66 protein-coding genes and 1 tRNA gene (2 of these 67 cut by a window edge) are annotated in these 57671 nt (G+C 43.8%); 18 read left to right on the forward strand and 49 right to left on the reverse strand.

All coding sequences use genetic code 11. The features are described from left to right. The 3 genes from FG11_RS10105 to FG11_RS10115 form a co-directional block, all read left to right on the forward strand. Window positions 1–769 carry the 3' portion of a tetratricopeptide repeat protein gene (locus FG11_RS10105; RefSeq protein ID WP_047534834.1) on the forward strand. Its footprint begins 752 nt before the window's first position, so 769 of the gene's 1521 nt are visible here — the last part of the coding sequence; the start codon falls outside the window, past its left edge; its stop codon occupies window positions 767–769. A 259-nt stretch (window positions 770–1028) separates the two neighbouring features. Next, on the forward strand, window positions 1029–2090 hold the full coding sequence (locus tag FG11_RS10110; RefSeq protein ID WP_020182971.1) for a response regulator: 1062 nt from the start codon (window positions 1029–1031) through the stop codon (window positions 2088–2090). Window positions 2091–2142: 52 nt separating this feature from the next. After that, the gene (locus FG11_RS10115; protein ID WP_047534837.1) at window positions 2143–3381 is read left to right on the forward strand and encodes an OmpP1/FadL family transporter; all 1239 of its coding nucleotides are present in this window, start codon (window positions 2143–2145) and stop codon (window positions 3379–3381) included. A 62-nt stretch (window positions 3382–3443) separates the two neighbouring features. On the opposite strand, the gene FG11_RS10120 is transcribed toward FG11_RS10115, so the two are convergent. Next, entirely contained in the window at window positions 3444–4826 is a 1383-nt protein-coding gene (locus FG11_RS10120; protein WP_235276375.1) for a sensor domain-containing diguanylate cyclase, read from the reverse strand. A 511-nt stretch (window positions 4827–5337) separates the two neighbouring features. Between FG11_RS10120 and FG11_RS10125 the strand changes: the two genes are divergently transcribed. The 4 genes from FG11_RS10125 to FG11_RS10140 all read left to right on the forward strand — a co-directional run bounded on the left by FG11_RS10125 (window position 5338) and on the right by FG11_RS10140 (window position 7787). Further along, a complete protein-coding gene (locus FG11_RS10125) occupies window positions 5338–5748 on the forward strand; it encodes a hypothetical protein (protein ID WP_020182974.1) in 411 nt (136 codons plus the stop codon). A 50-nt stretch (window positions 5749–5798) separates the two neighbouring features. Next, window positions 5799–6329, forward strand: a complete 531-nt coding sequence (locus tag FG11_RS10130) for a cytochrome b/b6 domain-containing protein (protein WP_047534839.1) — start codon at window positions 5799–5801, stop codon at window positions 6327–6329. Between the two features lie 486 nt (window positions 6330–6815). Beyond that, window positions 6816–7280 (forward strand): hypothetical protein, encoded by a 465-nt coding sequence (locus FG11_RS10135; protein WP_047534841.1) that lies wholly within the window; start codon window positions 6816–6818, stop codon window positions 7278–7280. A gap of 54 nt (window positions 7281–7334) precedes the next feature. Next, complete coding sequence (locus FG11_RS10140) at window positions 7335–7787, forward strand: hypothetical protein (RefSeq protein ID WP_152604059.1); 453 nt, start codon at window positions 7335–7337, stop codon at window positions 7785–7787. Between the two features lie 290 nt (window positions 7788–8077). On the opposite strand, the gene FG11_RS13570 is transcribed toward FG11_RS10140, so the two are convergent. Then, complete coding sequence (locus FG11_RS13570; protein ID WP_327037002.1) at window positions 8078–8446, reverse strand: Rap1a/Tai family immunity protein; 369 nt, start codon at window positions 8444–8446, stop codon at window positions 8078–8080. Then, window positions 8425–8709 carry an HNH endonuclease signature motif containing protein gene (locus FG11_RS10150; RefSeq protein ID WP_235276376.1) on the reverse strand — a complete coding sequence of 95 codons (285 nt, stop codon included), beginning with the start codon at window positions 8707–8709 and terminating at the stop codon, window positions 8425–8427. Before FG11_RS10150 ends, FG11_RS13570 begins: the two co-directional genes overlap by 22 nt. A gap of 492 nt (window positions 8710–9201) precedes the next feature. Here FG11_RS10150 and FG11_RS13310 point away from each other — a divergent pair, with 492 nt between their 5' ends. Together FG11_RS13310 and FG11_RS10160 are read left to right on the forward strand one after the other, a co-directional pair. Further along, window positions 9202–9954 (forward strand): DUF3800 domain-containing protein, encoded by a 753-nt coding sequence (locus tag FG11_RS13310; RefSeq protein WP_152604061.1) that lies wholly within the window; start codon window positions 9202–9204, stop codon window positions 9952–9954. 530 nt (window positions 9955–10484) lie between these two features. Then, window positions 10485–10937 (forward strand): hypothetical protein, encoded by a 453-nt coding sequence (locus FG11_RS10160; RefSeq protein WP_152604062.1) that lies wholly within the window; start codon window positions 10485–10487, stop codon window positions 10935–10937. Between the two features lie 123 nt (window positions 10938–11060). On the opposite strand, the gene FG11_RS10165 is transcribed toward FG11_RS10160, so the two are convergent. From FG11_RS10165 to FG11_RS10175, 3 genes are all read right to left on the reverse strand, one after another. Next, window positions 11061–12167, reverse strand: coding sequence for a helix-turn-helix domain-containing protein (locus FG11_RS10165; RefSeq protein WP_047534850.1), 1107 nt, complete (start codon window positions 12165–12167; stop codon window positions 11061–11063). A gap of 33 nt (window positions 12168–12200) precedes the next feature. Further along, on the reverse strand, window positions 12201–12818 hold the full coding sequence (locus tag FG11_RS10170) for a hypothetical protein (RefSeq protein ID WP_152604063.1): 618 nt from the start codon (window positions 12816–12818) through the stop codon (window positions 12201–12203). Between the two features lie 154 nt (window positions 12819–12972). After that, the gene (locus tag FG11_RS10175) at window positions 12973–14226 is read right to left on the reverse strand and encodes an RES family NAD+ phosphorylase (protein ID WP_047534852.1); all 1254 of its coding nucleotides are present in this window, start codon (window positions 14224–14226) and stop codon (window positions 12973–12975) included. 128 nt (window positions 14227–14354) lie between these two features. Here FG11_RS10175 and FG11_RS10180 point away from each other — a divergent pair, with 128 nt between their 5' ends. Together FG11_RS10180 and FG11_RS10185 are read left to right on the forward strand one after the other, a co-directional pair. Next, a complete protein-coding gene (locus tag FG11_RS10180; RefSeq protein WP_047534854.1) occupies window positions 14355–15950 on the forward strand; it encodes a TIGR04141 family sporadically distributed protein in 1596 nt (531 codons plus the stop codon). 10 nt (window positions 15951–15960) lie between these two features. Next, window positions 15961–17229: a phospholipase D-like domain-containing protein gene (locus FG11_RS10185; RefSeq protein ID WP_047534856.1), complete on the forward strand. Its 1269-nt coding sequence runs from the start codon at window positions 15961–15963 to the stop codon at window positions 17227–17229. Window positions 17230–17636: 407 nt separating this feature from the next. On the opposite strand, the gene FG11_RS10190 is transcribed toward FG11_RS10185, so the two are convergent. From FG11_RS10190 to rpsU, 9 genes are all read right to left on the reverse strand, one after another. After that, complete coding sequence (locus tag FG11_RS10190) at window positions 17637–18098, reverse strand: hypothetical protein (RefSeq protein ID WP_047534857.1); 462 nt, start codon at window positions 18096–18098, stop codon at window positions 17637–17639. Between the two features lie 60 nt (window positions 18099–18158). Further along, entirely contained in the window at window positions 18159–18413 is a 255-nt protein-coding gene (locus FG11_RS10195) for a hypothetical protein (RefSeq protein WP_047534858.1), read from the reverse strand. Window positions 18414–18520: 107 nt separating this feature from the next. Next, window positions 18521–19036: a hypothetical protein gene (locus FG11_RS10200; RefSeq protein WP_047534863.1), complete on the reverse strand. Its 516-nt coding sequence runs from the start codon at window positions 19034–19036 to the stop codon at window positions 18521–18523. Between the two features lie 80 nt (window positions 19037–19116). Continuing rightward, window positions 19117–20370: a tyrosine-type recombinase/integrase gene (locus FG11_RS10205; RefSeq protein WP_047534866.1), complete on the reverse strand. Its 1254-nt coding sequence runs from the start codon at window positions 20368–20370 to the stop codon at window positions 19117–19119. A 165-nt stretch (window positions 20371–20535) separates the two neighbouring features. Next, window positions 20536–20614, reverse strand: a tRNA-Ile gene (locus FG11_RS10210). Window positions 20615–20644: 30 nt separating this feature from the next. After that, the gene (gene rpoD / locus FG11_RS10215; protein ID WP_020182976.1) at window positions 20645–22594 is read right to left on the reverse strand and encodes an RNA polymerase sigma factor RpoD; all 1950 of its coding nucleotides are present in this window, start codon (window positions 22592–22594) and stop codon (window positions 20645–20647) included. Window positions 22595–22795: 201 nt separating this feature from the next. After that, complete coding sequence (gene dnaG, locus FG11_RS10220; protein WP_047534870.1) at window positions 22796–24526, reverse strand: DNA primase; 1731 nt, start codon at window positions 24524–24526, stop codon at window positions 22796–22798. A gap of 91 nt (window positions 24527–24617) precedes the next feature. After that, window positions 24618–25061, reverse strand: a complete 444-nt coding sequence (locus FG11_RS10225) for a GatB/YqeY domain-containing protein (RefSeq protein ID WP_025224984.1) — start codon at window positions 25059–25061, stop codon at window positions 24618–24620. Window positions 25062–25070: 9 nt separating this feature from the next. Further along, the gene (gene rpsU / locus FG11_RS10230; protein ID WP_020167545.1) at window positions 25071–25283 is read right to left on the reverse strand and encodes a 30S ribosomal protein S21; all 213 of its coding nucleotides are present in this window, start codon (window positions 25281–25283) and stop codon (window positions 25071–25073) included. A 173-nt stretch (window positions 25284–25456) separates the two neighbouring features. Between rpsU and tsaD the strand changes: the two genes are divergently transcribed. Beyond that, the gene (tsaD, locus tag FG11_RS10235; protein WP_047534875.1) at window positions 25457–26518 is read left to right on the forward strand and encodes a tRNA (adenosine(37)-N6)-threonylcarbamoyltransferase complex transferase subunit TsaD; all 1062 of its coding nucleotides are present in this window, start codon (window positions 25457–25459) and stop codon (window positions 26516–26518) included. Window positions 26519–26521: 3 nt separating this feature from the next. On the opposite strand, the gene plsY is transcribed toward tsaD, so the two are convergent. Then, window positions 26522–27130: a glycerol-3-phosphate 1-O-acyltransferase PlsY gene (gene plsY / locus FG11_RS10240; RefSeq protein WP_025224986.1), complete on the reverse strand. Its 609-nt coding sequence runs from the start codon at window positions 27128–27130 to the stop codon at window positions 26522–26524. 67 nt (window positions 27131–27197) lie between these two features. On the opposite strand from plsY, the gene folB reads away from it, so the two are divergent. Then, window positions 27198–27560 (forward strand): dihydroneopterin aldolase, encoded by a 363-nt coding sequence (folB, locus tag FG11_RS10245; protein ID WP_047534878.1) that lies wholly within the window; start codon window positions 27198–27200, stop codon window positions 27558–27560. A gap of 175 nt (window positions 27561–27735) precedes the next feature. Then, complete coding sequence (locus FG11_RS10250) at window positions 27736–29055, forward strand: putative bifunctional diguanylate cyclase/phosphodiesterase (RefSeq protein WP_235276377.1); 1320 nt, start codon at window positions 27736–27738, stop codon at window positions 29053–29055. A gap of 68 nt (window positions 29056–29123) precedes the next feature. Here FG11_RS10250 and xerD read toward each other — a convergent pair whose 3' ends face one another. The 24 genes from xerD to FG11_RS10370 form a co-directional block, all read right to left on the reverse strand. Beyond that, the gene (xerD, locus tag FG11_RS10255) at window positions 29124–30020 is read right to left on the reverse strand and encodes a site-specific tyrosine recombinase XerD (RefSeq protein ID WP_020182983.1); all 897 of its coding nucleotides are present in this window, start codon (window positions 30018–30020) and stop codon (window positions 29124–29126) included. A gap of 11 nt (window positions 30021–30031) precedes the next feature. Next, window positions 30032–30553: a methylated-DNA--[protein]-cysteine S-methyltransferase gene (locus FG11_RS10260; RefSeq protein ID WP_020182984.1), complete on the reverse strand. Its 522-nt coding sequence runs from the start codon at window positions 30551–30553 to the stop codon at window positions 30032–30034. A gap of 95 nt (window positions 30554–30648) precedes the next feature. Further along, window positions 30649–31035, reverse strand: a complete 387-nt coding sequence (gene rplS / locus FG11_RS10265) for a 50S ribosomal protein L19 (protein WP_020182985.1) — start codon at window positions 31033–31035, stop codon at window positions 30649–30651. 16 nt (window positions 31036–31051) lie between these two features. Next, window positions 31052–31810: a tRNA (guanosine(37)-N1)-methyltransferase TrmD gene (trmD, locus tag FG11_RS10270; RefSeq protein WP_047536104.1), complete on the reverse strand. Its 759-nt coding sequence runs from the start codon at window positions 31808–31810 to the stop codon at window positions 31052–31054. Between the two features lie 27 nt (window positions 31811–31837). Then, window positions 31838–32341, reverse strand: a complete 504-nt coding sequence (gene rimM / locus FG11_RS10275; protein ID WP_047534881.1) for a ribosome maturation factor RimM — start codon at window positions 32339–32341, stop codon at window positions 31838–31840. Window positions 32342–32397: 56 nt separating this feature from the next. Next, a complete protein-coding gene (gene rpsP / locus FG11_RS10280; protein WP_020182988.1) occupies window positions 32398–32862 on the reverse strand; it encodes a 30S ribosomal protein S16 in 465 nt (154 codons plus the stop codon). 115 nt (window positions 32863–32977) lie between these two features. After that, window positions 32978–33607 (reverse strand): helix-turn-helix domain-containing protein, encoded by a 630-nt coding sequence (locus FG11_RS10285; protein WP_052185023.1) that lies wholly within the window; start codon window positions 33605–33607, stop codon window positions 32978–32980. 185 nt (window positions 33608–33792) lie between these two features. Beyond that, complete coding sequence (gene queC, locus FG11_RS10290; RefSeq protein WP_047534884.1) at window positions 33793–34482, reverse strand: 7-cyano-7-deazaguanine synthase QueC; 690 nt, start codon at window positions 34480–34482, stop codon at window positions 33793–33795. Then, the gene (queE, locus tag FG11_RS10295; protein ID WP_047534886.1) at window positions 34479–35117 is read right to left on the reverse strand and encodes a 7-carboxy-7-deazaguanine synthase QueE; all 639 of its coding nucleotides are present in this window, start codon (window positions 35115–35117) and stop codon (window positions 34479–34481) included. Before queE ends, queC begins: the two co-directional genes overlap by 4 nt. Window positions 35118–35218: 101 nt before the next feature. After that, window positions 35219–36028 carry a YbgF trimerization domain-containing protein gene (locus FG11_RS10300; RefSeq protein ID WP_020182992.1) on the reverse strand — a complete coding sequence of 270 codons (810 nt, stop codon included), beginning with the start codon at window positions 36026–36028 and terminating at the stop codon, window positions 35219–35221. 1 nt (window position 36029) lies between these two features. Continuing rightward, the gene (gene pal, locus FG11_RS10305) at window positions 36030–36584 is read right to left on the reverse strand and encodes a peptidoglycan-associated lipoprotein Pal (RefSeq protein ID WP_020182993.1); all 555 of its coding nucleotides are present in this window, start codon (window positions 36582–36584) and stop codon (window positions 36030–36032) included. A gap of 59 nt (window positions 36585–36643) precedes the next feature. Next, window positions 36644–37939, reverse strand: a complete 1296-nt coding sequence (tolB, locus tag FG11_RS10310; protein ID WP_020182994.1) for a Tol-Pal system beta propeller repeat protein TolB — start codon at window positions 37937–37939, stop codon at window positions 36644–36646. A gap of 123 nt (window positions 37940–38062) precedes the next feature. Next, a complete protein-coding gene (locus FG11_RS10315; protein WP_047534888.1) occupies window positions 38063–38881 on the reverse strand; it encodes an energy transducer TonB in 819 nt (272 codons plus the stop codon). 25 nt (window positions 38882–38906) lie between these two features. Continuing rightward, the gene (locus FG11_RS10320; RefSeq protein ID WP_025224994.1) at window positions 38907–39299 is read right to left on the reverse strand and encodes a biopolymer transporter ExbD; all 393 of its coding nucleotides are present in this window, start codon (window positions 39297–39299) and stop codon (window positions 38907–38909) included. 148 nt (window positions 39300–39447) lie between these two features. After that, window positions 39448–40122: a protein TolQ gene (gene tolQ / locus FG11_RS10325; RefSeq protein ID WP_020182997.1), complete on the reverse strand. Its 675-nt coding sequence runs from the start codon at window positions 40120–40122 to the stop codon at window positions 39448–39450. Continuing rightward, window positions 40119–40547 (reverse strand): tol-pal system-associated acyl-CoA thioesterase, encoded by a 429-nt coding sequence (ybgC, locus tag FG11_RS10330; RefSeq protein ID WP_025224995.1) that lies wholly within the window; start codon window positions 40545–40547, stop codon window positions 40119–40121. The genes tolQ and ybgC overlap by 4 nt, the downstream gene beginning before the upstream one ends. Beyond that, a complete protein-coding gene (gene ruvB / locus FG11_RS10335) occupies window positions 40535–41572 on the reverse strand; it encodes a Holliday junction branch migration DNA helicase RuvB (protein ID WP_020182999.1) in 1038 nt (345 codons plus the stop codon). Before ruvB ends, ybgC begins: the two co-directional genes overlap by 13 nt. Then, window positions 41559–42440: a DUF4349 domain-containing protein gene (locus FG11_RS10340; protein WP_047534891.1), complete on the reverse strand. Its 882-nt coding sequence runs from the start codon at window positions 42438–42440 to the stop codon at window positions 41559–41561. Before FG11_RS10340 ends, ruvB begins: the two co-directional genes overlap by 14 nt. Window positions 42441–42449: 9 nt before the next feature. Next, window positions 42450–43025, reverse strand: a complete 576-nt coding sequence (gene ruvA / locus FG11_RS10345; RefSeq protein WP_020183001.1) for a Holliday junction branch migration protein RuvA — start codon at window positions 43023–43025, stop codon at window positions 42450–42452. After that, on the reverse strand, window positions 43022–43585 hold the full coding sequence (gene ruvC / locus FG11_RS10350; protein WP_088177905.1) for a crossover junction endodeoxyribonuclease RuvC: 564 nt from the start codon (window positions 43583–43585) through the stop codon (window positions 43022–43024). Before ruvC ends, ruvA begins: the two co-directional genes overlap by 4 nt. A 9-nt stretch (window positions 43586–43594) precedes the next feature. Next, entirely contained in the window at window positions 43595–44320 is a 726-nt protein-coding gene (locus FG11_RS10355; RefSeq protein ID WP_047534895.1) for a YebC/PmpR family DNA-binding transcriptional regulator, read from the reverse strand. Between the two features lie 78 nt (window positions 44321–44398). Next, window positions 44399–45319: a DMT family transporter gene (locus tag FG11_RS10360; protein ID WP_020183004.1), complete on the reverse strand. Its 921-nt coding sequence runs from the start codon at window positions 45317–45319 to the stop codon at window positions 44399–44401. A gap of 36 nt (window positions 45320–45355) precedes the next feature. Further along, window positions 45356–45733 carry a YybH family protein gene (locus FG11_RS10365; protein ID WP_047534898.1) on the reverse strand — a complete coding sequence of 126 codons (378 nt, stop codon included), beginning with the start codon at window positions 45731–45733 and terminating at the stop codon, window positions 45356–45358. 38 nt (window positions 45734–45771) lie between these two features. Further along, entirely contained in the window at window positions 45772–46275 is a 504-nt protein-coding gene (locus FG11_RS10370; protein ID WP_026361825.1) for a MarR family winged helix-turn-helix transcriptional regulator, read from the reverse strand. A gap of 121 nt (window positions 46276–46396) precedes the next feature. Between FG11_RS10370 and FG11_RS10375 the strand changes: the two genes are divergently transcribed. Further along, window positions 46397–46831 carry a CBS domain-containing protein gene (locus FG11_RS10375; protein WP_020183007.1) on the forward strand — a complete coding sequence of 145 codons (435 nt, stop codon included), beginning with the start codon at window positions 46397–46399 and terminating at the stop codon, window positions 46829–46831. Between the two features lie 151 nt (window positions 46832–46982). Next, window positions 46983–47054: a pyrroloquinoline quinone precursor peptide PqqA gene (pqqA, locus tag FG11_RS13495; RefSeq protein ID WP_019899917.1), complete on the forward strand. Its 72-nt coding sequence runs from the start codon at window positions 46983–46985 to the stop codon at window positions 47052–47054. A gap of 66 nt (window positions 47055–47120) precedes the next feature. Here the strand turns inward: pqqA and FG11_RS10380 are convergent, their stop codons facing one another. From FG11_RS10380 to FG11_RS10410, 7 genes are all read right to left on the reverse strand, one after another. Continuing rightward, a complete protein-coding gene (locus FG11_RS10380; RefSeq protein WP_020183008.1) occupies window positions 47121–47540 on the reverse strand; it encodes a secondary thiamine-phosphate synthase enzyme YjbQ in 420 nt (139 codons plus the stop codon). A 99-nt stretch (window positions 47541–47639) separates the two neighbouring features. After that, complete coding sequence (locus FG11_RS10385) at window positions 47640–48443, reverse strand: quinoprotein dehydrogenase-associated SoxYZ-like carrier (RefSeq protein ID WP_025225000.1); 804 nt, start codon at window positions 48441–48443, stop codon at window positions 47640–47642. A gap of 145 nt (window positions 48444–48588) precedes the next feature. Continuing rightward, window positions 48589–49020 carry a VOC family protein gene (locus tag FG11_RS10390; RefSeq protein WP_025225001.1) on the reverse strand — a complete coding sequence of 144 codons (432 nt, stop codon included), beginning with the start codon at window positions 49018–49020 and terminating at the stop codon, window positions 48589–48591. A 69-nt stretch (window positions 49021–49089) separates the two neighbouring features. After that, a complete protein-coding gene (locus FG11_RS10395; RefSeq protein WP_025225002.1) occupies window positions 49090–49617 on the reverse strand; it encodes an adenine phosphoribosyltransferase in 528 nt (175 codons plus the stop codon). A 124-nt stretch (window positions 49618–49741) separates the two neighbouring features. Then, a complete protein-coding gene (gene aspS / locus FG11_RS10400) occupies window positions 49742–51529 on the reverse strand; it encodes an aspartate--tRNA ligase (protein ID WP_020183012.1) in 1788 nt (595 codons plus the stop codon). Between the two features lie 23 nt (window positions 51530–51552). Next, the gene (locus FG11_RS10405) at window positions 51553–52176 is read right to left on the reverse strand and encodes a DUF502 domain-containing protein (protein ID WP_025225003.1); all 624 of its coding nucleotides are present in this window, start codon (window positions 52174–52176) and stop codon (window positions 51553–51555) included. 12 nt (window positions 52177–52188) lie between these two features. Then, window positions 52189–52461, reverse strand: a complete 273-nt coding sequence (locus FG11_RS10410) for an FmdB family zinc ribbon protein (RefSeq protein ID WP_020183014.1) — start codon at window positions 52459–52461, stop codon at window positions 52189–52191. A gap of 204 nt (window positions 52462–52665) precedes the next feature. Between FG11_RS10410 and FG11_RS13315 the strand changes: the two genes are divergently transcribed. After that, window positions 52666–54099 (forward strand): FecR family protein, encoded by a 1434-nt coding sequence (locus tag FG11_RS13315; RefSeq protein ID WP_052185024.1) that lies wholly within the window; start codon window positions 52666–52668, stop codon window positions 54097–54099. 55 nt (window positions 54100–54154) lie between these two features. Here FG11_RS13315 and FG11_RS10420 read toward each other — a convergent pair whose 3' ends face one another. Both FG11_RS10420 and FG11_RS10425 read right to left on the reverse strand, forming a co-directional pair. Continuing rightward, window positions 54155–54646, reverse strand: coding sequence for a single-stranded DNA-binding protein (locus FG11_RS10420; RefSeq protein WP_020183016.1), 492 nt, complete (start codon window positions 54644–54646; stop codon window positions 54155–54157). Then, entirely contained in the window at window positions 54646–56040 is a 1395-nt protein-coding gene (locus tag FG11_RS10425) for an MFS transporter (RefSeq protein WP_025225005.1), read from the reverse strand. Before FG11_RS10425 ends, FG11_RS10420 begins: the two co-directional genes overlap by 1 nt. 67 nt (window positions 56041–56107) lie before the next feature. On the opposite strand from FG11_RS10425, the gene uvrA reads away from it, so the two are divergent. Beyond that, window positions 56108–57671, forward strand: partial view of an excinuclease ABC subunit UvrA gene (uvrA, locus tag FG11_RS10430; RefSeq protein WP_020183018.1) — the 5' portion only. The gene runs 1253 nt beyond the window's last position; the window shows 1564 of its 2817 coding nt (coding positions 1–1564); the start codon lies at window positions 56108–56110; its stop codon lies off the right edge, out of view.

Raw genomic sequence — 57671 nt, forward strand, 5'->3', positions numbered from 1 at the left:
CTGCCTATATAAAGCCGAACAATTTGATGCATTTAAGCAAAAGCGCGATGCACTGATTCAACAAGCACCACATACCTCCCCTTTTTTGGCAACGCTCTCCACACATTACAGCATTAACTTTAACGAAGCAGATCCATACAATTTTTGCAAAGACGGATTACAGCATGTCTACCATCGCGCCATTCCAGCGCTTGCACCGAACAGCGCGCTGCTCAACGCACTGCTACATGATATTCACCATGCAGATATTGCAGAGCGTAAGCAAGCACGGCTGACCAATGGCAAGCAATCGGCGGGTAACTTATTCAAACGCCCAGAGGCTTCCTTTAGGCAGTTGGCAGAGTTGATTCAGCAGGAGTTTGTCGCGTATCGCGAGCATTTTGCAGGAGCTGACTGCACTTTAATCACCGCCTTCCCGCAAACATTGGAATTTACCAGTTCATGGTATGTCAGCATGCAGCAGGGCGGCCACTTAAATGCGCATATCCATGAAATTGGCTGGATTAGTGGCGCAGTCTACCTTGCCATGCCAGAGACCGAGGACGAAAAAGAAGGCGCGTTTGAATACGGTACACATGGCGATGACTACCCGCAACAACATACAAACTTCCCCACCGCATTCATCAAACCCAATGTTGGCGATATCGTATTATTTCCATCGTCACTGTTTCATCGCACCATTCCCTTTAGCGCACAACAAGCCCGTATTTGCATTGCGTTCGATCTAAAACCACAAAACCAATTCATGCATGCACGATCAAATTATTAACATCCATAGCGCATGTAAATATCGCGATAATAATTTGTGTGGTACCATTTAACTAAACAATGTAATGCATTGTTTTATTTAGTGTTAGCGCGATATAGGCTTCGGGTGGTCGTTTATTAACAATACCATTCCAAGTAACTGATTTTTATAAATAAAATAAAAATTCATCCGTACGCACTCACATCGCCTTTTTTTTGCTAGACTGTGTATTCTTTAAATTAAAAAAAGCGTGTGTTTTGCTAAAGCAATGAGGGACCTCATGAAATCGATTAACATGTTCGACGACTCAACCGTACTGATCATTGACGATCAGACGACCAGTCGAACAATCCTTTCTCAAGTGGTAAAAAGCATACATCCCAAGATGCATGTCATTGAGAAAACCAATCCTGAGCGCGCGTTAGAGTGGGCCACACAAAACACGGCCGATCTCATCTTGATTGACTATGTGATGCCGGAAATGAACGGCATTGATTTTGTCAAAATGGTGAAAACCATCCCTGCCTATTATTTCGTTCCGATCATCATGATCACCATCAAGAAAGATACGGAAACACGCAATACCGCTTTGGATGTAGGTGTCACCGACTTTTTAACCAAACCGATTGATGTACAAGAGTGCACGGCAAGATGCAAAAACCTACTGACCATGCGCCAACAACAAATGACGTTGGAAACCAAAAGCAATTTACTTGAAAGTTTGGTGCAAGCAGCTACCGCTGAAATTCGCGCACGTGAAAAAGAAACCTTGATGCGGCTTGCACGGATTGGCGAGTATAAAGACTATGAGACCTCTCGCCACTTGGTACGTATGGCACTGTATGCCAGAATCTTGGCCGAAGCCGCTGGATTTTCTGAAGATGAAGCTGAGACTATCGAACTCGCTGCGCCGCTACATGATATTGGCAAGGTAGGCATACCAGACCATGTGTTACTCAAAGCCGGTCCATTGAGTGAAGAAGAAACAGCCATTATGCGCAAGCACCCGATCATTGGCTTTCAAGTACTGCAAGACAGCCCTTCTAAGTATTTGCAAAAAGGCGCAGAAATCGCGCTTTCCCACCACGAACGCTTCGATGGCAATGGCTACCCTAAAGGCTTGTCTGGTAAAAAAATTCCTGTTTCCGCACGCATCGTCGCAATTGCGGATGTGTTTGATGCGTTGACCAGCAAACGTCCTTACAAAGAGGCTTGGTCAGTCGATGCTGCGATTCAGTTTATACAAAGCGAAGCAGGTAAGCATTTTGACCCGGACTTGGTCAAAACTTTAGTTAAAATTAGACCTAGATTAGAGAAAATTCACGCCGAATATTCAAATTAATGCATCAACATAAATATAACTAAATATCACCAATATTTGCTCAGGGGGCTTTATGAAAAAATCGTTACTGTCCGCAGCGCTGTTTGCTGCACCTATCGTCACGCATGCGGCTGGTTTTGCATTAGTTGAGCAAAGTGCCAGTGGCTTAGGAAATGCTTATGCAGGTGCAGCGGCTTCGGCGGAAGATGCAAGTACTATTTTCTTCAACCCGGCAGGTATGACGTATATTGATGGCACACAAATCGTCGGTGCACTCCATATCATCAAATTAAGTGCCGATTTTAATAATGAGGGCTCCGTAGCTGGTACAGGCCGCCCACTTGGTAGCGAAGGGGGCAATGCTGGCAGCACTGCATTTGTACCCAATCTGTACTTTAAAACCAGCTTGACCGATGCATTGGATTTCGGGCTTGGCATCAATGCTCCGTTTGGCCTTAAAACTGAATACGACAAAAACTGGATTGGCCGCTTTCAAGCCATTAAATCTGACCTGAAGACCATCAACATCAATCCGGCGCTGGCATTTAAAGTGAATGACCAACTGTCTTTAGGGTTTGGCCTCAATGCCATGTGGATTCAAGCCGAATTAACCAGTGCAGTCAACTTGGTTGCGGCAGAGCGTTCATCCAAAGTAAAAGGAGATGACTGGGGACTAGGCTACAACTTTGGTGCTATTTATCAAGTGACAGAAGCCACCAGACTTGGCTTGGCTTATCGCTCAAAAATTGATCAACACCTGAAAGGTGACGTCAAATTCTCTACTTCTGGCGGACCAACCCCCAACGGCGATGTGACTGCCGATGTCACCTTACCTGAAACACTGTCATTTAGTGTGTTTAGCCAACTCAACAGCTCTTGGGATTTACTTGCTGATGCCACTTGGACACGCTGGAGCAGATTCCGTGAGCTTGCTGTGTACAGGGAAAGTGGTGCTTTACTGACATCAACCACAGAAAACTGGGATAACACTATGCGCTACTCGCTAGGTGCGAATTATCACTACAGTGATAAGCTCGTATTACGTGCTGGTATTGCCTATGACGAAGAGGCATTTGGTGATCAGTATCGTACTGCTCGCATTCCTGGGAATGATAGAAAATGGCTGTCATTGGGTGCCGGCTGGAAAGCAACAGACCAAACAAAACTAGACATTGGCTATACACACTTATTTGTGAGCGATATTGATATTGATGACAACCAAACTACTGTATTCCCAAGCCGTGGACGAGTACGTGGCGATTACGACGGTAGTGTGGATGTGCTAAGCGTGCAAGTGACCCACAACTTCTAGCTGTTCTCAATAATAAAAAACGCGCAATGGCGCGTTTTTTATTTTGAATTGCAGCTTCGCGCTCAGCTATCAAATAAGCTTTTCTGTTCCACTTCTGTAAACACCCTAAATTGATTTCTACCAGCGCCCTTTGCTTCATACAGCGCAATATCTGCTTTCTTTAGCAGGCGTTTAGTTGTTTCCTCACCATCCTGACCAAAACTAGCCACGCCGATACTCACACTCATGGGCACACGCTCGCCCAATACTTCGGCATGTTCTTTAAACAAATGGACAATCTTTCCGGCAACCACATTGGCATCGTTAATGTCATTGAGTTCGTCTAGCACAATCACAAACTCATCTCCGCTAATGCGGCTAACCGTGTCCACATCACGAATCGCCGACTTGAGCCGCGTCGCAATCACCTTGAGCAAAGCGTCACCCACATCATGGCCGTAGGTGTCGTTTAATTTTTTGAAATGATCAATGTCCACAAACAATATGGCCAAATTACGTTTAAAGCGTTTTGCATGCGCAAGCGCCTGTTCTAACCTAAAGTCCAATAAACGACGATTAGCCAGCCCAGTTAAACTATCATGCATGGCCAACGCAGTGAGCATTTTCCGCTCGCGCAATAAAAAGTAAACCAACGCTGATAATAGCACCGCAATCACAATCCCCATTAGCCTGGCAATCACAATCAATTGTGGAGTTTTTTCCGTTTTTTGCAACACCACCCATTCCCATGCTGCATCCGGGAAATCACTAGTAGAAATGATTGCGCCCTGACGATGAAACAAATCAGAGTTGCCATATACGGCTTTTCCATGTTGATCACGGATAGCAAAATCAAACTCATCATTAAGTAACGGTCGAAAGGCCGAATCAAAAAAAGCATCGGAGTTAATAACGGTAGACAACAGCCCCCAGTATTTTTGATCGATGTAGACTGGGTAACGATAAATCAAGCCCCTGCCACCTTGCACCAAGTCCAAAGGCCCAGTTAGCACGCCCTGATGGCGGTCTATCGCCTCTTTTACTTTGGGCCATTGTTGCGGTAAATTGCGATAATCTACCCCTATCGCTTTTTCGTTGGATTGTATAGGGTACATATAGGTGATGGTGTACCCTACGGCGATTGCTAGATTTCTAACATTATTTGTTCTAGTGTATAAATCTGCTAGCACATTTTGTACACGCTGATGGTCCAACTCGTGATGATAGATGGTTAAATAGCTAGACAAACCATTCGACACGAATAGTAAGGTATTGAGCTCTCGATCGACCTTTGACTTCAGCGTTGCCACATAGTGGGAGGCCGCCACCCGAAGCTTGGCATCGGCTTTTGCAGACTCTGCACTAATCAGCACCTCAAACATCACAAAAAACACAATAAAGACGGCACTAGCAATCGCCATTGCTGAAAAGTTGTTTTTGATCTCGCTGAGTAACTTAGTTGTCATTTGCTTCGAATTCATCATTTCGTTGCAACACTTTGTGTATCCACACGCATATGGTATCTATATATGAGCAAAACCACCCGTCTTTTTTGTGATTTAATCACTTGCTATGCCAATTTCATGTACTCAATGTAGTAGCCCCCATTAATTCATGAATACATTCAGCTAGCCATACCAAAAGTGTTTAGGTGTGTGCTGATAACGCTGAAAAAAGTCGGTTTAAGTATTTCCAACTATGCTGTTGATTTCAAATGGTGAACATCTGTGATGTCGAACACAGCACCAACGCATCATGTTGGCCTTTAATATCCTTGCTCAAATGTTAAAGTTGTAATCCAGACCTCTGACCAACCTCATGTTGCATTACCAAAAAAATAACTATAAACTGCACAAAAGACAGACCTGTCTTCCTATTTATGTCAATTTAACATGATATGGATGTATTGGACTAGCTTTGATCAGGCAGCATTACTAGTGCAATTATTTAAAACAAATATTTCAAGGGGAAATAAAGATGACTGAAGATAACCATGCAGGCAATGTAATTTTACTTAGGACAGCCTGTATTACATTGCTTTTAGGGTTGGTCCTAGCGTGGTGCCTTGTGATGACTAGAGGCATGAAAATTCCTTACATGCTCAATATATTTACTAGCACTGACAACCTTTTATCAGGGCATTTAGATTTTCTAATGATGACGATGTTGCTATTAGGCTTTTATGCGTCAAGAATTAGATTGCCCAAGTTTGTGATTTGGCCAATGGCCCTTGGTTCTATAGGTAATCCAACAGCTTTTGTAGTATTGGCGATTTCTCCCAAAATTCACTCACTTCCTTACATATTATTTCTATACACCACATTATCGTTAACGACTTTCGGTTTTGGAATGGCCGCAATTAAAGCGCTCAGATACTCCTTCAAATAACCGGCAATTCGTTTTGAGTATAAATCTAGAATTGGGGGTTCAAAATCGCGATGGGTATCGATCTTAAAAATTCAAATACACAATATGGTTTGATCGCTAGAACATTGCATTGGACCAGTGTGGCGATGCTGTTAACTATTGTAGTGCTGGCTAGTCAGCTTGCAGGTAAAGTATCCGGACCTGAGAAGGTGGAATTAACCACACTACATTCTTCAATGGGTATTATTTTTCTTGTGTTGATGATTGCTAGATTGACATGGAGAAACCTGAACCCCAACCCAATTCATTCTTACAGCATTAAAACCTGGCAAAAACTGCTGGCTATTTCACTTCACAGGTCGATATACATCATCATCATTACACAATGTTTTTTAGGTATATTGGTATTATTCTCAACTGACCAAACAACTTATTTTTTCGATTTGTTTGAGTTCCCGCCACTGCTTGAGAAAGCGAATCCAATTCATACAATAGTGTTAGGAATGCATTATGCAATCTCTGTGATGATTTACCCCTTATTTGCTATCCACATTACGGCGGCCATTTATCATCAAGTTTTTGGCTTAGTAGAAGACAATTAATTAATAGAAAAGATTATCAGGTAGGGTGCCTCTGTACAAATGGAGCTCCCCTGTGATGAGCCTAGTCATAACGCTTAGCAACTTCTGGCCAATCAATCCAAATCCCCACAACAAGCTGACATACAGCCATCAATTTATGGCTGAAATTACCGTCATCTGTATTTGCTTGGCTACCTCACCAAAAACAAAAAAGACCCAAGGTGTTAACCTTGAGTCTCTTTATAAATGGTGGCCCCTCTGTCATTCAAACATATATATAACAAATTGAATTTAATACTATTTTTATCTAACAAAAAATAGTTACCCCTAAAGTTACCCCAATCATTTGAATGTCACCCCTTTTTATGGGGTAAAGAAACTCTTTTTGTCGAGTCGGTAAATTAATAATTGCTGATGCTAGTTGCGTCCAAACTTGCAATTAATTACTATGCAAATCAACTAATTCTAGATATAGAAAAACACTAAAAATACTTATATGGTTTATATATGATCAATGATAAAACAGAAAATAGAAAAGATTCGTCAGCTTACGAATCAGCAATACGCTGGCAAGCTTATGCTAGAGAGAGCCGCACAGCCGCTAACTCTCATTACTTAGCATACTCTGCGGCGATACTGGCGCTACAATCCACCATACTTGTAGACGATGAAGTTATATCAATAGCGTGGCCTATTTCTTTTGCTTTGGCAGGTATATTTGCTTTCCTATCTTTAATATTTGGCAGTGCAGTTGTTCTAGTTCGATTACAAGATGCACGATTGACTGCAAGAGTAGCGCGTTATCGATATACAAATAAATCTCAATTACAAATTAAGGCTATGAGGAAAAGAGCGGATAATTGTAGTGGATTGGTAAACAAACTTTTTATATGGCAAGTTATCTCGTTTGCTTCCGCCGCGCTACTATTCGTAGTTTGGGTTGTAGGCTCGAATATTTGTAAGCTTATTTAACTATTAATAATTAAATGGGCTTCTAAGCGTTTATATTTTCACGTTAGGTATGAAATGGTAGATTTTTGGCTAGTTTTAAGCGCAGTCGGATCAATAGCATCACTTATTGGATTACTTCTTCCGTTTCAGAATAAAAGTCAGCGGATACTTCATGTAGCGTATGGCCTTGCAGTAACTTTGCTTGCATTTACTGCAGTGTGGTTCTGGCAGGAAAATCAAAGAATTCATCGAATAGAGCAATCCGCACAGCGTTTATTAGCTCACTCAGAGCATATTTCTACAGATCTCGGTTTTATTCAAGCCGCACTGGCATTTCTAGAAAAGAATAGAGATATTTATCCAGATACCTATTACCGTGCACTAGAAATTTGCAAGCTGAACAATTGTTCATCAGCTCAATATACAGACAAAAATACTGGTTTAGATCATGTATTTAACTTGCAAGCTGTAGCTGAAGCGTTTCGAGGGCTGATTAGTGGTATCGGCACGCTGGAGGGTGGTGGATAACCCATTCAAACTAGCTCAGATAGCTTTAAGAGTACTTTTACGCGTCCGATAATTATTTTTTATGGACTCCGAAAACCTTTTTTATCGAGTCAAAAAATTACTGCTGGTTTAAATGCCGCTCAAACCTTAGTGCAATCTTAGTATAACCTTGCCGTTAGAAATCAACTGCATAATCTTGTTGCAATATTGTTGTTCTGCACTTCGGGAATCTTGGGGTTATCCAGACTAATTTGACTGATCTTAAATTAAAAACCAGCGGTTAGGGTGGTTTAGTTATCTGCATCATAACGTTATTGACTACACGGCCATTTGTTTCCTATTGCATCAAATAACAACACTGAAGCTTCTAAATGTCTTGTTTCAGGGTGATCTGTTAAGTGCTTTTTTAAAATATCGTATACCTGCCCGTAAGTTGAGTTTTCAGGAGGACATATGTAAAAATTGCTGTTGTATGGTGTTTTTGATGCAATCGATACTTCTTTATCAACATATTTTATATATGTCTGCATGTCCATCAATCCTTGTACATACTTTAGAGATGCCAATTTGTTATCACTCATTAATGCGAACAGCTCATTCCCATTGACAGCCAATACATTGGATGAGAAAACTAGACAGACGAATATACTTAACAATCTCAACATTCTTTTCGCTCCCATTTATCCTTAGCCTTAGCTTCGGCTTTAGTCTGCCATTGCATATTCTCAGGTGTATCACTACCACCACATGCAAGGGGCTTTATATGATCTATAACGTAATTTGGACAAGAACCCTTAGTCCTGCCAGTAGTAGGGCAGGGGTTATCTATCTTAAATGCCTTTTTAGCCTTATAACTTCTATTGCTTTCAGCCTCAACTGGCAGGCTAACAAGTGTAGATAAAACTAAAATTAGATACTTCATTCTTGCAGAATTAGTTTGCAAACCGCAGTGCTTGCATACTCGCGCGCCTCGTTCAAAAAAACTCTGCACAGTCTGGACACTTCTAATGTGTATCTGGTGTGATTGCGTTCGGATTACTCTTTGGCTGAATAACGAAAGCCCATAGCAACCCAATCAATGGGCTTAATATCATTGATTGCAGAAAGAAGCCAAATGAGCCATATCCTTTTGTGCTTCCAACATATCCGGCTATCAGGCTTAAAAGGAACCAAAAAATAAATACATCCATGATATAACCAACCCAGTAAAGTCAGTTTTTAAATGTTAATTTAGTTTTAGGAAAATGTCGAACCACGTCCTTTGATGTGGATATAAAAGTCCGTAATTCGTCGTTTAGCGCTGTTAAAACACAATAACCGATAACTTACTATTGGTAAAGTTAACAAAACACCCCCCAACTCAGCAAACCATGCTTAAAATATGCTCAATCATTGAGATTTATTCCATGATAAATTTTGGGGTATTACATACCGCTTGTATATTCCTAAAAAAGTACAGAAAGCATATTCGATGCACCATGAAATATATATTGATGAAAGTTGCCAAAATGGTCATAAATTTATGGTTCTTGGAGGGGTTGTACTTGAACAACCGAATATTGAGCTACTGATTAATGACTTCAATGAAATTAGAGCATCAAGAAATCTTAATCATGAAATTAAGTGGGGAAAAATAAGCAACAACAAGCTTGATTGCTACAAAGCATTCATAGATGTTTTTTTCAATCACATGAATAAAGGCTTGATAACCTTTCACAGCATCGTAATCGACTGCTCTCAACTGGACCATTCAAAATATAATGGGGGAGATCACGAAATTGGTTTTAGCAAATTTACCTATCTTTTATTACTGAGAATTGGGAAAGAGTGCAAAACTTATCAAGCAATACACACTTATCTTGATAACAGAAACTCCAACCAATCCCTTAATGAGTTAAAAACGATATTGAATAGTGGTATCGCTAAGAAACACAGTATGACTCATAGGCCATTTAAGCGCGTACATTACATTGATTCAAAAACCAGTGATTTTGTTCAGGCTGTTGATTTACTTATTGGTGCAATTGGATATAAATTTAATGGCAGAGATTTACAAGAAAACGCTAGCAAACCAAGAATCGAACTCCTAAATTACATTAGCCAAAAGTCTGGAGTTAGAGGATTAAATGAAGGCACTCCTTTTGGGAAAAAAGGATTTACAATTTGGAAAATGCGATTTGATAAGTAGTAAATGCGCGCACTCCTAGGCTAAGCCATCCACTTGGACTCCCCCGCAGGCATGTGAGGGGTTTCGGAGTTCGCGACAGTTCTAATAATAGTAGCTTTTATCGAATAAATCCATGTGTACGGTTAAACATACGTGTTCAATTTTCTGATTCGAAGTATATTTTCGGGGTATCTATATTCCAACTTATTGAATTAATTACACATATGGAGCCTGTATGCACCTCCATCAAACAATTAAGTCATATTAGAGCCTTGAGCAAGAGCATTAACATCACTCAAAACCTCTTCTCTAAGCGTTAAAGGCGTTATCTGTAGGCATTGGCTGTACAACTCGAGAAACTCTCTCTCACCTTCATTCTGTGCTAGCTGTGCAGCTATTGCTTTGTAGTTGTACATGACTTAACTCCGATTTAGTTGATTATGTGATTATTACCTTTGGGAGTCGGGCTTTGTTTCACTAAGTGGTGTGACATTTCCAACAGATACCTTCCGGCCATACTTTTACAATTATGATGTGAGAAAAGTGCTTTATTGGCACTTCGAAAAAAAGAGTTGCGGCATAAAGAAATGCAAGTATGGCAACAAAATATTGATGGGTATATTGATCTGGCAATAGATTACTACGAATCAGATTATGATGAAGATACTAAGGATGCACTGTTTTCTAAAGTCGATCAGCTTAAAGAGAGCTCGTACTGGCGAGACGAATTCGAGACATTGAAAGAATATGAGTTTTATGGTTGGCAAGGTGTTTTGTCTGTACTTTTATCAATAAAACTCGATAGACCAATTAGCTACTCTAAGGTCTTCACTGTATATCAAGTAATTAAGGCTGGGTTACGAACTAGCCACAAAGATTTTGGTAAACATGCAAATGCAATACTGTACATGTGGGCATGTAAAACTTACAAACCTAACATGACTGCTAAAAATCATTCCTGGATATCAAATTACGCCCAGAAAATTAAAAACTCAATTAATTGATAATAATGAAAACACCTATAGAAGTTTTACTGGGTATGATGGAGCTATTAAGCTGCTTTTTCCAGAACTGAAAAAGCATTTGGCTACTTCCTTTGGTATATAACCTAGCTGCACTGGGATATTTTATCCCCTGACAAAATCGCCCATAACTGTCAAGTTTATTGGTAAATCGAATTCATTAGTCATTATTTCAGGAAGGAATTCTGAAATAAATTGTCTATCAACATCAATCATAGCAGCAAGTTTTTGGACTGAAATAATATGGTTCTTATGTAATAAACGCACGGAGTTAATAAGTAGCTCAGGCTCTTCAGACGCGATAAGATGATCTTCTTTTTCTTGCAAAGCTTCTCCGGTACGTTTTAAGGTAATCACTCCAGATTTGTATTGTTGATCGTTAATTATATTAAGTTGGTGTGCTCTGTATAACACTGCAGCCTTACTTACTTTCCACTGTAATTTGAATTCACTTAACCTTCGCCAATCAATTCTATTATTTTTTAATCTTGGAAATAGCTTTAACATCATTTCTTTTGGGATTAGCAAGGCACTTGCAAATCTATTTGCTTGTGCTTCGGTAATACGATCACCGGTTACTTGCCCTTCATGTAGAACGAAGTGACCGATCTCATGTGCAATATCAAACCTCTGTCTACATACACTTTTCTTTGCTTCATTTCTAACAATTACAGGTCGATGTAATTCGATAGAAAGTGCATCAACTTCTGTACTGACACTTTGAAAACTAGTAACAATTGCACCTTTAGTTTCGGCAAGTCTTGTCATATTAGAAATCGGACCTAAACCTAATCCCCATGCCGCTCTACAATGTTCGGCAGCGCGCTCAATATCATCTACACTATTTATTTCACTAATTGTAGGTATATTCACTGAAGGGAATTTCAATTCGGCCTCGAGTACAGCAACTAGTCGGCCAAAAATTTCAGCTTTTGCCATTGCTGTATGTTTAACCAAAGTTCGCGTTGTGAGTAATTTACGGAAATGAAAATCTTGTTCAGAAATGATTGTCTTCGGTGGTACTGCAAAGAAATTTGGCAAAACAAACAGCCTGCTAGCTAAATTAGCTAACAATTCATCAGTAGGCTCAGACTGCCCTGTTTCTAATTTATGAATGTATTGTCTAGTTTTACCAACTTTTACTGCTAAATCCTCTAACGATAATTCATTAAATATACGGGCAAGTCTTAATTGACTACCTATGAATGACACTTTTTATTCCCTTTTCTCATCGCTTCAACTCACTCACTTTTTTACTTCATTAGGTTTAATACCATCATTCTTATCAGCTGCATTTTTTTCAGCTTCTTTATCACGTAACTCAACTTGGGCTGAAGGAATTTCAACTGACTCAGGCATAAACTCATCTACAGAATATAGTGATCTATTCTCTTGTGAATGAACCCATTCACAGATTTTATCGTTGTAGTTGTTATAACCAATAAAATAAACTTTTGAGTCAGATTCACCATGTGACTTAGACACAATAAATCTCCAAGTGACAGGTATTTGGTCATCCGTTGCAAACAAATCATCAGTTGAGTTTTTCTTAAAGAAACCATCTTTGTTAGGATGCAAAGGGTCGTCTGTGAAAAATCTACAAGGTATAGTGCCTATTGCAAAAGTGACATCCATGCCGGCATGTAAAAGGCTTAACCAGTCATACTTACGACTTAAGGAGAGTTGAATTAACATATTGCGTTGCCGACCGTAAGCTGCTGTTTCTTTTACGTAGTTATCGTCTAATTGCGTATTTAGCATTTCGATAGTTTCATATCGAATATCTAATAGACGTTCAGCAATTACCCTTAATCTATCATCTGTGAGATGTCCAGAAAAAGAACTGGGAGGCAATGTTCTCATATCAAACCCTGCATTTATTTTATAATGTCAACCATAATCTTGCATTTTTTTATATTTGTCAACCTTTTGATAGATTATTTAATCGACTATGAGCAAATTATTTACAGTTAGCGTTTCATATTTATTCTAGCTCGTTTCTATTAAGCCATTTTAATCAGTCGTCATCATAGTCATAGTCGTAATCATGTGATATATATAACTCACCCTCCAAAAAGCTAAAATCTATTTGACTGTGTGAGTGCTCAATTTTGTCGGTGCTATAAAGCCTTAGGCTATCATCAATATATTTGATACCGAAAGATTCACCAACGGACACTGCAATTAGGTCTGGCTTTGAAAAAAGAACAATGTTTATCCCATTAACTCGCTGAGTTGAGGCAAAAAGAATACCATCGAACGGTTTTGGGTAGACATGAGCTAGGTACTCTCCCATAGTTTGTGTAATTAAATAATCTGTTTCTCGACCTGGTATTACAGGTTGTGAAATTAACTGATGTAAATGACGTAAAAATTTTTGTTTCCCTAGTTCATCAGTAAAATTTGGCTGAAAATAGCTTAGTGATTTATCAGTTATGGCTTTCTCAAGACGAGAGAAATCTAATAATCGGAGACGCCTAGTAGTCTTTACGGAAATAGCAGCAACTTCATTCCCAATTGCAGGCCTTAACTCTGCTAAAGCAGTATCAATATCGCGCGCGCCATAAAATACAACAACGCCCTCTGGACTCATTCTACCTGCTCGCGCTTGTTCCTGTGGAGGCGGGCCAACATATTGAAATGGATCTGAAGCAATATCTTTAAGTATGCTGTGAGACGTGAAAATACGAGCCCTGTGAAATTTAGTTCCCACGGGTAAAGTTCTTGCCACAGAAAGAAGTTTATTTCCTCTCCATGTCTTTAACGTGTCTATATCATCAAATAACTTATCAAAGAGGTCTAAAGTAGAAGGGCTAAAAAATCTTCTACTGCTCTTGAGTTCCAATAATGCATAATTCCAATGAGCATAATAATCGCCAATTTGAATGCGATTTGGTACGTAATTTGCGGTATTGTCCCAATAAGGCTCTTCGCCATCACCGGGTGAGTAGTCATCAGCATCACATACTGCGTCAACTATTTCATCTTCAAAATCAAAATATTGGCCCAGAACCTCCTGAACCGCATAAGACATTGGGTCGCCCTCTTGTTCCCATCCTTCGCTATCATCATCATAAAATCTCTTGATTTGCCCGCCTAAAGAGAAATGCTCACGCATAATTGGTTCAAGTGCTTTCCCCAGCTCCTCGATAGTAAACGCATTATTAGCTGTGGATTGACACACGGAACACAAAATTGGTGTGCCATCATTTTCAATTATCTGTTTTAGGTAGGTATCTTCTACGCACACATGGCACACTGCAGTACACATTACGCTCTCTCAACATTATGATTACAAACGAAATCTACCTGTTATTATAGTTAGATAGTATCAATTAAAATAGCTTAGATAAAAATAGGTAGATTTAATTTTGTAATTCGGGCAATTAGGGGGTAATTGTGACTGATGAAAAAAAACACAGGTTAAATGTATTTCTAATAAAACAGGAGTATCAAGCTTACACAGACTTTATTACCCCCGATGCTGGACGGTCAATAGAAATTCCCCTTACACAAGAAATAACAGGACGACTATTTTATAGTGGTGGTTTTCCAGCCCCACCAACATGGGCATCGATATTTGCTGGAATACCTGAGTTTGATCAAGCCAATATTGTAAATCAACATTCAAAAGCACTACTAGCATTCAAAATCAATGACAGATGGGTTTGTTTTGCTTTTGGCTATTCCAGACATTTAATCAATCAAGGCACATTTGAACGTAATTTTGGATTGATTGTTGCGCTTAACTTGAGCGACCCAAGTGCACTTAAATCAATCGACAAAACCAATATAAGCCTTAACTCGCTGCAGTCACGAGAACAAGCCTCAAAAGAAATCGAGATTGAATCATTCGGGTTTAATAATGATATCGACATACTTAAATCTATTACAGCCAGAACAAAGAAAGAAAATCTAGATGATGAAGATCAGGTTCTTTCAGGACGTGATTCAGTCTCAATATCTTCACGCATTGAACTCTCTACATTTCCTGAAATTGCAAATAAGCTGTACGAGGCTTACATCAAAAAAGATTACTTAGAAAGATATCCTTGGTTTGATAAGATAATTCATGAACGTGATAATGCCGTGATCGCTGAATTAGACGCATTGCTTCTGGATAAAGTAAAAGACGAGTCAACTAGCAAGGTTTGGCTAGCCGTTCCTGAGATTGTTGATTGGGAAAACACTGATGGATTCACATATAAAAAATACAGACCAACCAATGATGTTAAGAAACCTGGCCCCGTGGTTCTTAAGGACATCGATCTTGATGGTTGGAAAAGTACAATTGATACGGAAAAGTTAACGATAGAAAATCTGAAAAGCAAACATATATTTCTGATTGATAGAGATAATCGCACGACCTCGTCAATTAGTGTTTATCGATGTATGAATGCTGAAGTAAGTTTTAACTCTAAAACATACATCTTAAATGATGCTGACTGGTACAGCATAAATGCTGATTTCGAAGCGGAAATTAATCAGTTCTATAATTCCATAGCCGACTCAACTCTGGTGCTGCCACCATATGAGCATATGACTGAACCTGTGTATCTCAGTTATGTGGCAGCGAGTATTCCATCATTTTTTTTAATGGATCGCAAAAACATCCAAATTGGAAGTGGTTATAGCAAAGTCGAATTTTGTGATCTCTACTCCTCAGCGCAACAGATAATCCATGTAAAAAACTACTCTGGTTCTAGTGTATTAAGCCATTTGTTCAATCAAGCATTTGTTTCTGCCGAGTGCTTCATATCTAGCGCAGACTTTAGAGAACAGGTGAATCAAAAATTAGGTGAAGCATTTAAGCTAAAAGGGCATCCCAACAAACCCGAGTCATCAGGATTCGAAGTATGTATAGCAATTATGAGTAAAAAAGTAGGCACTTTGGATTTGCCTTTCTTCAGTAAAGTTAGCTTAAAAAATGCTATAACTTCTATAGCTAACTTAGGCTATAAAGTAACAAAATTGAAAATAAACCAATTCACTTAGGGACTTCACAATGAAGGGGTTATATACAAATCAAACTGCGCTTGGTGATTATATTAAAAATGGCATTCTTGATTATAGTAATGTTCCGAATGTGTATATTGCCGTCGCTTTCTTTACTGAGGCGAATGTCGTTGAGGAAATTGCAACCAATGGTTGTCATATCCGTATCATAGTTAGACTTGGTTTTCCTACCAGTCCTTATGCATTGAAAAAGTTATTTACTAATAAAAATATTGAAATACGATTCTTTTCTAATCAATCATTTCACCCAAAGTTATACATATTTGGTGATCAAATAGCTTTGGTAGGCTCTGCAAATCTTACGAGTGCTGCAATTCACTCTAATCAGGAGATTATCGTTACAATTAATCCTGATGATGAGCGCTTTACTGAGCTTGCCATCTTGTTTACTGCCTACTGGAATCAGGCCAGTGTACTTACTGAAGAAGCGATTAGAGAGTACGAGAAAATCTACAACAAATCACTTAAGGCTGCTAAAGAGATTGAAGATGGAAATGATGAGGTAATCAAGAAATTCGGAGATGTCGTGTTTTCTAATATCAATAGAGGTGTAAAGCATCAATCTAAAGAAAACATTTTTATTGAGTCATACCGCAAAACATATCAAGAGTCTGTAACTGCATTCCATCAAATTGAGAAAGTCTATCAAGAAATAGGAAAGCGTAAATTAGATGAAGATGTGATTCCATTGCGGCTTGAAATAGACTCTTTCTTCAGCTTCGTGCGTGATCGTCACGCCACACATGAGAAGTGGCGTGAGGTGCCTATTGGCTGGAATGAAGAGCGGAAGGATTTACTTAAGCAATTAATTGAAGAATGGCTCACTGTGAAGTGGAGTCATTTTGAATTGACTATTGCCGAAAAAAATTATCCGCTTATTAAAAAAGTCTTTGCGTCACCAGAGTCAATAAATTCATCTACTATGGAAGACATAATAGATGGATTGGTAGTTCTGCACTCTTTCTATGACAGATTAAGGTTTTTTGATGGAGGTTTGGAAACATTAAAGAAAACATTTGCAAAGCAGAATAACTTGCAAACTGTTAGGTCCAGTCTATCACATCTCATTTTTGGTAAGGGCGATATCGTAAAAAGGATGAGTGACCTCATTTATGACCCAGCCTTCAAATTAAATGAGTTTGGTCAATCCAATGTGCAAGAGCTAGTAGGCTGGGTAAACAACGTAAACTTACCTGTCATTAATGGAAGGACGACTAAAATTTTGCGTTATCTTGGGTTCAATATTCGTCAGCTATAAGTTAATTTTGATTTTAGAAAAAAGCCCACATCTCTGTGAGCTTTCTAAATGCTGGTGGCCGGGGGTAGAATCGAACTGCCGACACGCGGATTTTCAATTCGCAATTACGAATTAATACAGATTAATTTTTTTACCCCCCCCTATTTAAAAAATTACCTCAGGGGAAAATTGCATGGTGAAGACGGTCTAGAAAATAAAAGCTGTAGAGATTTGACCCGCCCCCCATCTTCTTTCTATCGGTCAATTTGATTAGATATTATTTTGTTTTAACCACACGTTTAAATTAATCCTATTTTGAGTGGTAATCTAGAAGGAGTCCGCGAGACGGACTTACATAAGTAATAAATTAGCTCAAATAACACCGCTGTGCGGATATATTACATTTAATATCCATCCGCTATACGGATCTATATATTTGTCTTTAAATCCGTTACACGGACTACTGGTTTTTTTCTTGAGTCCCCATACCATCTCGAATAAGCTCCGCGGGGCCAATCTTTGGCAACGATCTCTAATCCTTTAATTTGATCTAAAGCCCACCAAGTGATGCCATACCAACTCGCTTTGTTAGGCATCATCCCTTGAACAGTTTGTACTAAGAAGCCCTTCTCTATTAGCTCTGCTTTTGCTTTAGCTAATTGGTCAGCCGAGGTCCAACCCCGTTTCTTGCTCATATAATTCCAAGAAGCTAAAAGTGCACCGTTGTTATAGGTATTGTATTGCATTGCAATATCAATCAACAACTTAACTGCTCTTCCTTTTAGAGATAGGAATGCATCACTATTCAACACAATGTGTGGCAATGGAAGGATTGCGCCCCCTCCTCCATCGCGCTTACGCTTTATTTCTGTAAGTGTTGCCTTCTTCATACTTAAACCTTAACCAACCCCATTACTTTTTAACCACTAAAGCACCGAAGGTTCAAAATATTATTTCTGACCAATTTCCGCACTTTTCATAGAGCTGGTTTTACTTGATAACAATACTCGCAGCTCACCTACATTGAAAGTTGTAGTTCGCTCAGTAAGTTTGTGAGCTTTTAGTTTTTTGGCTTTAACCATTCGCCAAATAGTGGCACTACTAACGCCTAATAATGCTTTTACTACAGGCAAGCGCACTTGCTGGCTATTAGGTAGTTGATCGAAGTCGCGTAATGCGGGATGGATTGTTGATTGCAATTCCATAATGTCGATTTCCTTGTCAAAAGATTACAAGTGACATCATGAAGTATTGATTTTGCTAACAAAATACTCTTTGCTAGCACATACTAGGTTCTGCTAGCAGACTGCAACTATTTATTTTTGAGATAATTTCTAATTGTAGAAAATTTCAAAGGATACAATGAAGTGTAATAATAAGCTGCTTCATCTTTACTGTTAAATTTAGTCTTATTAAGTTTATATAGTTCGAGAATTTCTAACCGCATTTCCTCGGTTTCTGCGTGTAAGGTTTTAGCTCCTTTTTTTCTATCCTGTCTTACTTTTTCTAGCTGCGAGCCAATCTTTGAAATGGCGTTACGCAATGAAGTATTTACTGTTGATTGAATGTTAAATGCTGGAATAGCTTTCTCATTAAGCAACTGTTGAGATTTACCAAGGCTAAGGCTGAAAACTATTACTTGATAACACCTGTTTGATAGAAAATTAACCACACCTGAATCTCTAATATTAAGCGCCTCGATAATCAATAATTGATATTTCTCTCTATAAATTGATCCTAACCTCGGAGTAAAATCACCTGCGTTTATTTTATCGCTTAGCTCTACATCTATTTTTTCTAAAGCTTTTACAAACTCATCTGAATTCATGTTGCCCCTTCTTTATCCATTAAAAGCTAATAAGTTTTACAAACTTTCGTTTTGAACAGTAGGATTAAGTGTACTTAGTTTTATGTTTTTTTGAATGGCACTATTTTCGCTCCCGCTTTTAATTCATCAAGATAATCTGCCCATTGTTGCATCATTACTTTTCGTTGATCTAGAAATTTTGTACGGTTATATGCGTTTCCTAAACTATCTGGCACCTTATGTGCTAACTGATGCTCAATAATATGAGGATCTATATTCAAACGTTCATGTAAGATTGTTCTAGCCATTGCTCTAAAACCATGTCCTGTAATTTCAGTTTTGGTATCGTAGCCCATTCGTCTAAGTGCAGCATTAATTGCAGCCTCGCTCATGGCTTTATCTGGATTATGTCCACCTTGAAATACAAACTCACCTTGCCCTGAGAATGATTGAATGGTTTTAAGGTGTTTGATGGCTTGCGTGCATAATGGAACAATATGCTCAGTTTTGGTTTTTGTAACAAAATACCGCCACTCACCAGCATCTAAATCAATATCCACCCACTTGGCTTTGCGTAACTCACTTGGTCTCACAAATACTAATGGTGCAAGTCGTAACGCTGTTTGAACAGTTAATGTGCCAGTAAAGCCATCAATAGCACGCATTAGTTCTGCCACTTGCTGAGGTTCAGTTAGCGAAGGCATATGCTTTGTAACGCTTGGTATTAATGCACCCCTTAGATCACTAGTAACATCACGTAATGCGCGTCCTGTTTGAACTGCATATCTAAAGACTTGGCCTGTAGCCTGCAAAGTTCTATAAGCTGTTTCTACTTTGTTCTGATTTTCAATACGCCTAACCACATCTAGCAGTTCAGGCGCAGTTATCTCACTAATTACAAACTTACCTAGCCACGGAAATAAATACAATTCAAAACGTCTTAATACGTTATTGCGATAGCCTTCACTCTTAGTCTGCATTTTGGTGGTTATCCACTCCCTAGCTATAACTTCAAGGCTATTTGCAAGAATTCCATTTTTAGTTTCTTTTTTAGCTTTGCGGTTATCACTCGGGTCAATATCACAAGCTAGCAACTCTCGTGCTTTGTCTCTTCTATCTCTAGCACCATCAATCCATATTTTTTTAGTATCTGGATCATGCCATTTACCTGCTAATGGCACTTCAGGATAAGTGCCTAGTGACAATAATTTTTCTTTACCCTCAAATTTATATTTGAAACGCCACCATTTACCACCATTGGGGGTAACTTGTATAAACAAGCCTTTTTCATCAAATAGTTTATAGGGCTTGTCTTTAGGCTTTGCATTGCGTATAGCAGTGTCTGTCAGTGCCATTTTGGGGTAACTCCACTTGGGTCAAGTACTGTTACCCCACAAGTTACTCCTCATAAATGGGGTATGTCAAGATGCCATGTGATACGTGATGATGTACTAAATCCAATAAAAAACCCGCATCTATGCGGGTTTTGAGGTGAATTGCTTTTTGTTGATATTATAAATTGGTGGCCCCTCTGTGAGTCGAACACAGCACCAACGGATTATGAGTCCGCTGCTCTAACCAAGCATGAGCTAAGGGGCCGTAAGCTGTATCTAATTACCTCTAGCCAGATTAGTCTTGACCGGTTTCCAAGAAGCTTCTTAGGCGCTCAGAGCGTGTTGGATGACGCAGTTTACGCAAGGCTTTCGCTTCTATCTGGCGAATACGCTCACGTGTCACATCAAACTGTTTACCCACCTCTTCCAATGTGTGGTCCGTGTTCATCTCAATACCAAAACGCATGCGTAACACTTTCGCCTCGCGCGGGGTGAGTGACTCTAACACCTCACTGGTCGCATCACGCAAGCTTGCGTATACAGCAGCATCCATTGGCGCAAGCGTAGTATTGTCTTCAATAAAGTCGCCCAAATGTGAATCTTCATCATCACCAATCGGCGTTTCCATAGAAATCGGCTCTTTGCTGATTTTTAAGATTTTTCTAATCTTATCTTCAGGCATTTCCATTTTCTCAGCCAAGGTCGCTGGGTCAGGTTCTAAACCCGTTTCTTGCAGAATCTGACGACTGATACGATTCATTTTATTAATCGTCTCAATCATATGCACTGGGATACGGATGGTACGTGCTTGGTCAGCAATAGAACGTGTAATGGCCTGGCGAATCCACCAAGTAGCGTAAGTCGAAAACTTGTAACCACGACGATATTCAAACTTATCTACCGCCTTCATCAAGCCAATATTGCCTTCCTGAATCAAGTCCAAGAATTGCAAACCACGGTTGGTGTATTTTTTAGCAATCGAAATCACCAAACGTAAGTTTGCTTCAATCATTTCACGCTTAGCACGACGCGCACGGGCTTCGCCTGTGGTCATCTGCTTGTTGATTTCTTTGAGCTCTTTGATGGGAATACCCACACGGTTTTGCAAGGTCATCAAGCGATCTTGCTGATCTAAAATAGAATGTCTATAGCGTGATAAGCGTTCTGCGTATGGTTTGTTTTGTGCCAGCTCATCATCCAGCCAAGCCATATTAATTTCATTGCCTGGGAATGATTTAATAAAATGCGGACGTGGCATACCCGATTTCTCTACACAGAAATCCATCACTTTACGTTCATGGCTACGCACTTCTTCTACCATTTCACGCACTTGATCACACAACGCCTCTACTTGTTTTGCAGAGAAACGGAAGGCGGTCAGCTCATCCAGCACGCTTTGATGCAAGGCTTTATATTTTGCATCTTGTGAGCCCTTGGTATCACGGATGACATTCATTTCCGCATTTGCAGTGCGGATGATTGCAAAGCGTGCCAACACTTCTTCTTTGAGCTTGGCTAGCGCTTCTGCAGAAATCGCTGCGGCTTTTGCACCATCTTCGTCATCATCTTCTTCGTCATCATCGGAGACTTCTTCTTCATGCTCGGCATCTTCAACTGCCAATGCATCTTCTAGACCAATGTCGCTGTCAATCAAGCCATCCACTAGGTCATCTACACTGATTTCGTCTTTTTCTACTTTATCGACCAATGCTAACAACTCAGCAATGGTGGTCGGGCAAGCGGCAATCGCTTGCACCATGTGTTTCAGGCCATCTTCAATACGTTTGGCAATTTCAATCTCGCCTTCGCGAGTCAGCAAATCTACCGTACCCATCTCACGCATGTACATACGCACAGGGTCAGTTGTACGACCAAACTCTGAATCCACGGTAGCTAACGCTTGCTCTGCTTCCTCTACCGCATCTTCATCGGCTACAGGGGGTGGCGCATCAGACATCAACAATACTTCAGCATCCGGCGTTTCTTCATACACCTGAATACCCATGTCATTGATCATGCCAATGATGCTGTCGATTTGCTCTGTATCTTGCACATCGTCTGGCAAGTGGTCATTAATTTCAGCGTAAGTTAAATAGCCACGCTCTTTACCCAACACAATAAGTGATTTAAGGCGGGTGCGACGCGCTTCTGCATCCATGGCTTGGAGCGCAGGATCTATCGGCGTTTCCGCCTCAAGTTTAAGGCGTTCTTTTTCTAAAGTTTTGTCTGATTTTGGTCTGGCCATGCCCGATCCTATCTATAAAATCTTAAACTGTGTGAATCTTGAAGTTGCAATCAATGCTTTTGCCGTGCCTAATGACGATTGACTGGTGATCATTCATCATCGTTTTTGACGTTTGGCGCATTTACGGCGAACCTTAGATTATATCTTAAATCACCCTAAAAATTAAATGGTCTATGCTTAAAATTTAAGCAAAGCAACCACTTATCTTTTTAAAGTCAATTTTTTCAACAACTCACGCTCTTCGTGAGTGAGCTGCGCAAATGGCTTTTCCTGGAGTGAACTCAACAATTGGTTGTCTCGCACATCCGTCATCATCTCTGTTAATTGGGCACAAGCACCGGAAAATTCAAGCGCAATGTCTAAACTTTCATCCAGTAAGTGCAATTCCCGCTGTATCTCACTCAATAACTTTGCATCTACTTGTGACGCGATACTGTGCAGCAAAGTTGCAGGCTTTGACTGCGGCTGGCCTAGGGCAGCATGTATCACAGCATTAAGTAACACGTCTTCTTCGTTTGTATTTTGCACAAATTGCAAATGCTCAGCATTGGCCAATTGCGGCTGCATTAACAACATCAACACAAAGCGTTTTTTAATCGATAACGGCGTACGCATTTGACGTGCCATGGCCTTGGGGGCTATCTTTTGTGGAGCAGGCAGCCGCAGCATGCTTTGCATTTCTTGTTCTGTCACTTGTGCCAATTCTGCAATCCGCTTACGTAATAGCAACGCAAACCTAGGTGCAGAAATTTGCTTTAAGATAGGCTCAGCATCATTCAAAAACGTCACTTTATCCTCTTGCGAGTTAAGCGGATTATTTTCACCCAAATGCTGAATAATATACTGCGATAACGGCATCGCATTTTGCATTTCACGCTCAAACGCTTCTTTGCCAAACTCACGCACATAACTATCAGGATCATGCTCTTTAGGCAAAAATAGAAAACGCAACTTCAGTCCATCTGTCAGTGCTGGCAATGCATTCATGGCGGCGCGCCACGCTGCGGTTCTACCAGCATTGTCGCCATCAAAACTAAATACAATTTCATCGGTTTGGCGCATGAGCTTGGTGATATGGAAAGGCGTGGTTGCCGTACCCAATGCCGCAACCGCGTACTCAATCCCGTATTGCGCTAATGCCACCACATCCATATACCCTTCAACTACCAACACACGCCCTGCATCACGGATGGCACGGCGCGCAACAAACAAGCCATACAGTTCGTGGCCTTTTTGAAACAAAGGAGTTTCGGGCGAATTATAGTATTTAGGCGTATCTTCGGGATTAATCACGCGACCGCCAAAGCCAATCACTTGGCCTTTTTGGTCATGAATAGGGAACATAATACGATCACGAAAACGGTCATAGCGCTTACCTTGCTCATTGGTGACCACCAGCCCGGCAACACCTAATGCCTCGTTCTCATACTGCGGAAAAACAGTTTGTAAGTTCTGCCAACCGGCAGGCGCATAACCAATTTGAAATTTAGCCGCAATTTGCCCACTTAAGCCGCGCGCTTTAAGATAATCAATCGCACGCTCGGATTTTTTTAACTCAGCTTTATAGTAACTAGCGGCCTGCTGCAACGCTTCCTGCAAGCCCACCACAGCTTTTTGTGGGACTCTATCGAGATCGCGTGTCTCTTGCGGCACAATCATCCCTACGCCCTTGGCTAGCTCGTGCACCGCCTCCACAAAACTAAGGCCAGCATACTCCATTAAAAAACCAAGCGCAGTGCCATGGGCGCCGCAACCAAAACAGTGATAAAACTGCTTGGTCGGACTGACAGTAAAGCTGGGAGATTTTTCGTTATGAAACGGACAACATGCGGAGTAATTAGCGCCTGCCTTCTTGAGTGGTACTGACTTATCGACGACATCGACAATATCAACGCGATTGAGCAACTCTTGAATGAAGCTTTCTGGAATCATAAGCCTAAGTATCGCATAAACTTCTCTAATAAAAAAAGGAGCTGTACGCTCCTTTTGTCATTGCTGCATGTATTGCGGAAGACGGGATATCTTAACTTAAACGCGCTTTGATCAGCCCAGAAACCTTACCCATATCAGCTACTCCGGCAACCAGTGGTTTTACCAAACTCACCACCTTACCCATATCTTTAGCGCCAGAAGCACCGGTATCGGCAATCACCTGCGTGATAATTTGGTTCACTTCATCGTCCGTTAGCTGTTTTGGCATATAGGTTTGAAGTACGGTGACTTCAAATTTTTCCACGTCCGCCAAGTCAGTACGATTCGCTGATTCATATGCAGTGATTGAATCACGACGCTGTTTCAGCATCTTTTCAATCACCGTAATCACCGCAGCGTCGTCCAACTCAATACGCTCGTCGACCTCACGCTGTTTAATCGCGGCTTGCAACAACCTAATTGCACCCAAACGCGCCGTATCTTTAGCGCGCATGGCATTTTTCATGTCCTCAGATATCTGAGCTTTTAATGACATGAAAAACCCTTAGTATAATTTGGCTGGAAGCGTTTGATTGCGTAAACGACGGTATTGACGTTTTACAGCAGCCGCAGCTTTGCGTTTACGTTCCCAAGTTGGTTTTTCGTAAAATTCGCGGGCGCGCAAGTCGTTCAATAAACCTGTTTTTTCAATCAAGCGTTTGAAACGACGCAATGCTACGTCAAATGGCTCGTTCTCTTTAACACGTACACTAGACATTAAATCACTATCCTTAAAATGTGTTGCTCTCAACTGCAAGCTAAACCTTGTTTAGAATGCAACATTAAATGCGATGCTCATTGATGCAGCATCGAAAACCGCGTATTCTAGCGCGTTCATTTGCTTTAATCAATCATTTATTTGTATCAATTGGATATGTTAGTACTTAAAACATGCTAGTGCTTGGGTTTGAATCTTCATGCGATGAAACTGGCATCGCGCTTTACGACACGCATCAAGGCTTGCTCGCCCATGCACTGCATTCTCAAGTAGAAATGCATGCAGAATACGGCGGTGTAGTGCCAGAACTCGCCTCGCGCGATCATATCCGCCGCGTATTACCACTGACTAAACGCGTGCTGGCCGATGCCAATAAAACGCTTGCCGATATTGACGGCATTGCTTATACACAAGGACCAGGCCTAGCCGGAGCTTTGTTGGTCGGCACAAGCGTGGCGCAATCTATTGCCTATACACTCAAGGTTCCCAGCATTGGCGTGCATCATCTAGAAGGGCATTTGCTCGCCCCCTTATTAGAAGACAACCCGCCTGCATTTCCATTTGTTGCATTATTGGTGTCGGGTGGACATAGTCAACTCATGCGCGTAGATGGCATTGGCCAATACCAGCTGCTGGGCGACACCCTAGATGATGCAGCAGGTGAAGCCTTTGATAAAACGGCCAAACTATTAGGATTGGGCTACCCAGGCGGCCCAGCATTGGCCAAGCTGGCAATGCAAGGCAAAGCGCGTTTTAAGTTGCCACGCCCCATGCTGAATAGTGGTGACTTGAATTTTAGCTTTAGCGGATTAAAAACAGCTGTACTTACGCTCGTGAATCAACAAGCCTCCAGTCAAACGCAACACAGCAACCAACAAAGCATGGCCGAGTCGCTCGATTTGGCCACAAAGGCAGACATTGCATGGGAGTTTCAAGAAGCCGTGACTGAGATTCTCACCACCAAATGCATGGCCGCATTGCGGGAAACCGGGCTAGACAGCTTAATTGTGTCGGGCGGAGTGGGCGCTAACGCACGCTTGCGTGAGCGCTTAAACTTAGCCACCAAACGTAAGTTATGCAAAGTCAGTTACCCACGCTTAGAATTTTGCACAGACAATGGCGCCATGATTGCATTTGCAGGCGCCAAGCGTTTGGAAGCCATGCAAAATCACTCGCAAGACTATAGCTTTAGCATCAAAGCACGATGGGATTTGGCTGAGTTAGTGAAACCTTAACGCTTATTTTTTAAAGCTAGACTCTGTACCCGCCAGCAATTTTTGAATATTGCTCTTATGGCGAATCACCAAGAAAATTGCCATCACCAACACCACCCCCACATAGACTGGGTAGGGCGAAAGAAAATACCATGCCAGAAAAGGTGATGCGATGGCGGCGAGCAATGCAGCCAACGAAGAAATACGAGACACCGCAAACACCAGCACCCACACCAGTACAGACGACAATGCCAACCAACCGGAAATCCCCAGCATCACGCCCAGCGCAGTGGCCACACCTTTACCGCCTTTAAACTTGTGATACACCGGGTACAAATGCCCTAGAAATACCGCCAAAGCTACCGCAGCCACCACCCACATCAACATATTCGCTTGCAATGCCATCCATACCGGAAACCAGCCTTTAAATGCATCGCCAAGCAAGGTTAAAATTGCTGCTGACTTTTTACCGCTACGCGCTACATTGGTCGCGCCAATATTGCCGCTACCCACCGTACGCGGATCGGGCAGACCATATACCTTGCTCACAATAATTCCAAAAGAAATTGAGCCGATTAAATAGGCTGCTACGACCCAAATCACCGACTCCACATTAATCCCTAGCTCATTCATCATAAGATGCTCTAAAATCCGATAACCACATTCTAAACCATCGCAAATCACGTAGAAACTTAAATTTATGGACACCATCTTTTTAGAGCAGGTTAAAGTAGAAACCAAACTGGGTGTACCAGCGTGGGAGCGCATGGTGCCACAAACCATTATTTTGGATATTGAAATCGGCTACGACTTGAGTAAATCCTGCCTAAGCGATGCGATTGAAGACACCATTGATTACGGGCAAGTGGTGAGCCGGATTCGCGAGACGCTCGCAGCACACAGCTTTCAATTGGTAGAAGCATTGGCCGAACATGTATGTCAGCTGATTTTAAAAGAATTTCAAGCAGCAAGTGTGAAAGTGAAAGTGGCTAAACCTAGCGTATTGTCTGGGCTAAAAGCATTAGGTGTGGTGATTGAGCGAACAAACTCAGTTAAACCATAAAGAAACTTGCAATATCTACATTGACTCAAATCAAAATCTATTTTTTAGACGCTATTAATTTGCATAGTCGCTGCACGTAAATGATGTCCATTTTTTGATTTTTTACAAAAAATTATAGTTTTATGCTCAAGTAAATGTTATGAATCACTCTTCATTTTCATACATGAAGATAGTCATGGCGATTGAGAGCAATCCGCTGATAAAGCATCAAGATAAGCTGACTTATCTATTAATTACTGCCTCCATCGTAATCACTGTGGTTGCTATTGCTTGGACGATATTCTTTATTAGCATTCGAGACTGGTTAAGTGTTGGTGTAGAGTCCATCCTCATCGCACTCGGATATATTGGATACAGCTCCGCCAAGCGTAACAATACAAAAGTAATAGCGCACATATTGTTTCCCCTATTATTTATCGTGATGTGTATTGTCTGTATATTTTTTGATGTTCCCAATACTGCGGTTCCAAGGTCCAATCACCACTACTTCCTGCCCATGGTCTTATACGCTTATGTGCTATATCAGGATGAACATCCCTACTTAAAAATAGCCGTTCCTGCGCTAATATCTCTCGCCTTTTTGATGTTCGCCTCTACACATACCGGCATCAACCTATCCGGCATGACAAACGATCATCGATTAGTAGGTGTGTGGATCACCAATAGTGTTGCACTTATGATGCTGTTTCTAGTAGCGCTGATTATGCAATCCGACTTTAAAGTACGCCATACACTTGAGCTAGAACTAAGTAAAGCATTGCTAAAAAATGAAATTGAACTCTATTTTCAGCCTCAAGTAGACGAACGTGGTAGAACATTGGGGGCTGAAGCCTTAGCTAGATGGCATCATCCCACCTTTGGCACAATAGAGCCTGACGTATTTATTCCATTAGCTGAAAAATCTGAGCTGATCTTACATTTGGGTAAGTACGTATTAGCATCTGCGTGCAATCAGCTGACCCTCTGGGCACAAAACGAGGCATCCGCACAGTTAACACTCTCGGTCAACATAAGCGTCAAGCAGTTCCAAAGTACTGAGTTTGTACCGCACATTATCACGCTCCTTAATGAAGCAAAGGTGAATGCGCATAAATTACAACTGGAGATCACAGAAAGTATTTTTGCACATGATTTAGAAACTATTCAGGTAAAAATGACGCAGCTAAAATCCTATGGCATCAAATTCTCACTAGATGATTTTGGTACCGGCTATTCTAGCCTTGCGTATGTGAAAAAACTGCCGCTAGATGAATTGAAAATTGACAAATCTTTTATCAAAGAAGTATTGACCAGCGTAAATGATGCTTCTATCACCAAAATGATTATCTCGTTAGCACATGAATTACACATTGCCATTATTGCAGAAGGTGTGGAAACACCCGAGCAGCAACAGTTTTTGATCAACAATGGCTGCCTCAATTTTCAAGGCTACTTATATAGCCGCCCCCTGCCCATAGCTGAGTTTAATGCATTTGCATTAGTCAACAACCAATAACCCCAGCCATACTTTCAATACCCATAAGATGCCTATATAGCTGATATGGCTGGGCATCATTATGCTAATCAGCCTCTAGGATGATGCACCGAATGTAACTGCTTCAAGCGCTCTCTCGCTACATGCGTATAAATCTGCGTGGTAGAAATATCCGAATGCCCCAATAACATCTGCACCACCCGCAAATCCGCACCATGGTTTAATAAATGCGTTGCAAACGCATGGCGTAATACGTGTGGAGAAATATGCTTAGCAATACCCGCCAGTGCTGCGTAACGTTTAATAATGTGCCAAAAAGCTTGACGGGTCATGCCCTCTGCACGGCTAGTCACAAACATGGCATCACATAAGCGCTTTTGCAACAACTCTGGCCGCGCATAGCGCATATAGCGGTCTATCCAATCGGCTGCCTCAGCACCCATCGGCACCAAGCGCGTTTTACTGCCTTTGCCGGTGACGCGCACAATGCCATCTTGCGTGCTGACTTCTGCAACTGTCACCCCCACCAACTCTGAAACGCGCAAACCGCTGGCATAAAGCAATTCAAGCATGGCGCGATCACGCAAGCCCAAAGGCTGCGACACATCAGGTGCTTTTAGCAGATCTTCCACCTCCTGCTCATTAAGGCTTTTGGGCAAACTACGTGGCAGCTTGGGAGATTCAAGATGAAGGGTTGGGTCCTCTTTAAGGAGTTGCTCACGCAATGCGTAGCGATAGAACCGACGCAAACTGGCGACCAAGCGACTAATACTACGTGCTTTTGAAAGCGGGAAACGCACTGCCAAATATTGCTGAATATCGGCGTTAGTCACTGCCAACATATCGATACTTTGTTTGGATGCACACCAATTGGCAAAAGCCGTCAAATCAGCACGGTAGCTATCCAGCGTGTTCTTAGATAAGCCATCTTCAAGCCAGAGATGGTCAATAAAATTATCCAAATACTGTTGATGTTGAGTGTGCACCACACACTCTATCAGGCAAATTGACGCTGCGTCTTTAATGCGCCTTTGTAATTGATGGCGCCTTCGTGCCGAAGCAGCCATTTTTTGACTTTAAGCCCATGGTCCATTCCCCGCATAAAGCCACCCAAACCAGTTTTGGCTACTACGCGATGGCAAGGCACCACCAAGGGCAAATGATTTGCGCCACAGGCATTGGCGACTGCACGTGGCCCGGAGCCCAACTGCTCTGCCAGCTCACCATAGGTACGGGTTTGACCGCTAGGAATTGCGCTGATCATGCCCCAGACTTTACGCTGAAATGGCGTGCCCTTAAACACCAATGGCAAATTGAAGTTGGCGTTGGGGTTATCCAGATACGCTTCTATTTGCAAAGCAATTTGAATTGCAATTTTTGAAGGCTCTGCTTTAACGCTGGCTGATTCATTTAAAAAATCGATATTGACTTGCATACCGTGAGAATAAATACCGATAGAGCCAAAAGGGGCGGTGACTACCAAATCATATTCTTTTAGTAATTTTGATTGTTTTTGCATTGTAATAATTTAACTTAATCAATTACTTTAATGCAAATAAAAAAAGCCTTGAAACTAAAAAGTTTCAAGGCTTTTAATTGATACTCACAAAAAGATTAACTTTCTGCTGTAATCTCTTTCTCACGCGCTACTAATTTCTCTTTAATACGTGCAGATTTACCTGAACGCTCACGCAAGTAGTACAACTTAGCACGACGTACATCACCACGGCGTTTTAGCTCGATAGATGCAATCAATGGTGAGTAAGTTTGGAATGTACGCTCAACACCTTCGCCAGAAGAGATTTTACGCACGATGAATGATGAGTTTAAGCCTTTGTTGCGTTTTGCAATCACAACGCCTTCATAAGCCTGCACACGTTTACGTGTACCTTCAACTACGTTTACACCGACTACCACTGTATCGCCAGGGGCGAAATCAGGAATCGTTTTGTTTAAACGAGCAATTTCTTCTTGCTCTAACATTTTAATAATGTCTGCCACTTGTAGCTCCTTTTAATTATGAAGATGCTTGTTCCTGCTCACTATCTATTGCTTGTAGCAGCCGTGCTTCTTCTTTCGTCAACGACCTTGCGGCCAATAAATCCGGGCGTTTAGCCCTTGTTAGCAATAACGATTGTGCTAATCGCCATTCTCTAATCTTTGCATGGTTACCTGACATTAACACCTCAGGCACCGTTAAACCTTCATATTGCTCAGGACGCGTATAGTGCGGAAAATCCAGTAAGCCATTCACAAACGAATCTTCCACGGCTGAATCGGCATCGCCCAATGCGCCTGGCAACTGCCGAATCACTGCATCCAACAACACCATGGCGGGCAACTCACCACCACTTAACACATAATCACCGATGGAGATTTCTTCATCCACCTGCGTATCCAGCAAACGCTGATCTACACCTTCATAACGACTTGCCAGTATCACCAAACCCTTAAGCTGGCTCAACTGCATGACTTTTTCATGCATCAACGGCTTGCCTCTGGGCGACATGTGCACCACATGTGGCTGCACACCATTCGCGGCTAACCGCTGCTTAGCCGCGGCAATCGCTTTGGCTAACGGCTCTGCTAACATCACCATACCGGGTCCACCGCCATAGGGCCGGTCATCTACCGTTTTGTGATTATCCGAGGTAAATTCTCTAGGATTCGTCACTTGTATTTGATACAACGCACGGCTTAACGCACGTGAGGTAATGCCATGCTGCGTCAACGCATTGAACATCTCGGGAAACAAACTAATTACTTCTACTTGCATGGCTTGTTTCAACCTAGTCAATGATGTTTAAAAATCTGCGTCCCAATCGACCAACATCGTTTTTGCCACAACATCTACCGCGATGACCACTTGGTCAATAAAAGGAATCAAACGCTCAATATTGCCGTTTTCTTTTCCAGTTTTAACCACGAGCACATCATTCGCGCCCGTTTCAAACACATCTGTCACATAACCAAAATCAATATCCTGTTGGTTTTTGACTGCCAGTCCAATCAAGTCAGACCAGTAATATTCATTGTCATCAGGCACTGGCAGCGCATCTCGCGGCACTGCCACTTGCAAACCTTTACAAGCAAATGCCTGATCTCTATCGTCAACACCAGCTAACTTTACGACCAATACATCGTTATGAATTTTTGCTTGCTCAACAACGACTTCACGCCAATTGTCCTGCTTGCCAATCCACCACCCATCATAGTCAAAGAGACCATCCAAGACTTCTGTATCGGGTAGCACTTTAAGCCAACCATAAACGCCATAGGGCGCAACTATGCGCCCCATCACCACCATACTACTCAACGTGTACTCTCATCAGCATTCCCTCGACTATTAACGAGGGAGTGACTTTATTCAGCGTCAGCAGCTGGTGCTTCTTCAACAGCCGGTGCAGCTGCTGCGGCCGCTTCAGCTGCGGCTTTTTCAGCTTCTGCCGCTGCTTTGGCATCAGCCTCTGCTTTAGCTGCATCTGCTGCTGCTTTGATTTTAGCCGCTTCTGCTTCTACTGCTTTTACCTTAGCTGCTTCTAATTTAGCAGCATCTTTAGCTTTAGCAGCAATCATTGCCTCTGGGCCTTTAGCGTGGAATTTCACCAAGCGAGCCACTGTATCTGACAATTGCGCACCATTGCTTGTCCAATGATTTACGCGTGCTTCATCAATACGCAAACCTTCAGCGCTTGCACGTGCTGATGGATTGTAAAAACCTACGCGCTCGATAAAGCGACCATCACGGCGATTGCGTGAATCGGCTACAACCACATTGTAGAAAGGGTTCTTTTTAGAGCCACCACGTGATAAACGAATAACGACCATAATCTTGTTCTCTATAAAATTAATTCTGTGCAGAAAGGCGCGGATTATACGTTATTTAGTAGATAGGTTGCAAGTAATTTATTTTACTTTGCGTATAACGGTAAATGACCGACCTTTAACGATTTCTGCGGTATTCCAACGCCAGACTAACTAGCTCGTGCTGTTTATGTACGCCCATTTTTTTGTAAATATTTTTCATGTATTGGCGTACCGTTTCAATCCCAATCCCCATCAGCTCGGCTACGTCCTTTAAGTCGCGGCCTTCGCTCAGCAAGGACACACACTGCACCTCTCTGGGCGACAGCCGATACTCGTCTTTCAAACGATCCGCCCAGAACTCTTGATTCAGGTTTAAATCTTTAATCAAAATCAAGACATGATGCCCATGTCTACGCTCTTGATCGTTCTTGCTCATCTTGCTAATGGTTAAGCTAATGGGGCGCACATAATCATTGCGATGTACATACACGTTAAATACGTTGCAAGCGCCTTGCTGCTCTTTAATTGCAGCGTCTACCGCATCTTGCAAGCGCTTATTATCTGCCGCCAAGTCGGCCACCAGCTGACTATCTTTAAGTTTAAGGCCGCGATCTGCAGCCAAGATAGATTCTGCGGCTTTTGACGAAAACACCACTTCACCTCGGCTAGAAACGATAAGCATGGCCTGCCCAAGCTGCTCAAGCCCCTGCTCTAACAGTTTTGCCTGCCACAGCTGCTGGTTCGCACTTTCAAGAGTTGCTGACATATCGCATCAATACTTTCTATCGTTTGTCTGGTGATTGATTTTTATGATGATTGCCGATAATGATGATATCCCAATGACAGAGGATAAGCACGCAACGCACTGAATCTCTGCTATCGACAACAGTTGCGAATTATTCATCAATCCCACCACAGACAATATCCCCCAAATAAGGGAGGCATTACGGCTTACGGGTTTAGATATAAAGTAGGGTCAGCCAAACCAGCACCTTCAAAGCCTGCGCTGCGCAAGCGACAAGAGTCGCACTGCCCACAGGCGCGCCCTAGCGCATCCGCCTGATAACAGGACACAGTGATGCCGTAGTCCACACCCAATGAGGTTCCCAACGCGATGATTTGTGACTTAGTTAAATCAATTAGTGGCGCATGGATGGTGATGCGATGACCCTCCACCGCACTTTTGGTCGCCAGATTGGCCATGGCTTGAAACGCATGCACATATTCGCCGCGACAATCTGGGTAGCCGGAATAATCCAATGCATTCACGCCAATAAAAATGTCTTGAGACTGCAACACTTCAGCCCACGCTAAGGCCAACGACAACATAATGGTGTTGCGGGCAGGTACATAGGTGACTGGAATGCCTTCCGTCGGTGTCTGCGGCACATCGATGCTATTGTCAGTGAGCGCTGAGCCTCCGAACAAACTTAAATCCAGTTGCGCCGTTTTGTGGCTACATGCGCCCAGCGCCTGCGCTACGCGGTTAGCGGCATTGAGCTCGGCAATATGGCGCTGATGATAGTCTAAACTGAGGCAATAACACTCAAAGCCTTGAGATTTAGCAATGGCCAAACATGTGGCAGAGTCCAATCCGCCGGACAATAGCACTACTGCTTTTTTGGTCGAGTTCTGCATCATACGCCCGGTTTCTCACCCCATAGTACTTTGTGCAGTTGCACTTGCATACGCACGGGCAGACGATCTTCTAACACCCAACCTGCCAACTCTGTTGCCGCTAACTCATGGTAGCTAGGAGAAAATAGAATTGGGCACTTTTCGTTTAACTTTAACTCTTGTACCTTTTGCTTGGCCCAATCGTAATCGGCGCGGTTGCACAGCACAAACTTGACTTCATCCGCAGCTTTTAAATAGGCTAAATTGCCCCAGCGATTATTTTCAGACTCATTGGATGCTGGTGTTTTGATATCTAAAATAACAGAAACGCGTGGATCCACCACTGAAATATCCATCGCACCGCCCGTTTCGATGGAGACGCTATAGCCTGCATCACATAAAGCCTGCAGCAAATCTCGACATTCTTTCTGCGCAAGCGGCTCACCGCCGGTAACCGTCACATAGTGCGCGCCGAAACTTGCCACCTGCTGCATAATATCGGCAATTTCCATATTGCTGCCACCGTTAAAAGCATAGGCAGTATCGCAATAGGTGCAGCGCATAGGACAACCAGTCAACCGCACAAATACAGTGGGTAAGCCGATGCGAGAAGTTTCGCCTTGCAAGGAGTGGAAAATTTCGTATATTTTTAATGCCATGACTATGAGACGCCGGAAATAATAATGCCAACTGTGAAGTTGGCATTATTTTACCGCAAAAAAGTACTTTTAAATGAAGGTTTTAGCTACAGCCATATAGACTACTTCAACGCCTCTAATGCTTTTAAGCGTTTTTGCGCTGTTGGCGTCACATCCGCATTCGGATGCTTAGCAATCAGGTCCTTTAACGTTTTTTTGGCATTCGTCACCTGACCCAGTTGAATTTGGCTATTGGCTACGTTGTACATTGCATCTGCCACTTTAGGGTGGTCTGCATGGCCATCAATCAGCTTCTGCTGCGTTGCGATAGATGACTTGTAGTTTTTAAGCGCAAATTGCGCATAACCCATGCCATATAGCGCATCAGGCACTAGCTTGCTTGTAGGATAGTCTTTTAGAAACGCATCATAAGCTGCAAACGCTTCTTTATGCTTACCTGCTTTTGCCAGTGCATCGGCTTCAGCATAAGGTTTAGCATCTTTATCTTCTACCACTTGTACTGGTGCTGGCTCAGGCTGTGAAGCCTGTACCGGGCCTGCTTCGATTCTACGCAGACGTGTGTCTGTATCTGCGTATAAATCTTTTTGACGCTGCTGAGCGGCTTCTAGATTATGTGAAGCCAGCTCCAAATCACCTCTCAGTTGTGCAACCTCTTGCTTCAAGAACTCGATTTGGTTTTGCATATCTGCCAAACCTTGGCCTTGAATCACAGCCTCAATAGCCGCCAAACGCTTTTCAATGGCGGCTTGTGATTTTTTAAGCTCAGCAATCCCTGCCTGGCTTTTAGCTTCTACATCTAGAATTTTCTTGCGAGCCTCAGTGTCATCAAACAAAGCTGCATGACTTGCTAGAGAAACCCCTAGCAAGCCAGTTGCCAATGCAGTGGCTAAGATGCGGTGCATCCATTGCATCTTATTCACCTTGGTATACAACATCTACGCGACGATTTTGTTGGAAGCAATCTTCATCAGCACAATTCACATTGGCTTTTTCTTCGCCATAGCTCACTGTTTCGATTTGTGTGTCTTGCACGCCTAATAGGTTCAAAGCTTTTTTCACAGATACTGAACGACGTTGACCTAAAGACAAGTTGTATTCACGTGTACCACGTTCATCCGTATTGCCTTGTAAAATTACTTTGGCATCTTGATGTGATTTCAAATACTGTGCGTGCGCTTCAACAATCGGTCTGAACTCTGCTTTGACAGCATCACTATTGTAATCAAAGTAGATATTGCGTTTTGACAAGATATTGTTTGGATCACGTAATGGATTATTAGCATCATTATTCGCGTTGCCATCGATATTGACTTCTTTAATGCCATTTGCATCTGAATCATTACCAGTTGGCGCCGTTGTATTTGCACCTGAGCTCTTATCTTCTACTTTAGCTGGCGTCACTGGTGCACTTTTACACGCTACCAAAAATACTGCCATTGCTACGGTCATCCATAATTTGTTATTCATCTTTATTTCTCCTCTTTGTGTTGTTAACGATTATTTCAAAAAACTTAAATTGATCAAACTTATTTTGCAAGGGGCGCCCATGCTGGCTCTCTGACATCCCCAGTAGATTCACTTAGGCGCTGGCGCACTTTTCCATCTGAAGAAACTGCAGCCAACGTACCTCTTCCACGCACTTTGGTGGCATATAAAATCACACGGCCATTGGGTGAAAAACTTGGCGACTCGTCTTGTGCACCTTCACTCAGCAATTGCACTTGTCCTGAGCTTAAATCTTGTAACGCTACTTTAAACCTACCACCGTCGTTGCGAATATACGCCAAATAACGGCCATCCGGGGAAAAATGCGGGCTGAGATTGTATGCGCCGTCGAAGGTAACACGGGTTGCATCGCCACCACCACTAGCCACTTTGTAGATTTGTGGTTTACCGCCACGGTCCGAGCTAAAGTATATAAACTTACCATCTGGCGAGAACGCAGGCTCGGTATCAATTGCATTGCTTTTGGTCACCTGTCTCAAATCACCACCATCGGCATCTATGGTATAAATTTGTGAGTTTGCGCCATACGTCAGCACAATTGCCAGCCTACTGCCGTCAGGCGACCATGCGGGCGCACTGTTATTACCCTTATAGTTCGCAATAATTTTACGGTCACCTGTGGTAAGTGATTGTACATAGACAATCGGTTTTTTCTTTTCAAATGACACATAAGCCATTTTGGTGCCATCTGGTGACCAAGCTGGAGAAATAATTGGCTCATTTGAAGACACCACATTTTGTGCGTTATAGCCATCGGCATCAGACACTTGTAGCGTATAACGCTTGCCTATCTTATTGATATAAGCAATACGGCTGCCAAACACGCCACGCTCGCCAGTTAACTTCTCATAAATCGCATCGGCAATTTTATGCGCCGTTGCTCTGATTTGCGTAGGGGCAATTTGATAATCCATGCCAATCAACTGATTTTGCTTGAGTACATCCATTAATTGAAATGTCACTTTAAGACGACCACCGCCCAGACTCTCTACATGTCCCACCGTCATCGCTTGTGCTTGCAAGGCATTCCACTCTGCATATTTGATTTGTGAAGCGGCTGTGGGCAAATTGGCCATGCCGCGTGTATCTAACACACGAAACAAACCACTGCGCTTCAAATCCGCTGCGATAATTTCATGAAGACTGTCTTTGGAAGGAATACCCGCCGGCTCTGCAAATGGCAAAATCGCCACCGGGATTTGCTGCGCACCACCCCCGCTGATTTCGATTTCTAATGCTGCATTTGCTTGAAGACTTGTAAAGACGCTGGCGACTAAAAAAACCAGCCCGAGCATGTGTTTATTGAATACTGTCATGGCTAATTGGCTACAACTTGTTTAAAAAGTTCCGTCAAATTTTAATGCAATTTAGTTTTGATAGGCTTTTAATTACACTTTGTTACAACTGTTACATTTAAGAAACATGCCGCAGGCAGGGAATTATTCGCCATTGGGCTTAAATTTAAGCTTCAAATTTCTAAACTGCGCCTTGGCCGCAGTATCCTCTGGCAGCGGGAACGGTTCGGAAGCGATAATCGCCCGCTCTACCGCTTCATCACAAGTGGCATTACCGCTTGACTTCACTAGCTTGGGTGTCCCCGATAGCTCGCCCGTAGGCAGCACACCAATATCAAATCGCAACTCCGGATTGCCATCACCACACAACGTTTTATTAACGTTGCCGCGAATTTTGGCTTTGATTTTCTCGGTGTATTCACCAATCACAATGGGGCTGACACTGCTGGCTTGCTTTGCAGCAGAAGGCTTATCGTCTCGCATTAAGGCTTGCAAGTCTTTTAGCTTTTTTTGTTCGGCCTGTTCCGCAGTTTTTTCCTGACGCAACTCTTCTTCACGCATCTCTTTTTTCAGTTTCTCAATCTCAGCTTTTTTCTTCTCTTCTTTCTTTTCTTCTAAGAGTTTTTTCTGTTCGGCTGCTTTTTTCTTTTGCTCCAACTCTATATCCACTTTGGGTGGCTGAGGCTCTGGCTTCTCTTGTACAGGCTCAGGTTTGGGTTCAGGCTTGGGTTCTGGTTTTGGCACTTCCTGCACAATAGGTTTGGGTGGCTCTTTAATTTCTACCGGCTTAGGTACACTCTTGTTTGGCAACTGCTCCCAAAGCTCTACCTCAGTGATGTTCATAGGCGGATGTGCAGCCTTCCAGTTAATGGACAGCACCATGGCCACAAACAGCACGCCGTGCACGGCAAATGCCAGCAGGCCTGCTTTCCATGAAACATCGCTTTCGTGCTTTCTAATCATGTGCGTACTTTGCCAATCCTATCTATCACGTTGCTGGCTTGAACAACAAACCCACTTTTTCCACCTTGGCTTGTTTGAGCAAGTCCATAATGGCAATCACTTTGCCGTAAGGTGTTTTTTCGTCCGCCGCCACGACTACGGCACGTGGTGATTTTTGTAATTGCTGCTTGATTTCCACCAGCAATGCATCACGCTCTAGTCGTCTGCCTTCCACTTCGGCACCGCCATCTTTTCGTACTGTGACAATAATCGGCGCGCCTGTTTGTTTGAGTGATTGGCCTACTTTAGGCAACTCTACAACGCCAGGATTCGTCATGGGCGCAGTGACCATAAAGATGACCAATAGCACCAGCGTTACATCAATATAGGGCACCACATTGATTTGGTTCATCATCCGACGTTTACGGGTTCTGCTCATGGCAACTCCTCTTTATTCCATCTATTAAAGATTGTGCGAAAGGATGCTAGCGTTAGGCGTGCGCTGCACAAAAACCGCGGGCAGTACATGAAGTACGGCAAGGTTTTGATCACAGCGCACAACAGCGCGATACATGCTTGCAGCCAATCTAAATTCTGCGTTGCAGAATATTGGTAAACTCTTCCATAAAGCTTTCATAACGTACCGATAAACGATCGACGCTAGAAGCAAAACGGTTGTAAGCAATCACTGCCGGAATCGCAGCAAACAAGCCAATGGCTGTCGCCACCAGCGCTTCTGCAATGCCAGGTGCCACTTGGCTCAATGTCGCTTGCGCCACGTTGGATAAGCCACGGAACGCATTCATGATGCCCCACACCGTGCCGAACAAACCAATGTAAGGACTCACTGACCCAACCGAAGCCAAGAAGGGCAAATGCGCATCCAAGTTGTCCAGCTCGCGGTTGTACGCTGCGCGCATGGCACGGCGGGTACCTTCCATCACATCGCTCACTTCCATGCGGCCCTGTTGTTTATGACGCACAAACTCTTTAAACCCAGCCTCAAAAATACTGGCCATGCCTTGCGATTTACGACGCCCTGTACTCAAGCCATCGTATAGTTTATTTAAATCACCACCAGACCAAAATGACGCTTCAAACTGCTCTGCATCCTTAGACGCATTTTTAATGGTGAATACTTTGATGAAGATGTACCACCACGAAAATAATGAGGTGATGAGCAAAATAATCATGACAATTTGCACAGGCAAACTTGCGCCTGAGACCAAAGAAAAAAACGACATGTCATTGGCTACATTCATTGTGACTCCATGCTTTGTTTAATAGGGGCAGGTATGCCCATCGGTTTAAAAGTAGTTGCATTGACACAAGCAATTTTGACGTCAGCTTCAATCAAAATATCTTGTGCATGTGTTTCTGGGTGGGGCCTGAGTATAGTTTGACGACATTCAAAACTACCACGCCCTAATACCAGCAATTGATTGCTGACGATTAACGCATCATCGAATCTTGCCGGTTTTTTAAATTGAATTTGCATACTATGCACTACAAATAAGATATTTAAATCATCTCTTAAATGTGTTTGATGAAAACCCAAATACCGTAACCATTCGGTACGTGCACGCTCCATAAAGTTCAAATACTGGCTGTGATACACCACGCCACCAGCATCGGTATCTTCATAGTAAACGCGTACCGGCCAATTGAATATACTTATTGCTGCCAAAGCTCTCCACTCGCTAAGTTGGTTGGTACAGGTAGGCCAAAATGCTGATAGGCTAGGCTGGTCGCTACGCGTCCACGTGGTGTACGCATGAGATACCCTTGTTGAATTAAATAGGGCTCCAGCACATCTTCGATAGTGTCTCGCTCTTCGCCAATCGCTGCAGCTAAATTATCCAACCCCACCGGGCCGCCGCCAAACTTTTCTAGCACGGCCTGCAACAGCTTTCTGTCCATCACATCAAAGCCCAGCTTATCTACATCCAGCATTTTCAATGCCGCATCTGCAATATCACTGGTCACAATACCATCTGATTTTACTTGCGCGTAGTCGCGTACGCGACGCAATAAGCGATTGGCAATGCGCGGTGTGCCTCGTGAGCGGCGTGCAATTTCAAAGGCGCCGGCTTCTTGCATGTTCACCGCTAACAAATTGGCTGAGCGATGCACGATTTTCGCGAGTTCTTCATTGGTGTAAAACTCTAGCCGCGCCACAATACCAAAACGATCACGCAAAGGATTGGTCAACATACCGGCTCTCGTGGTTGCACCGACTAAAGTAAACGGCGGCAGGTCTAAGCGCACACTGCGTGCAGCAGGACCTTCACCAATCATAATATCCAAACGATAGTCTTCCATCGCCGGATATAAAATCTCTTCTACCACCGGGCTTAAGCGATGAATCTCATCAATAAACAGCACATCGTTGGGCTCAAGATTCGTCAGTAACGCTGCTAAATCGCCTGCCCGTTCTAACACCGGGCCTGATGTTTGCCGCATGTTCACGCCCATCTCTTTAGCAATAATATGGGCAAGCGTGGTTTTACCCAAGCCTGGCGGACCAAACAATAATACGTGGTCTAAAGGCTCACTGCGACCACGTGCCGCGTTGATAAAAATCTCTAACTGGCCACGCGCTTTTTCTTGCCCCACATACTCGTCCAGCACCTTGGGGCGCAAGGCGCGCTCTAAGGCTTCTTCTTGCGGACTCGCTGTATCTGGGGCGATGAGGCGATCAGTTTCTATCATTGCGTAGTAGCTTTACTTTCACTTTTTTCCACAGCTTCACAATCAGCAACAATAATGGAATCCCAATAATCAACCAAGGCAGCGCGCTCATCACAAAGGTAATCAATGCCGCCAAGCTCTCCATCATGACACGTCCGGCATCTTTTAGTGCGCGTGCTACTGGAGAGAAAAATCCTTGTTCTGTAATGCCTTGCTTGGCAGAAAAATCAATATTTACCGCGACTAAATCTGTTTCTAAACTCAGCACCTTGCGGATACTCATGATGCTATCCAACTGGCTTTGCGTATTCGCCAGCTCGCGCTCTACGTCAATAATATCTTTAAACTTGGCGGATTTGTCACCGAGCATTTGGCGCAAACGGTCACGCAATTCCGTGAGATTTTTAATGCGCGCATCGGCATCCACCACTTGATTGGTTTTATCTTCCGCATCGCGTGCGTGTTGAATAATGTCACCACTTTTTTCCAAACCGCTCAAAAACACTTCTACATTCCGTGGTGGTAAACGCACGCTTAATGAAGCAGATGGCGGGTTGTAAGGCGTTTCTTTATTAAAATTGGCGCTCAGTACTTGGCAACTCAAGGCTTCGCAATGCTTCAATGCAGCATCAAACCCTGCTTGCAACGTATTCGCGGGCAACTCCACATTTAAATGATGACGCAACGCGATGTATTTTCTTGCCTGTTGTTGCCCGGCTGTCGGTTCGCTCAACTCCGTCATGCTTTGCTCAGCGCCGCCTAGCACGCTATCTGCCGCCATTTTGGCCATAGGTGCTGCTGCACGCGCCATATCGGGCTCGCTCGCAGCCCGCTCTTGTCCACAGGCCACCAGCAACACGCTACATATCAATATCCATATTGTTTTCATCGATATCCTTTATTTGGAAAGGCTTTTCAGCGCTTGTTTGATACCATCCGTCACGGTCACTTCTTTATCCAGCAGTTTGACGGCGGCCGACGCTTCGCGTTCATTGTAGCCTAAAGCCACCAATGCATTGAGTACATCATGCGCAGCAGACTTAGGTTGCGCTTGTATCGTGACCGATCCAATGACGTTAAATTTATCTTTCAGCTCAAGCAGCAAACGCTCGGCCGTTTTTTTACCAATCCCAGGAATACGCGTAAGCATCCCCACCTCTTGCTGACTGACTGCGGTAACCAGATCATCGATACTCACGCCACTTAAAATTGACAAAGCGGACTTTGCCCCAATGCCGTTGACTTTAAGCAATTGTTTGAACGTATTTTTTTCTTGCTCACTACCAAACCCGTATAACAGTTGTGCGTCTTCGCGCACCACAAAATGGGTGAGCAATTGTACTTTTTGTCCTAGCTCAGGCAGGTTATAAAAAGTGCTCATGGGCACTTCCACCTCATAGCCTACGCCTTGGCAATCCACAATCACGAAAGGTGGCGATTTTTCAATCAATATCCCGCTTAGTCTTGCAATCATACCAACCTTCCATTTTTTACTCTAAAGCCTGCCGTGGCTAATTTACCTAAGCCTTGACCACCATGCGCATGACAAATCGCACAGGCCAACGCATCGGCGGAATCAGGGCTGGGTGTGGCAGGTAAATTTAACAATCGTTTCACCATTTCTTGCACTTGCTCTTTTTGCGCATGGCCATTACCCACCACCGATTGCTTGACCTGCAACGCAGTATATTCTGCCACGATTAGATTTCGGATAACCGCGGCGCTGATGGCAGCACCACGCGCCTGCCCCAATAACAAAGTAGATTGTGGATTGACATTGACGAAGACTTTTTCAACGGCAACTTGTGTCGGATGGTATGTATCAATCACCTCAAACAGCCCCTCTAAAATTACTTTTAAACGGGCGGGCAGCTCCTCACGGTCATCTTCACCTTCCACTGGATTCTTTTTGGCCGAAGCTGTTTTAATGACACCACTAGTGACGTAGCTGAGTTTATTATCTTGCGACTCTATCACCCCAAAACCAGTGATGCGCAGACCGGGGTCAATGCCTAATATTCGAATGGAATTCAATTGGCCGTTTTATTCTTCAATAATCGCCGTCGTGTACACGTCTTGTACGTCGTCTAAATCTTCCAGCATATCCAATATTTTTTGCATTTTAACCGCGTCATCACCAGTGAATACAGTTTCCATCGTAGGTTTCATGGTGACTTCTGCCATGGCAGGTTTCAAGCCTGCGGCTTCTAACGCTTCTTTTACTGTCAAAAAGTCCGCCGGTGGGGTAATCACTTCGATACTGCCATCTTCATCGGTAACAATATCTTCTGCCCCTGCTTCTAAAGCGACTTCCATCACGGCATCTTCGCTTACACCAGGCTCGAACACGATCTGACCACAGTGTTTAAATAGAAAAGCCACGCTACCATCCGTACCTAAATTGCCACCATGTTTGGTGAGGGCGTGGCGTACATCCATCACCGCGCGTTGTTTGTTATCGGTTAAGCAGTCGATAATAATGGCCGCGCCATTGATGCCATAGCCTTCATAACGAATCTCTTCGTAATTCACGCCTTCTAACTCACCCGTGCCTTTTTTAATGGCGCGCGTGATGTTGTCGGAAGGCATGTTCTCTTCTTTGGCTTCTGCCACCGCGGCACGTAGGCGCGGATTCATGGCGGTATCGCCTCCGCCCAGACGAGCAGAGACGGTAATTTCTTTGATAAGTTTGGTGAAAATTTTACCGCGTTTGGCGTCTTGACGTCCCTTGCGGTGTTGAATGTTTGCCCATTTACTGTGACCTGCCATGCTCTATTTCCTCGGATAGCTAACTTATCCCAGTATTTTATCATAGGCTTGCGCATGCCTCAGTGTTTGGCAAAATCTCTAAAGCTCTTGCCCTTCGGCGCAATCGACTGGCTTATGTTTACGCATGGTGATCACAGATATTTGCACCAAGGCCAGCGAAATGAGCAGCATACCAATCAGCTCATAGCTATTCGGCACTTCGTTTAGCTGTATCCATGCCGCAATCACACCAATGACTGGTGCGAGCATACTCGTCATACTAGCCACGCCAGCTGGCAGTATTTGTAATGCATATAGCCATAATAGCCATGCCAAGGCGCCACTTAAAAATACATTAAACAGCACTGAGCCAATCAAATAACCAGTCCATTGAATAGGTGCCGCCGGTACCAAAAAAGCGATCAACACCATGGGGATAGACCCCAACAACATTGGCCAGGCAGTTAAATTGAGTAAGTCCAACTCCGGGCTACGGCGATGCAATTTTTTTGAAATAATGGCAGATAACGCCCACGATACCCCTGAGAAAATGGCCAAAAACATACTGAAGCCATCGGCTTTGATATGCAATGGATCAAAAATCAGCACCATGCCAAACACCGCTGAAATGACGGCTAACCACTGCCAACCTTGTACTTTTTCACCCAACATGGGCCAAGCAAATAGCATCACCCAAAACGGCATGGTATAGGTGAGCACTGCAGTTTTTCCAGCGCCGCCTTCTACCAATGCCCACAGCAACACACCGGTAAAGCCCACCGTTTGCAACAGGCCTAGCACCAGCATGGTGGGGAACTCTTTCAACCCCATCGGACGTTTGGTTAAATAGATCACGACAAATAGCACAATGGCCCCAAAAAACGTACGCATGGCAGCAAATTGAAAAGGCCCCGCATATTGCAAGGCGCTCTTCATCACTACCCAGTTGTAACCCCAAATTAAGGTGAGCACAATCAGTGCAATCATGGCGCTAATATTTTGTTTGGTGCTATTCTCCATTGAATGTCCAATCATTAAGTACTACAACATGTCCGGTTAATTCCAGATATGGGTCACTGCTTTCCAACCACCATCACTTTGTTTCCGGTATACCAAATGCACATTGCCGCCAAATGTTTGTTTAGTGCCATCTGCATTGAACATTGCCGCCGCCCAATTGCCACGTTGATACGCAAGGTTTCCATCGGCAACCGCTTCTGTCAATGTCAGCTGATGTTCAACGACCCCTGCCTGAATCAGCCCGTCAAAAAATACTTGAATCGCCTGCGCACCATCCACTGGTGCACCGGCTGGCGCTGGCATCACTGTTGCATTGACATCATAAAGCCTGCCGATTTCAGCTGCGTTTTTGGCATTAAACGCCTGATCAAATTGCGCATTGATAGCTTGAATTTCTGCTTGAATAGTTTGCATTATGTTTCCTTTACTTTCATTGAGTTAGAACGGTTCATTTAAATCAGTGCTGGAATCCCCAGTTGGATCAAACCTAATATATTGTTTAATTCTTCACGCTTAGTGGCATCTAGCCCCTGCATGCATTGCCTCAACCGGCGATAGTAATCCGGCATCACCACATCTAGTTTGGCTTGGCCTGCATCGGTTAATCGAATAATCACACTGCGTCGGTCTGCTTTATCGAACACCCTGACCACCAAACCGCCTTGTTCTAAGCTATCAATCAGGCCAGTCATTGTGGCGCGCGTGACACCCGTTTTCTCAGCCAAGATGGAGGGTGTGGACGATACGTTTTCTTCTCGCATCAACAAAATAAGCACCCACCAGCGCCCTTGCAACAAATCATGTTTGCTTAGGCAGGCATCTAATGCCAACGATAGTTCGGTAGCCACCCGCAGCAGATTTAGAAAGCTGGCAATCGCCGTCACATCCGCATCTGGATAGCGCTCGGCGAATTTTTCCAAGACTTCTGGGGTAGGGAGATCTCTAAGTTGTAGCATGATTAGCATCATTATAGTTAGCTTCCTAACTATGTCAAGTGCAATATTTTTAATGGCGGGATATTGGCTAAAATTTTTATCGGAGTATATTTAAATGTGCGCACTCGCTGGGGGAGACATCATGAAAACACTCAAACAAATTTTGAATGAAAAAAAGCATCAAGAAGTGATTAGTATTGCACCCAACCGCCCGGTATTTGATGCATTGGTGATTTTGGCAGAATACAAAATTGGCGCACTCGCTGTCATCGATGAAGGTCAATTGGTCGGCATTTTCTCGGAGCGTGATTACGCACGTGAAGTGGTGCTCAAAGGCCGCTCCTCCAGAACTACACTGATTAACGAGGTCATGACCGCCAAAGTCATTTCCGCCAGCCCGCAAGATTTAGTGGACAGTGCCATGCAAACCATGAGCGATAGACGCATTCGCCACTTGCCGATTGTGGAAAACGGTACGATTTTGGGCATGCTGTCGGTAGGAGACTTGTTGAAGGAAACCATTGCTTACCAACAAGGCCTGATCGAACAATTGGAAAATTATATTCAAGGTAATTAGGTGGATACGGCTGCATCCTTAGCCAGTGCTCATGATTTACATGATAGCTTTATCATGAATGGCGTCTGTTTGGCAGTACACGAACGCTGCATAATGCTTCACACGGACATGCATTTGCAGCCGTGAATGTTAATCAAATAAGGAGACTATTATGTGGACAGCACCAGCAGCTACTGAAATGCGTTTTGGCTTTGAAGTCACTATGTACGTAATGAACAAATAATTTTGTTCATACTAAAAAAGGGAGCATTGCTCCCTTTTTTATTGGCATATTTGTAATAAAACTTAACTACTCACCAATGATTTTAATCAATACGCGCTTGTTACGCCTGCCGTCAAACTCACCGTAAAAAATCTGCTCCCACGGCCCAAAATCTAACTTACCTTCAGTCACCGCCACCATGACTTCACGCCCCATGATTTGGCGCTTGATATGCGCATCTGCGTTATCCTCACCGGTGTCGTTATGGCGATAACCACTAACCGGCTCATGCGGCGCAAGTTTCTCTAGCCACACCTTGTAATCGTGGTGCAAGCCGCGCTCGTCGTCATTAATAAATACACTGGCAGAAATATGCATGGCATTAATCAAGGCTAAGCCTTCTTTGATGCCACTTTCTCGCAAACAGGCTTCTACATCAGCCGTAATATTTTTAAAATCCATGCGTGCTGGAATATTAAACCATAGCTCCTTACGATAACTTTTCATTTTTCATCTCCTCCAAAGTTTTATTTATTCTAGCACTCAACACCATAAAAAAAGGCCTCCGTAGAGGCCTGAATGACACGTTTGTATCACCCTTTTCTTCTATCCCTTGACATCGATGGCTTGAGAAAACACCTTACCCTCATTATCGGTCGCCACCACTTCTAACTTGCCAGGCGCATCTGGCGTAAATTTAAATTTCATATAGGGATTCTCACTGGTACCCACACCTACATCTACCGTCATCACTGGTTTACCATTGTAAGTAAATGCGGTTTTATTGATATAAAAGGCTGGCACAAAACCTTGTGATACCAAATCACGCTGCAAACCAGTACGCATCACATGGCGAATATTAAATACGGCTTGGTTGGGACTACCAAACTGCACAGGGCTTTCTACGTTCATTTTGATTTTACCGGCTTCTGCGCGTACAGCAGCTTCGTCATTGTCCACAGTGCCACCACATCCACCAGCTGCACGAATCTCACGCTTGGCCATATACAACTTACCATCTGCCGTCTCACCCACTAAGCGGACATACGAATCGGTTTCCATACGGATACGTGTTTCCATGATGAAATTACCCAACAGATCGGTGAGATGGTAAGTCGAGGCTAATTGAATTGGGTTTGCATCCACCAACACGTAGATTTTCTTAATATCCACGCCATTGGCAGCCGCTTTGTCGTAGCTAAATGTCACTGGCACTTGCGCACCACTTTCGGCGCGGCGCGGCGCATCTATCTTAATAAAATCGACCTCTTGAATATCGCGTTTGGCAAAGAACGCCTCTTTTACCACAGACCATAATTTAGGGTCCGCTTCAGCATGCGCAATGCCCGTCATACCGGCCAGCACACTAGCAGATATTGCTGTCACAATCCATAATCGATTTAGCTTCATACACTACCCCTGTTTCACTTTTGTCTATGTTCTTATGCTGTAACGTATCTTAAAAACTGCTCAAATATTATGTTAGATAACGTGATGCTATTTTAGTTTATCGCCACATGAAGTCTGTGACCGGCATCACACTGCGGCCTACACATTACACAGGTGCGTTAGGATCACCGGAAGGACGCATCACATAGTTAGGATCAGCATACTCCTCAAAGTTTAACTCCACACCATTACCTGCCGGGTCTTTCAAGTTGATTTGCTTGGTACCGCTGGCGAGCGTTCTGCTGGTATAAGGCACATTGTGTGCTGTTAAATGCGCTTCCATTGCTGGCATATCGGTGCAAGTAAATGACACATGGTCATAAGTGCCATGCACATGTAGTACTGGCGCCGTTGGCGTTTTATATTCAGCCAGATGCACCACGTCATTATTACCAACACACAGCCAGTAACCATAAGTAGTACTGGCGACGCGCTTGCCTACCGTAAGCCCGATAATGTCACAGTAAAAGTCTTTTAACTTGTGCATGGTCTCGCGGTCAGAGCGAAAATTCACATGATTGATTTCGGTCACTGGCATATTCTTATCCGATGATGATTAAAAGTACTGCGAAAGTGCTGCATAAGCCCAGCAGTATAGTATAAACAATTACTCGCCTTCAAATTGACATAGCGCAAATGTTGGTAAGCCCAAGTGCTGCAATCGTTGCATACCACCTAAATCAGGTAAATCGATCACGAATGCGCATCCAGCGATGATGCCACCCAACTGATCGATTAAGCTGACTGCGGCCATGGCAGTGCCACCTGTCGCAATCAAATCATCCACTAGCAGAACGCTTTCACCGGCCACTATTGCATCCTGATGTATCTCCATCACATCACTGCCGTACTCCAGTGCATATTCCTGCTGAAAGGTTTGTCCAGGCAACTTGCCTGATTTTCTAATCGGCACAAACCCTACACCCAATTTGTAAGCCACCGCGGCACCAATCACAAAACCACGCGCTTCTATCCCAACAATTTTATCAATTTTTTGATGAGCATAATGCCCTGCAAGGCCATCTACCAACAGCTGCAAACCCTTTGGGTCTTTCAGCAGGGTAGTAATGTCGCGAAACATGATGCCCTGTTTAGGGTAATGGGGGATAGTGCGGATTAATGACTTGAGATGCATGAGCAGTCTACAAACGCGTCACTTTGCAAAGAAAAACGCGCTGCATCGGGAAGACGCAAGCGCGAATACATGACCAACTAATACAACAAATGCCTGCCACAAAATCTGTGCAAGCAAGCACATATTAAGCCGCCGTGTTTTGGGTGCGAACGCGAATATGCAGCTCCCTTAATTGTTTCTCATCCACTTCATTTGGCGCATTGGTCATTAAACACTGTGCACGTTGTGTTTTTGGGAAAGCAATTACATCACGGATAGACTCGGCGCCAGCCATCAACGTCACTAAACGGTCCAAGCCAAATGCTAAGCCACCATGTGGAGGTGCACCATATTGCAAGGCATCCAGCAAGAAGCCGAACTTCTCTTGCGCTTCTTCTTTGCTGATTTTCAATGCATCAAATACTTTGGATTGCACGTCTGATTTGTGAATACGCACAGAACCGCCGCCCACTTCCCAGCCATTGAGTACCATGTCGTACGCTTTTGACAGTGCCGCACCCGGGTTAGAAACGAGCAAGTCTTCGTGACCATCTTTAGGTGCAGTGAACGGGTGATGCAAGGCCACCCAGCGGTCATTTTCTTCATCGTGTTCGAACATAGGGAAATCCACCACCCACAATGGCGCCCAAGCACGACCATCGACGTGACCTTTATCGTGGCCGACTTTTAAGCGCAATGCGCCTAATGCTTCGTTCACGACTTTCAATTTGTCAGCACCAAAGAATACGATGTCACCGTTCTGTGCACCTGTGCGCTCAATGATGGCTTGCAAAGCATTCACATGAATGTTTTTGACGATAGGGCTTTGTAAACCTTCCTCGTTCAATTTGGTAATGTCATTAATCTTGATGTACGCCAAGCCTTTAGCGCCGTAGATTTTGACAAATTCAGTATACGCATCGATTTCAGAACGGCTAATGGCAGCGCCGTTTGGCACGCGCAGAGCGGCAACACGGCCACCCGCCATGTTGGCAGCGCCCGCAAACACTTTAAAGTCCACGTCTTTCATCACATCTGAAAGCTCGGTAATTTCTAAGGTCACGCGCATATCTGGCTTGTCTGAGCCGTAACGGTTCATGGCCTCCGCGAAGCTCATGCGTGGGAACGCAGCAGGCAAATCGACATTTTGAATTTTCTTGAGCATGCGACGGATCATCTCTTCGACGATGTCCATGATGTCGTTTTCTTCTAAGAAAGAAGTCTCGATATCCACTTGCGTAAATTCTGGCTGACGATCAGCACGTAAGTCTTCATCGCGGAAACATTTGGTGATTTGGAAATAGCGATCAAAACCAGACACCATCAATAATTGTTTAAACAATTGCGGTGATTGCGGCAATGCAAAGAACTGGCCATGATGCACACGCGAAGGCACCAAATAATCACGCGCGCCTTCTGGCGTTGAGCGCGTTAACATCGGTGTTTCTACTTCAATAAAGCCATTTTCGTCTAAGTAATCACGCAGATTTTTAGCCACTTTGTAACGCAGCATTAAATTCTTTTGCATGGCGGGGCGACGTAAATCAATATAACGATGCTCTAAACGCACAGTCTCTGTGAGGTTGTCGTCGTCCAGCATAAACGGTGGTGTGAGGGATGGATTGAGGATTTCAATCTCGGTCGCCAACATTTCCACCTCACCGGTTGGAATATTCGGATTCACGGTGCCTTCTGGGCGTGCGCGTACTTTACATACCACTTTGAGCACAAACTCATTGCGTACCGTTTCTGCTGCTGCAAACGCTTCTTTGGTATCTGGGTCAATCACAATCTGCGCCATGCCTTCACGGTCGCGCAAATCAATAAAAATCACACCCCCGTGATCGCGGCGGCGATGCGCCCAACCACAAAGGGTAACAGTTTGACCAATATGTTCGCGGTTTAAGTGCCCGCAGTAATGTGTACGCATCATAGTTCTTCGTTAATGTAATTAAGTTAATCTGTATAGTCGGTTAAAATTTTTGGCGGTACTTCGTTAGGGGCAACAACCCCCATCGAAATAATATATTTAAGCGCTTGATCTACGCTCATATCAAGCTCAATGACGTCTGATTTTGGCATCATTAAAAAGAAACCGGAAGTTGGGTTAGGCGTAGTGGGCACGTATACGCTGACATACTCACCGTGCAAATGGTTAACTACATCGCCACTGGGGGTACCCGTTAAAAACGCGATGGTCCAACTGCCTTGGCGTGGGTATTGCACTAATAAGGCTTTACGGAAGGCATTGCCAGAATCTGAAAACAAGGTATCGGACACTTGTTTAACGCTAGAGTAAATGGATTTGACCACTGGCACGCGTGAGAGCAAGCCCTCCCACAACGCAATCAACTGCTGCCCGAAAATATTGGTGGCAATTAAGCCGGTCACAAAAATCGTCACCAAGGTCAGCACTACACCAAAGCCAGGTATATCCTGCCCTAAGAACTCTTTTGGGCGCCAAGCGGCGGGTAATAGCAGCAAGCTTTGGTCTAAGGTATTAATTAAAGTGGCCAGCACCCATACCGTGATAATCAACGGCACCAAGACGAGCAAACCTGTGAAGAAGTATTTTTTAATCATAAACAGACCCTAATGGCAGGCGCAACCTGGATTACATGCGGCTGGCTTGGATTCACTTTCTGTTGGTGTTGACTCTGGAGACTTGGTCGATCCGTTATTTTTATTTTTAAAATCAGTGGCATACCATCCGCTACCAGTGAGCTGAAAACTTGGTGCGGATAATTGTTTGGAAAATGCCAAGGTTTGACATTGCGGGCAACTCTCAACGCTAGGTGCACTGACTTTGCGCATCACTTCTTGTTTAAAACCACAACTTGTACATTGATAATCGTAAATCGGCATATGGATGACTATTTATTTTAAAAGATGAATAGATTCGGTGTATTAAAATCAACAAGAGCGCTATTATAACTGATGTTAAGTAATTGTTTCATTGATAATTATTTTATGTTTTATTGATAATTATTTTTAAAGCGTAGTCATGCTTGAAGTGAGGACACGTCGATGAAAAGCCTTCAGCACGCTCTTACTGACATTGGATGGTTAATGATTGCCTTAATGCTGCCACCGCTGGCAGAGGCGCAGTCCGCAGGCACTATTTTGTTTAAAAGCGGCAATGCCATCATCACGCGCGCCGATCAATCTGTGCACCCCATTTTTCAGCACGATGCCGTACTTAATGGCGACACCATAGACACTAAAGATGGACGCGTACAAATCGGGTTTATTGATGGCGGAAAAATTTCACTACAGCCCGAAACCATCTATAAAATCAATCAATACAGCTTCTCTGGCGCACAAGACGGTACAGAGTACGCCTTTACCGAGCTAATTAAAGGCGGGTTGCGCGCAGTCAGTGGATTGATTGGCCATCAAACACCTGACCGCTATCAACTTGCTACGCCAGTGGCCACCATCGGCATCCGCGGCACGCAATTCACTGCAATATTTCTGGGCAATAAGCTTGTCATGACCACCCAACAAGGCAGTGTAGATGTATGCAATGCTGGCGGCTGCCGCAATGCTATTGCAGGGCAATCCATCAGCACATCAAGCAAACAAAGCCAGCCACAGCATACGCATGAGACGGCCAACATTAGCACCGCACCACCTTCAGTCAGCAAACCCGTGTATGTACAAGCCGAGCACTTAGGTAAAGACAGGATCAGTGCCGTGGTCACGGACAGCGTGATGCAAGCCTCGCTCACCGACCTTTCTGGCACCGGCAATAATCCACCAGGCACACCGCCAGATCCGAATGCGCCAACCACCAACACTCAAACGGATATTTTGCTTAGCGGCATTATGCAGCAGGGAGCAGTTAACTACGCCTTGCTGGATGGCACACTTGCCAGCAACGCCAACAACAATCTCAGCCGTTACCAAACGCAAGACATAGACTTACAATTGATTGCAGCCAATCTTAATGACTTTTATAGCGATGCCTTTGTCAGCATGGGACAAGTCAGGGGCAGCATCAACAATCAGAATGTAGGATTGCTCAGCTATATTGCTGGTGACGCAACACAGCCCGCAAACCTGTTGCAGCTCGCTAATCTGAACACACCTCTGCAATACAACGTACTGGCCTCTACCGCGCCAGTACTAGGCAATCAAGGCCGAACAGTTGCTATAGGCACTGCTAATACGGTGACCGGAAGCTTGAGCGTTAACTTTGCTACCTATGCTTATAGTTACGGCCTTAACATTCCGCTCGGCCCACTCACTTACACACTAGCAGGCAACAATACCTTGACGGCAGGATCGGCCGAATTCGCTAACAATGGCTCCATCACTTCAAACTTCAACAATATTGGCTGTATTGCCGGCTGCAATGGCGTGATGCGAGACGCCAGCGGTAATCTGGCCACCATTGTCGGGAGGTTCATTGGACCTGCTGCCGAGCGGGCAGGCATTCAATATGGGTTTAATATCGGCCAGACACATGCACTGACGGGCAGCATTGTGCTTGGCAGGTAGCCTCCAACAAAAAGCCCACAACATGTGTGGGCTTTTATTCATACACGCTATCCAATCAAAACGGGATATCGTCATCAAAGTCATCAAAATTGCTACCACCCGCTGGCTTTGCTGCAGGCGCTTGTGCAGGTGCGCTGGCTCTTGGCGGTGCTTGGCTGTAGTCCTCTGGTCCTGAGCCTTGTCCCATATCACCATCATAGCTGGCACTGCCGCCATCACGGCCACTGCCCAGCATTTGCATTTGGTCTGCCACGATTTCAGTGGTGTAGCGTGTCACGCCATCTTTTTCCCATTTACGCGTTTGCAAACGGCCTTCGACATACACAGGGCGACCTTTTTTCAAATACTCACCCGCAATTTCAGCCAAACGACGGTACATGACAATATTGTGCCATTCCGTTTTTTCTTGTTTTACGCCGGATTTATCTTTCCAATTATCCGTAGTGGCAATACTAAAGTTAGCTACCGCTTCACCATTCGGCATGTAGCGCACTTCCGGATCGCGCCCTAAGTTACCCACCAAAATTACTTTATTGACTGATGCCATTATTTGCTCCCTATCAGTTTTAATATCGTTTGTTCTGTCTCTATTTGCGTTGCTTCTGGCAATTGATTATTCAATTTCACAATCAACATGTGCTCTTGCGCAATAGCAACCGCTTCATGCACACCGGCGAGCACAGCCACTTGCTGCTGCAAACTGCTCGCCTGTGCGCCGTCAAATCCTTGCATATGATACATCTTTGTCTTCACGCTGAGGGGTGTTTTCATGCCAAGTGCTAATAGAAACCAAATCATCATCAGCGCCGCGCAAAACAAAAACACAGCAGCATAATCAAAGCGATGCGATAAATAACCGCCCACCGTTGCCCCTAAAAACATGCCAAATGACTGGGCCGTATTATGCACCCCCATTGCCGTACCTTTGGCCGCAGCCGGTGCCATCTTTGAAATGAGTGAAGGCAGTGAGGCTTCTAAAATATTGAATGCGACAAAGTACACCACCAATGAAGTCACAATGCCCCAAAAGTGGTGAATGTTGTAGGCAAAAATCAATTGTGCCGCAAACATCAAGCCAACCGCAGCAATAAACACCGGTTTAAGCTTGGCCTTTTTCTCTGCATAAATAATGGCTGGCACCATCAGCAGAAACGAGAGCATCAATACTGGCAAGTACACCTGCCAATGTAAGTTCTCACTCATGCCGCTCGTCTCTTTTAACGCGAATGGCACCACAATAAACATCGCCATTTGCGCGCCATGCAGACAAAACGTACCAAAATTCAAGCGCAGCAATTGGCTGTCTTTCAGCACATCTTTCATCAGGCTAGGCGCCGCTTGTGCATCTGAGTGAAACCCGCTGTGCAACGGCGTGGGCACTGCATATTTGACCACCAAAATTGCCAGTAAAGAAAGAACACCCGTCATCCAGAAAATACCCGGAACGCCAATCCATTGATTGAAAATAGGCCCGGCTACCAGCGACACTGCAAACGTCAAACCGATCGTGGCGCCTATCATGGCCATGGCTTTGGTACGGTGCTCTTCACGCGTGGAGTCTGCCACCAGCGCTGTCACCACAGCGGAAATAGCACCCGCACCCTGAATGGCACGCCCAAGAATCACGCCATAAATAGTGTGTGAAAGCGCGGCAACCACGCTACCCACTGCAAATAAAATCAGGCCAACATAAATTAAACGTTTGCGACCAAAACGATCTGAAGCCATGCCGAAAGGCAATTGCAATAGCACTTGCATCAAACCATAGGCACCCAGCGCTAAACCGATAAGTGTGTGGTTACTACCACCCTCTAATTTTTCTGCGTAAATGGCAAAAATGGGCAAAATCAAAAACATGCCCAACATACGTAAACCGTAAATGGAAGCCAAACTGACTGTCGCGCGAAGTTCTGTGCGCGTCATTTTTTCTGAAAACTGCATTAATATTTGGAAGTCTTTCGAATAATTGCGTATATTATCAGGTTGCCTCACTTTTCGTTAAAGTATCATGGAATTTATTAAAATCCGCGGTGCGCGCACCCACAATCTCAAGAACGTTTCACTGGATATTCCGCGTAATCAACTGGTAGTGATTACTGGCTTATCCGGCTCCGGGAAATCTAGCTTAGCCTTCGATACGCTATACGCTGAGGGACAACGCCGCTACGTGGAAAGTTTGTCTGCTTACGCACGCCAATTCTTGGCACGCATGGACAAGCCGGATGTCGATCTCATTGAAGGCTTATCGCCCGCTATTTCCATTGAGCAAAAATCCACCTCGCACAACCCGCGCTCTACTGTGGGTACCGTTACAGAGATTCATGATTACTTAAGGTTACTATTTGCGCGTGCCGGCGATCCGGAATGTCCGGATCACGGCATTAAGCTAGAAGCACAAACTGTTTCGCAAATGGTGGATGCCATTTTGAAATTGCCCGAAGACACCAAACTTATGGTGTTGGCACCAGTGGTGTCCAACCGTAAAGGTGAACAGTTAGATTTGTTTGACGAACTCAAAGCACAAGGCTTTGTACGCTTACGTGTTGACGGCAAAATTTATGAAATGGATGCGTTGCCGCAATTAGCTAAAACCACTAAACACAGTGTAGACGTAGTGGTGGATCGCTTAAAAGTACGCGAGGATATGAAACAACGGATTGCGGAATCTATCGAGACCGCGCTGCGCTTGGCTGATGGTAAAGCCATCGCCTTGGAGATGGATAACGAGAAAGAACACTTATTCTCAGCCAAATTCTCTTGCCCGGTTTGTGATTACTCACTTGCTGAATTAGAGCCTCGCCTATTCAGCTTTAACAACCCCATGGGCGCATGCCCGAAATGTGATGGTCTAGGCAATGTCACTTTCTTTGATCCAAAGCGGGTCGTGGCATTTCCACATTTATCACTCGCCAGCGGCGCCATTAAAGGGTGGGATAAGCGCAATCAATTCTACTTTCAGATGTTGGCCAGCCTGAGCCAACACTACAATTTTGATTTGGAAGTTGCCTTTGAAGAACTGTCTGAGGACATCCAAAACATCCTGCTATTTGGTTCTGGTAAAGAGCAAATCACATTTAAATACCTCAACGAACGCGGTACGTTTTTTGGTAAAACCCATAGTTTTGAAGGGATCATTCATAACTTGCAGCGCCGATATCGCGAAAGCGATTCCACAGCTGTGCGAGATGAGTTGGCCAAGTACATCAATGCCACCACTTGCCCAGATTGCACAGGCACGCGTTTAAGACGTGAAGCAAGACACGTCAAAGTGGGCGAGAAAAACATCCATCAAATTTGTGAAGTGCCGCTCAAGCAAGCACTTACTTTCTTTGAAACCTTACAACTGCATGGCGCTAAGTTGGCGATTGCGGACAAAATTGTAAAAGAAATTGAGAACCGCTTAAAATTTCTAACCAATGTGGGTCTGGAGTACTTATCGTTATCACGCTCCGCTGAAACGCTGTCCGGTGGAGAGGCGCAACGTATTCGCCTAGCCTCTCAAATCGGTAGCGGCTTAACCGGTGTGATGTATGTACTAGATGAACCTTCCATTGGCTTACACCAGCGTGACA

Source organism: Methylotenera sp. N17 (assembly GCF_000799155.1).
Classification (GTDB): Bacteria; Pseudomonadota; Gammaproteobacteria; order Burkholderiales; family Methylophilaceae; genus Methylophilus.

Bases quoted from the DNA above. Each gene is read 5' to 3' on its own strand.
- FG11_RS10110 (WP_020182971.1), top strand. From the start codon at position 1,029: ATGAAATCGATTAACATGTTCGACGACTCAACCGTACTGATCATTGAC.
- FG11_RS10115 (WP_047534837.1), top strand. From the start codon at position 2,143: ATGAAAAAATCGTTACTGTCCGCAGCGCTGTTTGCTGCACCTATCGTC.
- FG11_RS10120 (WP_235276375.1), bottom strand. From the start codon at position 4,826: ATGACAACTAAGTTACTCAGCGAGATCAAAAACAACTTTTCAGCAATG.
- FG11_RS10125 (WP_020182974.1), top strand. From the start codon at position 5,338: ATGACTGAAGATAACCATGCAGGCAATGTAATTTTACTTAGGACAGCC.
- FG11_RS10130 (WP_047534839.1), top strand. From the start codon at position 5,799: ATGGGTATCGATCTTAAAAATTCAAATACACAATATGGTTTGATCGCT.
- FG11_RS10135 (WP_047534841.1), top strand. From the start codon at position 6,816: ATGATCAATGATAAAACAGAAAATAGAAAAGATTCGTCAGCTTACGAA.
- FG11_RS10140 (WP_152604059.1), top strand. From the start codon at position 7,335: ATGGTAGATTTTTGGCTAGTTTTAAGCGCAGTCGGATCAATAGCATCA.
- FG11_RS13570 (WP_327037002.1), bottom strand. From the start codon at position 8,446: ATGGGAGCGAAAAGAATGTTGAGATTGTTAAGTATATTCGTCTGTCTA.
- FG11_RS10170 (WP_152604063.1), bottom strand. From the start codon at position 12,818: ATGAGAACATTGCCTCCCAGTTCTTTTTCTGGACATCTCACAGATGAT.
- FG11_RS10175 (WP_047534852.1), bottom strand. From the start codon at position 14,226: ATGTGTACTGCAGTGTGCCATGTGTGCGTAGAAGATACCTACCTAAAA.
- FG11_RS10185 (WP_047534856.1), top strand. From the start codon at position 15,961: ATGAAGGGGTTATATACAAATCAAACTGCGCTTGGTGATTATATTAAA.
- FG11_RS10190 (WP_047534857.1), bottom strand. From the start codon at position 18,098: ATGAAGAAGGCAACACTTACAGAAATAAAGCGTAAGCGCGATGGAGGA.
- FG11_RS10195 (WP_047534858.1), bottom strand. From the start codon at position 18,413: ATGGAATTGCAATCAACAATCCATCCCGCATTACGCGACTTCGATCAA.
- FG11_RS10200 (WP_047534863.1), bottom strand. From the start codon at position 19,036: ATGAATTCAGATGAGTTTGTAAAAGCTTTAGAAAAAATAGATGTAGAG.
- FG11_RS10205 (WP_047534866.1), bottom strand. From the start codon at position 20,370: ATGGCACTGACAGACACTGCTATACGCAATGCAAAGCCTAAAGACAAG.
- rpoD (WP_020182976.1), bottom strand. From the start codon at position 22,594: ATGGCCAGACCAAAATCAGACAAAACTTTAGAAAAAGAACGCCTTAAA.
- dnaG (WP_047534870.1), bottom strand. From the start codon at position 24,526: ATGATTCCAGAAAGCTTCATTCAAGAGTTGCTCAATCGCGTTGATATT.
- FG11_RS10225 (WP_025224984.1), bottom strand. From the start codon at position 25,061: ATGTCATTAAAAGCTCAGATATCTGAGGACATGAAAAATGCCATGCGC.
- rpsU (WP_020167545.1), bottom strand. From the start codon at position 25,283: ATGTCTAGTGTACGTGTTAAAGAGAACGAGCCATTTGACGTAGCATTG.
- tsaD (WP_047534875.1), top strand. From the start codon at position 25,457: ATGCTAGTGCTTGGGTTTGAATCTTCATGCGATGAAACTGGCATCGCG.
- plsY (WP_025224986.1), bottom strand. From the start codon at position 27,130: ATGAATGAGCTAGGGATTAATGTGGAGTCGGTGATTTGGGTCGTAGCA.
- folB (WP_047534878.1), top strand. From the start codon at position 27,198: ATGGACACCATCTTTTTAGAGCAGGTTAAAGTAGAAACCAAACTGGGT.
- FG11_RS10250 (WP_235276377.1), top strand. From the start codon at position 27,736: ATGGCGATTGAGAGCAATCCGCTGATAAAGCATCAAGATAAGCTGACT.
- FG11_RS10260 (WP_020182984.1), bottom strand. From the start codon at position 30,553: ATGCAAAAACAATCAAAATTACTAAAAGAATATGATTTGGTAGTCACC.
- trmD (WP_047536104.1), bottom strand. From the start codon at position 31,810: ATGCAAGTAGAAGTAATTAGTTTGTTTCCCGAGATGTTCAATGCGTTG.
- rimM (WP_047534881.1), bottom strand. From the start codon at position 32,341: ATGGTGGTGATGGGGCGCATAGTTGCGCCCTATGGCGTTTATGGTTGG.
- rpsP (WP_020182988.1), bottom strand. From the start codon at position 32,862: ATGGTCGTTATTCGTTTATCACGTGGTGGCTCTAAAAAGAACCCTTTC.
- FG11_RS10285 (WP_052185023.1), bottom strand. From the start codon at position 33,607: ATGTCAGCAACTCTTGAAAGTGCGAACCAGCAGCTGTGGCAGGCAAAA.
- queC (WP_047534884.1), bottom strand. From the start codon at position 34,482: ATGATGCAGAACTCGACCAAAAAAGCAGTAGTGCTATTGTCCGGCGGA.
- queE (WP_047534886.1), bottom strand. From the start codon at position 35,117: ATGGCATTAAAAATATACGAAATTTTCCACTCCTTGCAAGGCGAAACT.
- FG11_RS10300 (WP_020182992.1), bottom strand. From the start codon at position 36,028: ATGCAATGGATGCACCGCATCTTAGCCACTGCATTGGCAACTGGCTTG.
- pal (WP_020182993.1), bottom strand. From the start codon at position 36,584: ATGAATAACAAATTATGGATGACCGTAGCAATGGCAGTATTTTTGGTA.
- tolB (WP_020182994.1), bottom strand. From the start codon at position 37,939: ATGACAGTATTCAATAAACACATGCTCGGGCTGGTTTTTTTAGTCGCC.
- FG11_RS10315 (WP_047534888.1), bottom strand. From the start codon at position 38,881: ATGATTAGAAAGCACGAAAGCGATGTTTCATGGAAAGCAGGCCTGCTG.
- FG11_RS10320 (WP_025224994.1), bottom strand. From the start codon at position 39,299: ATGAGCAGAACCCGTAAACGTCGGATGATGAACCAAATCAATGTGGTG.
- tolQ (WP_020182997.1), bottom strand. From the start codon at position 40,122: ATGAATGTAGCCAATGACATGTCGTTTTTTTCTTTGGTCTCAGGCGCA.
- ruvB (WP_020182999.1), bottom strand. From the start codon at position 41,572: ATGATAGAAACTGATCGCCTCATCGCCCCAGATACAGCGAGTCCGCAA.
- FG11_RS10340 (WP_047534891.1), bottom strand. From the start codon at position 42,440: ATGAAAACAATATGGATATTGATATGTAGCGTGTTGCTGGTGGCCTGT.
- ruvA (WP_020183001.1), bottom strand. From the start codon at position 43,025: ATGATTGCAAGACTAAGCGGGATATTGATTGAAAAATCGCCACCTTTC.
- FG11_RS10355 (WP_047534895.1), bottom strand. From the start codon at position 44,320: ATGGCAGGTCACAGTAAATGGGCAAACATTCAACACCGCAAGGGACGT.
- FG11_RS10360 (WP_020183004.1), bottom strand. From the start codon at position 45,319: ATGGAGAATAGCACCAAACAAAATATTAGCGCCATGATTGCACTGATT.
- FG11_RS10365 (WP_047534898.1), bottom strand. From the start codon at position 45,733: ATGCAAACTATTCAAGCAGAAATTCAAGCTATCAATGCGCAATTTGAT.
- FG11_RS10370 (WP_026361825.1), bottom strand. From the start codon at position 46,275: ATGCTACAACTTAGAGATCTCCCTACCCCAGAAGTCTTGGAAAAATTC.
- FG11_RS10375 (WP_020183007.1), top strand. From the start codon at position 46,397: ATGAAAACACTCAAACAAATTTTGAATGAAAAAAAGCATCAAGAAGTG.
- FG11_RS10380 (WP_020183008.1), bottom strand. From the start codon at position 47,540: ATGAAAAGTTATCGTAAGGAGCTATGGTTTAATATTCCAGCACGCATG.
- FG11_RS10385 (WP_025225000.1), bottom strand. From the start codon at position 48,443: ATGAAGCTAAATCGATTATGGATTGTGACAGCAATATCTGCTAGTGTG.
- FG11_RS10390 (WP_025225001.1), bottom strand. From the start codon at position 49,020: ATGCCAGTGACCGAAATCAATCATGTGAATTTTCGCTCTGACCGCGAG.
- FG11_RS10395 (WP_025225002.1), bottom strand. From the start codon at position 49,617: ATGCATCTCAAGTCATTAATCCGCACTATCCCCCATTACCCTAAACAG.
- aspS (WP_020183012.1), bottom strand. From the start codon at position 51,529: ATGATGCGTACACATTACTGCGGGCACTTAAACCGCGAACATATTGGT.
- FG11_RS10410 (WP_020183014.1), bottom strand. From the start codon at position 52,461: ATGCCGATTTACGATTATCAATGTACAAGTTGTGGTTTTAAACAAGAA.
- FG11_RS13315 (WP_052185024.1), top strand. From the start codon at position 52,666: ATGATTGCCTTAATGCTGCCACCGCTGGCAGAGGCGCAGTCCGCAGGC.
- FG11_RS10420 (WP_020183016.1), bottom strand. From the start codon at position 54,646: ATGGCATCAGTCAATAAAGTAATTTTGGTGGGTAACTTAGGGCGCGAT.
- FG11_RS10425 (WP_025225005.1), bottom strand. From the start codon at position 56,040: ATGCAGTTTTCAGAAAAAATGACGCGCACAGAACTTCGCGCGACAGTC.